Here is a 57467-nt window from a genome sequence, read left to right as displayed (position 1 = left end):
GATGTGAAAAGCGAGAAGATGGATTCGTTTGAATTCATCCGGATAGAGACCAGTCGTGGGAGGGTCGATTGCAAATATTATAAAGCGGAGGGGACGGATAAAGGAGTAATTATGGTTGGGGGAGTAGGCGGGGACTTTGAAACTCCTGCAGGGGATCTGTATCCGCGTCTATGTATCGATCTAAGGGGAACAGGAATAAGTTCGCTGAGGGTAAAGTTCAGGAATCCAATAAATCTGGCTGAATCTTTATTAGACGTTCTTGTGGGGATAGAGTTTTTAAAGGTAGAAAATATCAGGATTTTTGGCCTGATCGGGTACTCTTTTGGAGGCGCCGTGATTGTTCAGGCAGCATTTAACGAAAAGAAAGTAAAAACCATAGTTATGCTCTCAACTCAGAGTTTTGGAGTTAGTCCGATCTCTTTCCTCTCGGAAGACACATCAGTTCTCATACTTCACGGCAAGAAAGATGAAATTATACCTCCAGAAATCTCGGAGTATGTATACAATCTGGCTCACGAACCTAAGAAAATCAAGATATACGATCTAAAAGCGGGACACAGCTTAAATGAGGTATCCGAAGAGGTTTACGTGGAAGTGAAGAACTGGATAATAAACAATTTAAAAAAAGAACCGGAAAAAAGAGAGACACCGGTCTGAATAGATTTCTTTTTAATCATGATTTTTCATTCCCGGATTTTTCTGATTTGATCTCCTGCTCTATGGTTTCAATAGCAAATACCTCATCGGCTTTATTCAACAATGGGGAGGCAGTCAGCCATATATCTACAATCCGGCCGTCTTTGCTGAGCCTCTGGGTGTGGTAAGGTTCCAGAACTTCGGCCTGACTAAGCCTTTTTACCGTGCCCAGTTCTTCTTCTTTCCGATTCTCCGGGATTAGAGTACTAATATTCATTTTCAGAGCTTCGGCTTCACTCCACCCGTACATCTTCTCAGCCTTCGAATTCCAGGCCAGGATATGACCCTCCAGATCCTGTAATATTATAGCGTCATTCGAGTAGCGCATAACCGCACCCAGGCAGGCTTCAGATTCCTCCAGCAACTCCCTTACCCGCTTCAACTCGGTAATATCAGTAAAAGTGATTACCGCTCCTCTAATAATGTTTTCAAGAGTGCGATAGGGCCGGATGCGCATCAGGTACCATGTGTTGTCACGGGCTTGGACTTCAATGTTTTTGGGCACCAGCTCGTTTAACACCTCTCGTATATCCTCTATCAGGCTGTCATATCCCAACAGGTTTGAGACGATGTCTCTAATAGGCCGTCCCACATCAGTCGGGATCAGGTTAATAACCTGTGTGACTTCAGGAGTAAAACGCATGATGCGCAGTTGACTATCTACGAAAACGGTGCCTATACCCGTGCCGGCCAGCAAATTGTTCATGTCGTCGTTGGCTTGAGACAGATCGGCCACCTTATTTTGCAGTTCAGCATTGACAGTAACCAGTTCCTCATTAGTTGACTGTAATTCCTCCTTGGAGGTTTCCAGCTCCTCGTTGGTGGATTGCAGTTCTTCATTGATTGACTGCATTTCTTCATTGGAAGATTTGAGTTCTTCATTGGAAGCTTCCAGTTCTTCATTGGCGGTTTTTAGGTCCTCTTCCCTGGTCTGCAGTTCCCTCCTCAGCGCCAAAATGCGTGCATCGACTTCCATTCCGCTCTCATCGGCTCCTCCCTTAGCCTCCCTGGCAGCTGTACCTCTGGTTTTATTTTGTTCCTGTTTTGGAGATTTTTCAAAAGTAACCAGGAATAGATTCGGCCCATAGGCTGTGTGGGGACTTGTAACCACAGGTACTATTGTTAGATCTACGGTAGTGAAACCGCCGTTGATTTTGACCTGCAACCCAGGGTAGAATAATTGTTTTTTATCAACTACCGCTTTGTGCAGGGCTGTAATCAACTTCTGACGTAATCCCTCGCGAGCCATCTTCAGGACATTAATGCCAACCTCACCCGGAGCCAGTTCCAGGTACAAGCCAGTACGTCCATATATGTAGAGAATATCGCCTTTTTCGTTAATGAGTACACTGGCAGGCGCATAAAGTTGGAGCAGCATCTGTTCGCCCAGCTTGCGCAATTTGGATTCACCGACCGGAGCTTCTTCGGATAGTTTTTGAGCCTCCATGGGTCCCAGTCGTGGAGGCACAAATTGTGCTATGGCACGGTATTGCTCGTCTTCAACGTTCTTTGTGCTTCTATATAACTTCGATTTGCGGTCCAGACTGTCAAAAAGATTCGTAAACCCATATACGTTTTCGGAGGGACCCAAGAAGAGAAAACCTTCTGGCTTCAACGCGTAGTGGAAGATGGGGACAAGTCTCCTCTGTAACTCCGAGTCCATATAGATCAGCACATTGCGGCAGCTGAGCAGGTCGAGTTTGGAGAACGGCGGATCTTTAATGAGATCATGCTCGGAAAAGATTACCATATCACGGATAACTTTTTGGACGCGGTAACTACCATCCGGACCCTGGGTGAAGAAGCGCTCCAGCCGTTCCGCTGAAACATCGACAGAGATACTGGCAGGATAGGTACCGATGCGGGCCTGTTCGATGGCCCGTGTGTCAATATCTGTTGCAAAAATTTGTACCTTGTAAGTTCGCCTTATCAACTCCATATGCTCCTGGAGCAGGATACCGATTGAGTAAGCTTCCTCACCTGTAGAACAGCCAGGCACCCAGATACGTATCGCTTCGCCTACAAGCTTGCCAATAAAGAGATTCGGGATGACTTTTTCTCTAAGCACATCGAATGCATCTGGATTTCGGAAGAAACTGGTGACGTTGATCAGAAAATCTCGAAAGAGCGCTTCCACCTCGAGGGAGTTTTGCTCTAAATAATGCACATACTCTTCTATATTCTCGATATTGTGGACGACCATGCGCCGCTCGATGCGTCGGCCAATAGTGCCCCTTTTATAATTGGAAAAGTCGTGACCAGTATGGATGAACACCCTATTGAATATCTTTTTCATCGCATCTTCGGCCCTGGAGACTGGAGCGGGTACTTTTTCAAAAGCTTGAGTGACATAGTCAATGAGATGGACAGGCATTTCTTTCGGCGGCAATATGTAGTCAGCCAGACCAGTGTCGATCACACTGCGCGGCATGCTATCATACTCGCTTGATTCGGAACTTTGTGCCATCACCATGCCGCCTTCAGCCTTAATTGCCCGTACTCCCAGCGTACCGTCGCTACCTGTACCCGAGAGCACTATACCGATGGCTCTCTCTTTCTTTTCCTCGGCCAGAGAACGGAAAAAGAAATCAATCGGCGTGCGATGACCGCGTGGCTCGGCAGGTTCTAGCAAGTTCAGTGCCTGCTCTTTATAAATCATGTCGTAGTTAGGCGGGATAACATAGACACAGTTAGGCTCGACGTTCATCCCGTTAGTGACTTCGTAAACCGGAATATTTGTATAGCGACCTATCAGGTCTGTGAGGAGGCTCTTGTGCTTTGGATCCAGATGCTGTATCACAACAAAGGCCATGCCTGGCCCGAGGTCGTCGGGCAGAGCTGAAAAGAAAGCTTCGAAAGCAGCCAGCCCGCCAGCCGATGCGCCGATGCCTACTATGGGAAATTCATCCTTTGTGAATTCATGTATACGCTCCCCCGGAGCAGGAGGCTCAGAGATAGAGATTTCTTCTGTAACATGCATCTGCTCTTCTTTTGGTATCTGCTTCCCTTTTGAGACCTGTTTTCCTGTTGGTATCTGTTTTCCTCTTAGTATCTGTTTCCCTTTTGATACCTTCTTCCCTTTCGTTATTTGTGCTCTTTTGCTCGTGGTTTTGTCTATAATCATACAGCCCCTTCCCTTCCTACCTTGATCTGAATATTTTAGTGCTCCTTTATATGTGTACCCAATGATGGAAAGCTCGAAGATCTCGTTCTGAATAATATGTGTCGCGCGAAGTTATGAGAAAAGAGGGAAATTATATAATTGGAATAAATGTTCTCTCTACAAGGCTATATCCCTTTCTTTTCTGGCATGCTGATCCTGCCCGTGAGATTTTCAATATCATTTGCACCATGTAATTAAATTTTATAGGGCTTACTATGACACTGATTATTTTTTTCTGTTACTGTAAACTTCATAGTGAATTCGGTTCCTTTGTCCCTTTTCAGTTCGAGTTCGCCGTTTAACTGTTCTACAAGGGAAATTACTAACTGAAACCCGAGACTATCAAGCTCTTCGATGTTTAGGTCTCTTGGAATGCCCACACCGTTGTCTGAAACAGTCATAGTAAAACTGGTGATCTCGCAGTCTTCGCTGTCGCTTTCTGCGCTGCTTTCTGCGCATTCTATGCTGTTTCTACATTCTCTATTCCCTTCTCTATGGAGGTTGATTTGGATTTCTCCTTTATCCCTACCTAAAAACGCATGCTTGAGGGAATTGGAAACAAGTTCATTAATGATCATTCCCAATGGGACTGCTGTGTCCATATCAAAGGAAATATCTTCTTCCAGATCCATATTTAAGCTGACATCGGTAGTTCCTAGCCTGTATGTCAGGAAAAGATTATCAGCAAGCTCCTTGATATAAGAAGGAAAGTCAAGTTTATCAAGCCCGCCACTTTTGTGCAGCTCCTCATGAATAAGAGCCATAGATATGACTCTATCCTGGCTCTCCCTGAAGGCTTCCGTAACCTCCGAATCCTTAATGCACTCTCTTTTGTTGAACTTTTCAGCCTGTAGATCCAGCAGGGATGAGATTACCTGAAGGTTATTCTTAATGCGATGATGAATTTCTTTTTTACGGACAGACTTGGTATTTTCAAGAAGTTTTTCCATCTCTTTTTTATCTGTCACATCATAAATTGTACCCTGGTAGAATTCCGGCCTTTCATCGGTTTTTCGAATTTTCTGATAAATTTCACTGACCCATCTGACCCTTCCATTCCTGTGTTTTATACGATACTCGACGCCTCCATAACTGGTGGATGAGGAATCTCGAACCTTTTCTTCTACTTTGAGAACAATAGGAAGGTCATCCGGATGGATTATGTCTTTCCACTTAATCCGGGAAGTAAAATCCTCTTCTCTATACCCGGTGATCTCTTCAACAGCCCCATTCAAAAATACAGGAACGAAATTTTTATCAAGCTGAAAAACAATGCCATGGAAATTTTGTATGAAAGAGCTATACTTCTCCTCGCTCTCTTCTACTTTTTTTATCGCAAGTTTCCAATCCGTAATATCTTTCAGTGCCCCGATAGCCCCGTAAGGTTGACCCACATGATCCTTAAGGCAGACCCCTTTATTTTCTACATAAATGTAAGTTCCATCTTTTCTTCTCAATCTTAATTCTTCTTTAAACCTGTCTCCGGTCTTTCTCATGATCTGGGGGTTCCAATCCAAACAATTCATATTTAAAGGCTGGACATTTGTAATCCAAAAGTGTTTGCCAAGTTTCTGAAATTCATCAGAACTGTATCCCGTAACTTCTTTTATAGCGCCTGACCAGCTAAACCTATCTGTTCTTAAGTCGTAATGATATATTACTTGCCCTGTCTGCTCTGTGGCAATCCTGTATATTTCCTCGCTTCTCCGAAGTTTTTCCTCTGCTCGTTTACTATTGGTTATATCTCTGGCAATAACTAAGGCAGCGACTGGATTTTCAGAGGTATCAAGAATTGGAGAAATACTTAGTGAGACGTTTATTATTATACCATCTTTTCTTAACTGTAAAGTCTCATGATGGTGGAGTTTATCGCCCTGTTTAATCAGTTCGGTTAATTCTTTCATTTCTTCGAATAACATGGGTGGCTCAAGGACAGACATGGACTTTCCCAGAATTTCTTTAGCCGAATAACCATAAATTTGCTCTGCGCCTTCATTCCAACTGGTAATTGTGCCATCAAGAGACTCGGTTATAATTGCATCGTCCGATGATTCCACAATATTTGCCAGGATCTGAATTTGGTCTTCTGCCCTCAGATTTTTCTCTGACAACTCCCCAGATATCAAATCAAAAAGTTCCTGTTTTGAGGCTCCTGCTTTATCTAAAGTTTCAAATTTTATCCAGTCCGGATTTTATAAGTTTAGTGATATAAAAACGTATTTATTAAAAGACATATCACTTTGAGAATATTAAAAGAGAAACGGAAAAGCTAATCGATTGCTCACACTCATTTTTATTTATCTATGAAATTAATTGCATATAAAGCTTTATGGCTTTAACCGCTACCGATTTAAACAAGAAGTCGGCTCTAAAACAGCCACTTTCTTTTGAAAGAACTTGTGGAGATTTTTTTTCTCAAAGATTGTTTTTAAACAAATCTTCCGTAATGGGAAAATTTTAAAACTCTTTTCAGGAAGCTTTTTGAAGGACAAATTTTCAAAGATGTTTAAAACTCACGGGCCGGGAGTTATACTAATCTGAATATCCTTGCTCAACACAAAAGATATTAACTATTTGCATTTTTTCCTTTTTTTCTAAGATTTTTTAAATCCAGCCATTGGATTCAAGAAATTCAATCGCCTCTATAGCCCCATCCCCAAAAGATGCTTCTGTCACGTAATTGGCAACTTCCTTTATCCTTTCATCGCCGTTTGCAACGGCAATCCCGAAACCTGCAGCCTCAAACATCTCAGCATCGTTTTCTGAGTCTCCTATTGCCACAAAGTCTTCAGCTTCAAGCTCCATCATTCCTGCAAGCTTCCGGAGGCCTGAGCCTTTGTTGATCCGGGTACTTTTGATGTGAATTGCATATTTGGTGTCAACCATTTCGACATCAAAGTTTTGAGTCTCCAGAAGAGCTCTGGCTTTTTCAAGGTCAAAGTCCCGCCGGAGGGCAATCTCGGTTTTTCGATAGAAGGGATCGAGTTTTGTGAGCTTGAAATGTTCGGATAGAAAAGAGAAGGCTTTTTCGCACTCTTTCAGGCTTTCTTCAAAGGTGCCGTTAAGGTCGTAGCGGACGGTAACCGCACCTCCGTTTTCGGCGATTACGGCCCCCTCCAGGCCGATAAGCTTTGATGTTGTCCTGGCATAACAGAGAATGTTGCCTGTGGCAAGGACTACCGGGACTTTAAGGGAACGGATTTTTTTGACGGCTCCAAGGTGGAGTTCCCTGTTTTCGCAGGTAATTGTCCCGTCAATGTCAACGACAATAGCTTTGAATTTCATTGAAAAGAGATTGGAACGGGGAGATAAAATATTTCCCCATCCATAGTTTTTAATTGATCTCAACTTTCACTGGTCAGTAAGCCCAGCCATAGTGACTGCAACAACAGCTTCTCCTTCCGGAAGGCTGGGAGAGTCCACGAGGCGGATAATTCTCTTTTCGCCTTTGGACTTCCGCAGGTAGAGTCTGAAGGTTGCAGTATGCCCCACAATATGCCCTCCGACAGGCCTTGTGGGATCACCAAAGAAGGCATCGGGTTTTGCCATAACCTGATTTGTAACAACAACGCAGGCATTGAACAGGTCTCCGAAGCGGAGCAGGCCGTGCATATGTTTGTTTAGCTTTTGCTGCCTGTCTGCAAGGGTTCCCCTTCCTACATATTCAGCCCTGAAGTGAGCCATAAGAGAGTCAACGATCAGGAGGCGAACGGGTTTTCCCATTTCCTTGAGCTCGTTTGCCAGGTCTGTTGCAGAGTCTACAAGAAGTATCTGGTGATTGGAATTGTATGCCCGCGCAACATGGATGTTCTGCAGGAATTCTTCAGGATTAAGTTCCATTCCGTACTTCTCGGAAAGTCCCTTTACCATCTGGGTAATCCTTTCCGGCCTGAAGGTGTTTTCGGTGTCGATTATAATTACCGAGCCTCCGAGACCCCCATGCTCCTTGTCCATCTGGACGTTCACTGCGAGCTGGTGAGCCACCTGAGTCTTTCCGGAACCGAATTCTCCGTACAGTTCGGTAATAGCCTGGGTTTCTATGCCCCCACCCATCATTTCGTCAAATTCGACACAACCGGTGGTAAGTTTGCCTACCAATTTCCTTCTTTCAAGGACGAGGTCTCCGGTCTCAAATCCCCCTATGTCAGCAGCCTGCCTCGCGGCATTGATGATTTTTGCGGCAGTCGATTCCCCGATTTCGGCTGTAGTTGCAAGTTCGGAAGGAGAGGCTACGGCCACTGCTTCAACGGTGTTAAATCCGGCTTCTTTGAGTTTTTCTGCAGTTGCAGGGCCAACTCCTGGCAGTTCTTCAAGTGTGACTTCGCTCATTACAAATTCTCCTGGATGCACATGTTTGTATAGGGTGCATAACGGTTGCTTTTCAATAGTTTCGCAGGTATATATATCTAGAGGAGGCAGAGTGAAAGTATTCTGAACAGTATGGAAAATGCGTTAATTAATTCGAAGGAAACTGACAAAAAAGAGAATAATAAAAGTTCTTTTCATGCCCTTAAACTTACAAAAGAAAAGAAGAAAATAGATAAAAAAATACAGAAAGCCCTCAAAAAACCGAAAAAAAACAGAGCAAAACCAAAACTTCTTTTTACTTAGCAGAGTATCCTCCCATCATGCCAAAGGTCGCCGTAGGCGGTACGTTTCAGTATCTTCATGACGGACACGCCAGATTAATTGAAAAAGCATTTGAGATAGCAGGAAACGGAAAAGTCTACATAGGGCTTACCTCGGACGAGATGCTGCAAAAAAATCACAGTATCGATAATTATGAAAACAGGAGAGTCCGGCTGCTTGAGTACATAGATGAGATGGAGATTCCGAAAGAAAAATATGAAATTACAAGGCTTAACGATCCCTGCGGCCCGACTGTGGAGGAAGATTTCGACTACATAGTAGTCTCCCCCGAGACCTACCCTGTCGCCCTGAAAATCAACCGCATCAGAGAAAAAAAGGGAAAAAAACCTCTTGAAATTGTGTACGTTGAATATGTGATGGCTGAAGACGGGACTCCGATTTCATCCACAAGGATTGCAAAAGGAGAAATTGATAGGCATGGAAGGCTGAAAAAAGAGTCAGAGGCCTGAAACAACTGCATTTTCAGGCAGATCCCCCTTCAACAGGTATAAATCCGGACAGGATTATAAAGTGATACTATGCCCAGAGAATTTACACAAATGGACATTGATATTTTTAACAAGCTTGCCCCTGAAGCGGGAGGAAACCAGATTTCAAAAGAAGCAGGGCACCATTTCCCTTTCATCCTGCGCCCGGTTTCACACAAATTTGCCGAATCTCCGGAAGACTTCAGGGAAAGGCTTGAGAGACTGAATGCGGAAGAACTTGACTACCTTGTAGGGCTTGCCCTTGAAGGAAAGGAAGATGTCCAATCCCTGGACGAAGATCTTGAAGAACTGGTAGCGGTAGTCGAGGAAAAGTTGTCCCCTGAAAGGGCAAAACAGTTAAAGGACCTCATGGGACTTTTCTAAACCGGAAAGATATTCGAAAGGAAGGCGCGAAAAGAAATCTCCCGAATCGAATACCTTCTGAATAGGATGTCTTCCGAAACGAATGCCTTCTGAATCGAATGTCCTCTAAAAGGGATATAAAGATAGATTTTTGAAGATACATTTTTGAAAAACATGTCAGCCGAAAAACTTTTTTTTGGGACTGCCGGAGTTCCCAGAAGCGCAAAAGCCAGCAATAGCCCTGCAGGAATTGAGCGGGTAAGGGAACTGGGGCTCGACTGTATGGAACTTGAGTTCGTACAGGGGGTACGCATGAGTGAAAAAGGGGCAGGAAATGTTCTGGAAACTGCCAGAAAGGAAAAAGTAGCCCTGAGCGTACATGCCCCTTACTATATCAACCTGAACTCTCCGGAAGAAGAGAAATTAAAAGCCAGCATGGAAAGGATTTACCAGGCTGCAAGGATAGGCAGCCTCTGCGGGGCAGAGTCAATCGTACTGCACGCAGCCTTTTACCAGAAGAGCAGCAAGCAGGCTGTCTACGAAAATGTCTCAAAAGCCCTCGGAGAGCTTGCAGAGCAGCTCCGGAGCGAGAATATCCCCGCAATCCTTCGCCCGGAGACCATGGGCAAACGTGCGCAGTTCGGGACCCTTGACGAACTGCTCGCCTTAAGCGAAGAAATCGAAGGGGTAATGCCCTGCCTGGACTTTTCCCACATGCACGCAAGGGAAGGAAAGGAAAACTCCTATCCCGAGTTTACGGCAATCCTCTCGAAAGTGGAAGATTCCCTTGGAAAAGAAGGGCTTGCAAACATGCACATGCATATCTCGGGAATAGAGTATGACAGGAACGGAGAAAAAAGACACCTGGTCCTGAAAGAGTCCGACTTCAACTACCCCGAGCTCTTAAAAGCCCTTAAAGAATTCGAGGTTAAGGGGCTTGTCATCTGCGAAAGCCCGAACCTGGAAGAAGATGCGCTTCTGCTAAAGAAGACTTACATGGAATTATAATCTTATAATTCCTTTTAATCTCATAATTCCTTTTAATCTCATAATTCCTTTTAATCTTAGAATTCCTTTTACAGCAGGTCGCAATACTTTCCGGATAGACTCTCAGTCTAATCCATTCACTTATCCTTCTTTTCTGCATTAAATTGATTGATACCTTTTGCCGTATTCTCAAGCAGTTTGAAAGCAAGGTCCTGGTCCGGCCAGAAAGCCAGCCCGCAGTCCGGATTCGCATATTTTATGCGATCTCCAAGAACCGAATAAGCCGTTTCAAGCCTCTTTTTGATAACATCCGGGGTCTCCAGCTCGGTTATGATTTTTTGCAGGTACTCCTTTTCCTTCCAGGCATTAATTCCGTACTTTTCATTGACAATATTTACAAGACTGAAAATATCGGTACTTGATACTCCGACTCCCGCATAAGTATCCGAATCCTCCAGCACTTTTCTGTCCAGAAGATCAAGGTAGGAAGGATTTCCCGCATACTCAAATCCTATGACATTGATAGGAGTCTCACATATGAGCTCATACTTTAATGGAGAATATACGTGAATCTCCATATCCGCTCCCTGCTGCCGGGCATAGGAAGAGGCAACGGTAAGAGCTGATATGATCTCAGCGTCAGAAAACCGAATCATATCGGTTAACCCCAGGCTGATTTCATCCAGCGCTATAACCTTAATTTTGAAATTTTTTGCTATTTTAAATGCCTGTTTAACGAATTTTTCAACATCCTGTGCAAGGATATTATATGCATCTACAAAAGCCGTTGCCCCGAAAGCCTGAAGATACATATCCGTTGGGCCTGCAATACAAACCCTGACTTCAAGGATTTTCCCGGTCTCGTTTTTGTATTGTTTTGCGACTTCATCGACTATTTCCAGTTCAAGGATCTTTGCATTCTCCTCTTTCAATACATAAGGCTCAGAACAGTTTTTTTCGTCTTTAATGATATCAAGAAACTGGCCTATCATATCTCTAAACTGAGGATATGTGGGAACGTGCACTCCCACACCAATTTTTCTCTGAAAAGCTTCCGTTATTATTGAAAAGAGTTTTTCGTCTTCATCTCGATTCTCAGCTGCAGTTTTTACCCACTCCCTTGTGACACCTTCAGGTGTGGGAAGGCTGCCTTCGTCGATAAAAATAATCTCCTGCATGCCTGGTATTAAGAGAGATGAGGTTTTATAGATATTGAATTTGTTCGGGCATTATTTATAAAAGTGTATAGAAGTAAGTCAGTTAATTTTAGAATTATTTTTTAGCCCGCTTTTATGATAAATTTGTAAAGATGACTTACTATCTACACTTCCTGATAGAACTAATCAAAATCTCATATAGTTCAAGAAAATATTCAAGAAACCATTCTTTAGCAAATCCGGTTGAAAAGGCAATTCCCATTATTGACAGTTCCCATCTATTATTGAATTCCGCTCCAACTGTACTGTTTACCACTATACTTTTTCTCGCCTTTTGTATGCCAACGCTTTTTCAAGTCTGCATATTTTTCCTTATAAATCAGTATCAGGTAGACTCCAGACAGGCCCACGAGAGCATAAACCAACCTCGAGAGGATTGATTTCTTGCCAAAAAGAGCTGCTACCAGATCGAAATTCAGGATTCCTACAAGACCCCAGTTCAAAGCGCCTATTATTACTAACAGTTTGGATAGAATCTTCAGTTCAGACTTATCCTTCTTTACCAGACCTTTCGAATACATATTTACCAGACCTCCCACCGTAAAGCATTGAGAAAGGACAGCTTATTTTTGACTGGAAAATTTTGACCGAAAAATTCAGATCGTTAAAATACCAGATGCTCTGCCCCCCAAACAATGTTGGAGCTAAGATTTTATTAATTTATTCCTCAAAATGGTCAGCATTGTTTTTCGGGAAGAGGAGAAGTTTACTCAAAAAAACTCACCAATATTCAAAAGAATATAATAGTGTTTAAAGGAACTTGACTAATATTCAAAAGAATCTAACGAAAAATGGAAAAAATAAACAGAAAATAGCTGAAAAAAAAGGAAAAAAAGGAAAAAAAATTATATTTCAAGCATTCCAGAGTTTTCATCGATCTCTTCAGTCCACTTGCAACCGCCTTCCCTGTTAACCACGCCCACGGTAAACTCTATCCCGCTTTTTTCCACATATTCGCGGGTTCTTTTCAGGGCATGGTCCACCATTCCGCCTGAAGTGAGGATAAGGCAGCGTTTTCCACAGAGGGCCATAAGGATCGATTTGTCTATAACGCCTGAGGTCACATCCAGGTGGATTCCGTCCTGTTCGGCAAGGGTCTTGCTTTGCTTGCCCATCGCCCCCACAAAGACGATTTCTCCTTCTTTAATGATCTGCCTGACCTCCGGCAGGGAATAACTGTCCATATCGTAAAGCAGCACTCCACCGGCTTTAATCCCTTTACGCTTAAGCTCAACAATAGCCCTGCCGTCGGGGTGGATGTGCAGAACCGTGGCATTAATAGCTTCATAAGGGGATTGGGTCGCATATTCTCCGTACATAACCCCGATATTCAGGTTGTCACCTTCCCGGACCCCGGGCGGGACCTCAACCCACATAAGGTCAAGCGGCTTTAAGGTGTTGACAAGCTCGGGAACGGTTTTAGGGGAGTTTTTGCCGTATGCAAGCCCTCTCCTCTCAATTTCATGATAAATCTCAAGGGTAGTGGGCTGGCGCAGGCCTGCTTTTTTAAGAAGCTCCTGCTCTTTGAAGACCTCCGCAGGGGTCCCCTGCCCTATAAGTTTGCTGTTTGACATGAGGTACACATAGTCAGACCAGCGATAAGCCAGGTCCACATCGTGAGTGGAGATGATGATCGTACTCCCGAAATGGTTGAATTCGTTAAGTAAATCCATGATTTCGTCTGCTCCGACAGGGTCGAGGTTTGATAGGGGCTCGTCAAGGATGATCACTTCGGGTTCCATAGCCATAACCCCTGCAATTGCAACCCTCTTTTTCTGCCCTCCACTCAGATGATGCGGAGGCTTGTCCTTCAGGCGGGTAAGCCCGACATGCTCAAGGGCATGCTGCACGCTGGCATCGACCCTTTCTTTTGAATAACCCAAGTTTGCAGGCCCGAAAGCTACGTCCTGGTATACGGTGGGGGCAAAGATCTGGTCATCGGAGTTCTGAAAGACAATTCCTACGGATTTCCGGATTTCCCGGAGGGATTTTGAATCGTACTTAAAAGGAGCTCCGTGGAAAAGGATTTCACCTTCCTGTGGCTTTAAAGTCCCATTAAGGAGCAGGAAAAGCGTGGACTTTCCGGAGCCGTTTTGCCCTACAAAGGCAACCTTTTTTCCTTTTCTTATCTCAATGTTTATGCCTTGAAGAGCTGCAGTCCCGTCCGGGTAGGTGTACTTAAGGCCCCTGGTCTCAAGAATGATCATGATCTGTTACCTCAAATAATGGATATGTTTTTTGTAAAATAAAAAAGTGCAAGAGCTGAAAGGAAGTAGGCAGAAGTCAGCAGCAATTCAATGGCTTTTACAGGTCTGTGCACTTCGAAGAGAGTCATTTTTCCATCATAACACCTGGAATTCATGGCAAGGAAAAGTTTGTCTCCCTGTTCCCAGGAACGGACAAAGAGAGTACTTGCCAGCATACCCAGAGAATGGATCGAACGCCTGAAGTTCGAATATCCGAGTCTTACGGTCTGAGCATACCTTATTGAAAGGGCCATGTCCAGGAAAACAAAGATGTACCGGTAAATCAACATGGAAAGCTCGATTAGGGATTCCGGAAGTCTGGACACCTTGAGCACGGCAAAGAGTTCTATCATAGGCGTTGTAAGCGCAAGGAAATAAAGGCAGCACATCCCGCTTAAGGACCGGGAAAGTACCAGCAAGGCAAGCTCAAGCCCGTCTGCCCTTACCGAGAGGGGATAACCTGCAAGTTCGAAAGACAGAAGCTCCTGCCCCGAGCCGGAGAAAAAAGCAATGATAATCACACCTGTGAGTGCAAACCCTACGGGGGCTAACAGAAGTTTCAGGTATAATTTAAGGGGAGCCTTGCCGAGAGCAACGGTTGTAAAGCTCATGCAGAAAGCTATGAAAAGAGGAGTGATAGGGGATGTGGATGAGACCCCTACAAGCAGCCCGAAAAAAACTATTGCCAGCTTCAACCAGTTGTTTCGGTGCCTCATAGGGCTCATAAGGGCATAATCATCAAGGATATTGGTCATAGAGAAACCTGCTAGATAGGTAAAGGAAGGAAGCAAAAATCAAGGTTTAAAAATAAAAGGCAAAAGATAAAAAACTTTCCTCCCCCGAGGAAAGGTTGGTAAAGGCTAAAAGAAGAAATTAAATTATAGCGATTGCCTGTCTCTCTCGGGCTTACTCTTGTCTTTGTATCCGAGGTCATTTTCATAACGGCTTTTAGCCCTGTAGTAGCCAAAGAAATAACCGATAATCCCTGCCCCGATAGCTGCCTGAAGCCCGAAGAGAAGGCTTTCTATTTCCCCGCTTGGAGGCTCCCAGATAGGTTCTGCAATTGGTTCATAGGTTCCGCCGGTGATCTCATTAATCACACCTTCTGCCTCTCCGTCAGCCCCTCCGTATTCGGCATCCGTGGTGGACGACATATAAACGAACTGGGCTGCGAAGATGAGGAAAATTGCAAGTACGATAAGTTCCAGTATTCTGCTCATGCGGGATTCCCTCTAAGTTTTCTTACGACCGAATCTTCAAGGACTTTCATTTCGACCAGGATATCACTCTTGACGTTGACCACATACTTAAAGAGCAAGGCACTGACAGCCCCTTCCATGATTGCAAGAGGTACCTGAGTAACTGCAAAGATTCCGGCAAATTTAACGAACGAACTCATAAAACCTGCAAAGGTAAGCACATTTCCTGCAGGATATGCAAGGGCAAGCTGCACAGAGGTGGTCACATAAGTTGCCCAGTCCCCGAGGGCCGTTGCAAGGAAAACCACCAGATAGAAATTGAGATTTGCTTTCATTCCTGCCTTATAGACCAGGTATGCGACCACAGGACCCAGGATACCCATGGAAAAGACGTTCGCTCCAAGGGTTGTAAGTCCTCCGTGTGCAAGGAAAATTGCCTGGTAGATAAGTACGATGATTCCGAGAACTGCGGTGATTGCCGGCCCAAACATAATTGCTGCAACCCCCGTGCCTGTGGGGTGAGAACAGCTTCCGACTACAGAAGGCAGCTTAAGGGAAGATAACACGAAAATAAACGCACCTGCGACAGCAAGAAGAGGCAGTACTTCGCGTTTTTCTTTGACCAGATTGTTCATTTTATAAATGCCAAATGCGACCACTGGTATTGATAATACAAACCAGAGTTGCCACCAGGGCGTAGGTAAATAACCTTCCATTATATGCATGAGATCACCATAAGAATATCAAGTAAAGATTACTGAGGTTAAGTAAATTTAAATTGAGTTATTGCATACATAAAGGTTGCGGTGTAACAGAAGCAGATGCATGAGAGCCCATAAAATTAATTTAAAGGTAAAAATGTTCTCAAAACCGGGAGTACAAAGAACAAAACAAGCAAACTTGAATCGATATAAAGTATAATTCAAGAAACGCATTATGCGGAATATGCAATAAACCTGGAAGAAATCAATACCTGTCAGGAATCTATTAAAAAAAATGAAGGAAACCCAGTCAGATCAGAAGTCGGATCAAAATTAACAAATAAAGAAAGTAGCACATAGAAAGTAAAGTTGCGCATGGATAAGAAAAATAAGAGTAAAAAGGAAAAAATGGAAAAAAATAAAAAAATGGAGGTTATAGCCGCAGATAGTTTCCGTTTTAGGACCCGGAAGATAGGTCAGAATGGCAAGCAAAGCAAATAAAAATCAACTAAAATTGCTTTAGCAAAAAGATATTGTACCCAAAGTTATATAAGTATATCCATTTGGTTCCTTTAGAGAAAAAGTCTTGCAACAAGATCGTCAGAGAGGATATACTGTGGAAGAAAAATAAGAAGATTTAAATGTAAAATTTAGTTAAATAAGGAAAATTCACCTGAAATTGAAAGAAAATGCAGGCAAAAAAAGAAAAAACTAAAACTAAAAAAACGGATCTGAAAAAATTCGGGTTGCCCGCAGAAAAAGCAGTAAATCCAATTTACTGGTGGTTTAAGGATCTTAAAGCTCTTTTAACTTTAATTATCTGTAAGCCTCAAAGTTCATTTTCTATTTGTAAGCCTCAAAGTTCATTTCCTATTTGTAAGCCTTAAAGCTCATTTTGTGACTTTGTAAACACCAGAGCCCATTTACCTTTTATAAGCCTCAAAGCGATTTTACCGGGATAAGTCCTGATTCATTTTACAAGCCTGCAAACCTTAAAATCCACCATTGAAAAGTACTACCGAATAAGCAAGTACTAAATAACGCCCGAATTTCCCCAGGAAAACAAGTATTGAAAAAGACCTGAAAGAAAGCTGCATAAGCCCTGCAACCATGGTAATCACATCCCCTATACCCGGCACCCAGGTGAAAAGAAGGGTATAGATTCCGTATTTGCTAAAGAGCCTTTCACTTTTCTCGAGCTTTTCAGGGGAAGGAGAGAGGTACCTATCAAGTACATTCCTTCCTTTTAAACCCAGATAGTAAGTGGTACATGAGCCGAGAAAGTTGCCGGTGGTGGCAACCATAACTACGACAAAAGGACTAAACCCCTGGTAAACGAGGGCTATTACCAGAGCCTCCGACCCGAAAGGCAAAACTGTAGAAGCCAGAAAACTCAGGACGAAAAGATGCAGATAACCGTAATCAACAATAAAGGTGGTCAGGGATTCAAGCATAACAATCGTTCTCTTAGTTCCTGCTTACTATTCTATTATATTATTTTATGCCTGCGTGAAAGCAGGTTGTTCATATTACACGGTTAATACTTTTAAACAAAAGGAAAAATAATGGTTTGAAAAAGACTCATAATTGTTTGAAAAAGACCCATAATTGTTCGAAAAAGACCCATAAAATAATCAGCTTGAAAGATACGAAGAAAAAAGAAAAAGACCGGAATTAAAAATTAATTTCCGGTCCCTGCTGCGGAAGAAGCTGTTAAACCTTATTCAGTCCCTTCTCTTCCTGAGCAGTACAAATGCTGTGGCGAGTATTCCGAGAGTTACAAAACCGCTGATGAAAGGAGTCGACTTCGTCACTTCGTAACTTCCGCTCATATCCCCTACTTCAACGGTATAATTTCCTGCCTCCTTCTCGGTATGGGAGAATTCGACTACCGTACTTGCACCAGCATCCAGGTTCACGGCTTCGGACTCGACGGATTCGCCGTTGACCAGCAGATCCACTTCGGTTTCTCCTGCAATATTGCCGGTGTTTTCAACTTTCACCTGGATCGTAACTGCGTCTCCGCCCTCAACAGAAGCAGGCTCGATTGAGAAATCCGAATATTCAAAAACAGCTTGGTCTTCGGAAACCTCAACAACCGTTTTTCCTTCTTCATAACCTGTTTTTGTGGCATTTACCGTATATGTACCCGGAGCGGTTACCCAGTAAGATACAGTGCCGTCTGTGCCCGTCTGTCCCTCAACTTTCTGGCCGCCGAAGTAGACATCCGCTCCGGAGACAGGCTTATTTTCGACAGAGTCGGTAGCCTTTATACTGATCTGGTCCCCTATCCTGATGGTTTCCGGAGAGACCGAGAGGAGCAATTTCAGGACACCTGCCCCGACAACAGCAACATCCCTGGTTCCGGAGATATACCCTTCTTTGCTTGCAGACAATGTGAAGCTACCTTCCTCAGTTGGGGTATACGTAAGAGTTCCTTCGTCTCCTGTGGTCCCGATGCTCTCGTCTTCAAGGAAGAGTTCAACATCGCTGACCGAAACGTTTCTTGCCGTGACCAGGATTTCTGCTGCCTGCCCGACCGTAAGGACATCGGGTGTTTCTATTTCCAGCTGATCCTGAGCAGCAGTCTCGACTTCAACATAGGGGTAGAAGCGCAGAACCGAAGAATCGGCAACCCTGAATTTAATGTTGCCCATCAGGTCAATGGTATTGCCCTTTGAGAGGGAGATAGAGTCTTCGTTCCTCATCTTGATTCCTGAGCTGGAAATCGTGCTTAGTTCCATCCTGCCGAAAGAATCACCCTGGGAAAGCTCAACATAATCTTCGGAGATCTGGAAGACCCCTTCTACAAACACAGCATCGGTTTCCGCACCTCTGAAGATCTGATCAAGATGGACTGCAATGAGAGGAAGATCTTCTACGCCTCCGAGATCGGTTTCATAGACATAGTCACTGTCGGAATTGAGGAAACCTTCATCCACCACATTTCCGCCCTTTTTAAGCTGCACCCATACGGTGTCTCCATTGACGTCTACTTCTGCAATGTTCAGGGAATAACCTTCATCAAGTGTCAGCGAAGAGCCCGTAAACATTGACTTTTTGTTGTCGTCATCAATCAGGACCTTTGCGAGGACATTGTCCGAAAGCACGCTCACGCTCTTTGAATTCTCAAAAGTATCCTCAGGATAGCCTGCAAAATACTTCTCTGCCATAAAGCCGATAACTTCATAGCTTCCCCAGTCTTCGTGCTCGAATTTCACAGAGGCCGGACTGGTGGAATAAACAAGCGTCTCGTCATCAATTGACCTTCCACTGATATCTTCAGTGAGGGTCAGGCTTTCGGTGGAGACATTTTCATCTATGTTGTAATAGAAGCCTTCAAAGTTGAAAGGGGTCCAGACAGTCGTATCAAACACTTCATCATGAACCGTTCCCCTCAATTCATAACTTCCGGGCTCGGAAGTCTCAACTATGGGAGCAAAGCGGATGTCATCGGCATCAGCCACAAGGAAGCTGAGTATTCCCATTATTTCGACGGTGTCTCCCTTGCTAAGAGTGAAAGAATCACGGTTTTCCATTGTGATCCCGGAACTTGAAGTGGAACTTATTTCCATTTTCCCGAATCTGTCCCCATTCTCTATCTTGACATACTCGTCCGAGACCTGAAAAATACCTTCAACAAAAACAGCATTGGTTTCCGTTCCACTGAAGATCTGAGCAAGGTGGACTGCAATGAGGGGTACATCTTCTGCGTCCCCAAGCTCGGTTTCATAAACATAGTCGCTGTCGGAAGAGAGGAAGCCGTCATCAATTACATCCCCGTCCTTTTCGAGCTGAACCCATACTTTGTCCCCGCTGACATCTACTTCGACAATGTTCAGGGAATAGCCTTCTTCAAGTATGAGGGAAGAGCCCGTGTACAGGGATTTCCGGTCATCGCTATCGATCAGGATCTTCGAAAGCTGTCCTTCCGAAATAACACTGATATCGTCATTTACAAAGCTGGAGTTTTCGGTGTATCCCGCAAAATACCTCTCTGCCATAAACCCTATGACCTGATAAGTACCCCAGTCCCCGAATTCGAACTCCGTTTCTACGGGTTTTGTCTCATACTCCAACCCGTTCCTTGCGATGTTCCGGCTGCCGGCAGTGAGGTGGATAGTCATATTCTCGGAACCTTCCCCTGTATCAAGGTCATAGTAAAAGCCTGAGTACGTCTGGGGTGTCCAGGTATAAGTAAGACTCTGATTTGCGTTTTCATCCCATATGCGGTTGCCTGTCGAATTTGAGACCTCTGCGGCTGCAGTTTCGCAAAGCAATCCGAGCGTTAGAAGCAGACATAGCATTATCATATATTTTTTAGTCCCCAAGTTAGACCTCCTTTTAAGATACTGGAACAGGGGTGGAGCCTTTGGAAGCCAGAGAGAAAAAATAGAAACAAAAAAGTTTCCAGAAAACTCCCTGAAAGTTTTCCTGAGCCCGAATACCCCGTTTACTATAAAGACATTAAAACATTCAATAATATACAGTTCAAGATATTACATGGATTGGATAAAGGTTTTTGGGTAGTTATTATTATAACAGGAAGAAAATGAAATAAAAAATCCGGAAAACCGAAGAAAAAGAGAGAAAAAGGAAAATAAAGATAAAAAATACTTCAAAAATAAAAAGAGGAGATGGATATAAAAGAAATAATAGATTTTTCCCTTTAAGCACGATATTTCTACTTATTAAGCAATTTTTTACTTATTGGGCTATTTTTTACTTATTGAGCAGCTTTTTTGCTTATTGGACAGTTTTTTATTTATTGAGCAGCTTTTTTGCTTATTGGGCAGTTTTTTGCTTATTGAGCAGTTTTTTATAGAACACGAACCAGGGATTATCCAGAAAACCGATTACATTCTTACTGATAAGCTGCCCTATGACCAGAGGAATGACAGGCATAACCCCGTAAAAAGCTATGACAACAAAGATAAGGGAGTCCAGTGTAAGGTTGACAAAATCGCTTGCACTCGAACGAAGCCAGATGTAAGGGTTTAGAAGGGTATCGTGCCTGAAGTTCTTTTCTTTTTGTAAAAAGTGTTTTTTGAGGGATGCAAAGACCCAGGCGTCAAGGTTCGAACAGACCAGAAAAGAAACCCAGCTTGCAATCGTAATCCTGATGCTCAGCCCAAAGAGGTTCAGCCAGGCATCTTCCAGTTCAAAGAAAGGAGCGGGGCTGAGACTTGTGACCATCCCGATGAAGAGCACGAACAAGATTTGGGTTGCAAAAGCGATGAGGATGGAGATATGCGTCCTCCGCTCCCCATAGACTTCGTTGATCATGTCCACAACCTGAGCAATAAAAGGATAGATGAAAACTGCCGCAGGAGCAAAGAAAGAGTAAAAGCCGAGGTCAAAGACAATAATGCGCGTGGCAAGGACCTGGGAAGCCGCAAGGTAAACCACATAGAAAGCGGTGAGTACGGTAAAACCGTTTTCAGGCATTTTTCTAATAATATACACGGATGCATAGGTAGCAATAGTAAGGGTGATAATCCAGTACAGCCAGACTAACATTTTTCATCACAACCGGGTTTTTATGGAGCTTGGAACGGATCAATTCCTGAAATGAGTTGCCTAAACTTGAAATAAACCGATAGGGACTACGGAGCTTAAAATTAAAGAGAAGGCAAACCTGCAAAAATGCAGAATTCGGGAAATAGAAAATACTGCCCATTTTATTTAAAGTGTGTATATTTTCGTATTATAGGAAGCTCCGGAGAATACCCCGGACCTGAAAATTCACCTGCTTGGAAAGGGGGGGTTCTTCAACTCCCCAACCCGTAAAAAACGATCCTTTTTGAAATTCTACCGGAGACCCATAAAATATAAGTTAAAAGAGAAGATTTCTGACCTGTAGAATCGAGAATTAATCTCAGAATAATGAATTAACTGCAGAACAAGAGTTAACTGCAATATAAATAATCAATCTTAGACCCAACAACTAATCAATCTTAGACTCAACAACTAATCAATCTTAGACTCAACAACTAATCAATCTTAGACTCAACAACTAATCAATCTTAGACTCAACAACTAATCAATCTTAGACTCAACAACTAATCAATCTAGACCCAACAACTTATCTCCGGAAATTCAAGAATCAATCTTGTAGAGAATCAATAATCAACTGCAAGATCAAGGATTGACCTTCAGAATCGAAAAATAACATATGGAGCCGTCCCGGCATGGAAAAATATACCAGCATTCCAGAAGACCTGAAGCTTGCCGTACTTGAAAAGATCAAACCCACGGAAGCCGAAAGAAAAATACTCACGGCAGTTCAGGAGGAACTTGCAACAGATGTAAAAGAGGCAGCAGAGAAACTTTGTGTAGCGGATATTTTTGTAAAAATGGTCGGTTCTGCTGCGAGAGGCACCTGGCTTTCAGGCACCCATGACATTGATGTTTTTATCAGCTTCCCCGAGGAAACCACCAGAGAGGAACTGGAAAGGAGGGGAATGGAGATTGCCAGGGAGGTGGCAAAAAAAGCAGAGCACGCCGAAGACCGCCATGCTGAACATCCATACCTCAACATTGTTTTCAAAGGCTTTGACGTTGACCTCGTCCCATGCTTCAGGGTAGAATCCGCCTGCAAGCTCAAATCCGCAGTGGACAGGACGCCCTTCCACAACGAATTCGTAAAAACCCACATAAAAGGCCGGGAAGACGATGTCCTGCTCATGAAGCAGTTCATGCGCGGAGGCGGAGTTTACGGCTCGGAACTGAAAACACAGGGCTTTTCAGGCTACCTGACCGAACTCCTGATCATTCACTACGGCTCTTTTGAAAACACCGTAAAAGCCGCCTGCCTCTGGAAACCCGGCCAGAAAATAGACATTATGCAGCACTCGGAAACGGAACATACCGAACCTCTTATTATGGTAGACCCGACCGACCCCAAACGAAACGTTGCAGCAGCCCTCTCCCTCGACAAATTCTGCATGTTCATGGACCACTGCCGGGAGTTTATGAAAAGCCCGGGACTCAGATTCTTTTTCCCGGCCCCCCTCGAACCGCTTGAAGATAAAGAGATCCTTGAGAAGCTCGAAAGCAGGAAAAGTTCCCAGCTTGCAGTTGTTTTCAAAACCCCGGATATTGTGGACGACGTCCTCTACCCTCAGCTCTACAAAATGGAACAGGCTGCAGCAGCTCTCCTGCACGAATACGATTTTTCAGTAATCAAAACCGGAGTCTGGTCAGGAAAGCCCGAAACCGTAATCATGCTCGAACTTATCTCAGGCACCCTCCCCAACGTCAAGAAAAGAATCGGCCCTCCGGTCTGGGTCAGGGAGCACGCCGAGAAGTTCAAAGCCAAGTACGAAGAAGCTGAAAATGTTTTCGGAGGCTATATCGAAGGAGGAAAGTACGTCTTCGAAATTCAGCGCAAATACCCGACTGCAAAAGGGCTTCTTGAAGAACAGCTTCTGAACTGCTCCCTCGGAAAACAGGTACATAGCAGCGTGAGTAAAGGCTTTGAGGTTGTAGAAGATGCGGGAATTTGCAGGCTGAAAGACCCGGATTTCAGGGTTTTTTTGAGGAAATGGATGTAAAAAGCATAAAAATAATTTAATACAGAGGAACAAACCCCTCCATCCTTTTCTGATAAAACAAATACTGCTGGGCATACCCGCAGTAATAGCCGAAGTATTCCCGTCCCCAGTCTCCCATTCGACTCATGTTCGTGCAGCTTTCAAAGAAATTGTCGTCGATGTGGTAATGCTGGATGATCTGCCTGATGTGGGTGTCTATGGGGAAAGCTTCCATTTTATCAAAGGCGAAAAGGAGAACGCAGTCGGCAACTTTTTCCCCGATGCCGCGAAGCCTCATAAGGCGTTCTCTTGCGTACCGGTATTCCAGGCGGAAGAGGACATTAAGGTCGAGTTCGCCTGAAGCTACTTCTCCTGCCGCTTCTTTTATGCGTTCGGTCCGGAAGCCGAGCTTGCATTTGTCAAGCAGAGAAAGATCGGCTTCTGCAAGAGTATCGGGGTCAGGAAAACTGAAATATCCTTCTTCCAGTTCCTGTCCGAAAAAACGGCTCAGAAGATAGATTCTTTTTTGAATTGTGGGGATACTCGAGGCTGTTGCGAGCATGTAAGAAATCAGGCACTCCCAGGGGTCCTGCCGGATCAGGCGAAGACCTCTGTATTTGTTGATCGCCCTGTTTATCAGAAGGTCTTTGTTTATGCTTTCGTAGATCGAAGGCAGGTCGTCGTCAAGACGGAAATAATGAGAAAAAAATTCTGGGGGCAGTCGGGAATCGACCAGAAGTTCTCCGCTGTCCTCCTGGGAAAGCCGGATAACATGTTCTCCTACGACGCCTGTCCACCAGTCTCCTTCCTTTTCCCAGCGGAAGACCTGTCCGCAGTCGAGGGTGTAGTCGAGGTTAAAGATTTCGGGCTTAAGCCTGTACATCCAGTTCCAGCTCCCTTAGAAAAGTTGCGGCGGTTAAGGTATCTCCAAGTCCGACCGTGGTCAGAGGGGATTTAGAAAGCAGAGTTGGGAGAATGCAGAGCACATACCCTTCCCTTAAAGCATAAGCCCCATGCTCAAAAGTCTTTCCATGGAAGGCTTTAAGAAAAAGCTGCAGCTGCTCCCTTCCGAGCAGGCTCTCCTGAAGTTTTGACGCCTCTTTTTCCACAAATTCCCGCCCTTCAAGCCTTCCCGAAGCCGCATATACTCCCGCACACCTGAGCCCGAAGCTCATTGCTTCAAGCTTTTTTTCGGCGGCCTTTAACAGGGCAGGGTCGTCGATGTCGTCCCATTTTCCCGAAACCCGGGGCTCATCAGAAATTCCGGATTCGTTAGAAATTCCGGACTCATCAGAAATCCCGGAACCCCCGCAAATTCCGGAACCACCAGAGCTTCCGGGTTTAAAGACAGCCAGGAAAAATTCCCTTGTGTGAATGAAAATTTTTCCGATCCCGTGTCGAGAAGCAAGTTCACAGGCAGCCTCCCCTACAGCTCCGGCTTCCATCCGCAAAATCCCTTCGGCAGGAATGCCGTGCAGATTGCGGAGCATTGCAAGTTCGTCCTCGTTCATCCCGATGCTGTTTGAGATTCCAGCAAACTTTAAAAAGACGGAATTTGCAATCTCTTTGCTTCCAAAATGCCCGAACTCAAGGTGAACCCTGAACTTGTCATTCCTTGCCCTCCAGGCCTTAAGCTGAGCAAAAGAATTCTCAAGAACTTCCCTGTAAGTGCTGTCATCAGGATAAGTCTCAAGCAGGAGGTGGAAACCTGATATAAGTACGCCGTCAATCTCACAGGCGTGCTGAAGGGCATACGTCCCAAACGCAGGGTTAACAAAAAGTTTGAAATTCAGTTGGTCGCAGGTTGCTATAAAGCGGTTCTCCCTGGGGACCCTGATTTCCTTCCCGTAAAGGGAAAAGGTTTCACCTTCGGAAAAATCAAAAACGAAATGTATGGGATCCTGGTTGCTGAAAGGAACATCAGGGTTCTTTCCGGATTTTGTCCCTGACTTTTCCTTTGCCTGCAGAGAAACATCCGGGAAATAGACTGCTTTTTTCGAAAAGAGAGAAAGCTGGGTCCGGGACGGGACTGCAACATTGGGGATGACCCTGGAAGCCCCGAGTTCGGAAAGTGCATTTGCCATAATCCCGGCATTTCCACCCATCCTCACAAGGGATTTTTCAAAATAGCGGTTCTTCAGGAACTCAAATACGGACTGCTTAAAAACAAGCCATTCGGCCCCGCATCCGTTTTTCATACAATAGACAAGCCCTGCCGCAAAATCGGATTTCGAAAGGATTTTTCCGGGAGGGTTTTCTATTTTCTCAAGGATTTCAGTTCTTTCAAAAGTATTCAGAAGCTCCGAGATTTCGGCTCCGCTGATCCTGTATACGGAATCTATGTTAACGTTATAACCGCAAAGTATGTTCATTTAACCGGTTCCTGTAGGTTCGAATTAAGAAGCAGCCTCTTGTTCAGGCTTTCAGGTAATTGCTCGATCCGTTACAAAGCGAGGCAGGGAGAAAAAGCTGCCTCTGAGACTTATTTATGAAAGTTTTATGCGGAGAGTTTTATGCGGAGAGTTTTATGTGGAGAGTCTTATGTGGAGAGTCTTATGTGGAGAGTTTTATGTGGAGAGTCTTATGCGTAGAAACTCGCAGAGAAGTCATTTCCCTGCTTTTTTCTGCTTCATCTTTGCAAGCATGGCAACAAAAGCTCCTGCAGAAATCGTATCTCCTATCCCTACTGTGGCTTTGGGCCTCTCCACTACTTTGGAAGGGATTAGGATAGCATCATGGTCAGATCCGTAGACATATCCGTACTCAAACTCATCCGGTGTACAGAGCCTTCTGCCTGTGCAGTACAGCTGGAAGTTTTCAAGATCCTCAAGTCCTGTGGACGAGACAGGCACCTCCAACCCTGCTTCGGCTTCCTCAAGGTTCTCGATATTTCCGTTAAGGGCCTGGGCAGCTGCCAGGACCGAGGAAAAGAGCAGGGAGTCCCTGTGTTCTTTCAGGGTAAGAGGGTGGCCTTTTGCCAGGATGCAGATGTAAAAACCAAGCGAGTGCACATGAACTCTCTCAAGGTCCAGATCCTTCATGAGCTGGACTGCCCCCTGGTAGAGGGACATAATCCCGTTTTCTCCTTTCCTGATAACGGAATATGACAGCTCCTCATATCCCAGCACGTTCAGGGCATTTGCAACCTCCACAGTGTCGAGGCCCAGGGAATGGACATGCCTTGCAACAATTTCTGTCAGGATGGCTTTTCTTATAAGCCGGTTCTGGATGGATGTGAGTTCCACGTGAATGCGGAGTTCGGGGTTCAGGGACTTCAGCTTTTCAATAACCTTTACGGAATTTTCGACGTAATCTTTATAGGTAGACCCATCTTCATATTCCTCTTTTATCATCTGATACCCGGAAAGCATTGCCCCGTCAATAGGAAGGAGGGAGTCAAGGTGTTCGTAAATCTGCTTATCCATATCCAGGCGGAGCCATCTGGGGCGGGACGAAATGATCAGGCGGTTATCCCTCGGGACTTTGAAGGTGTTCCCGGCGCAGGTCACATTCATGTCTTTGGAATACTCGAGGATCCAGTTGACCTTTGACCCGGTCCCGGGTTTGAAGGCTTTTCCCGGAGGCTTCAGGAGGACTTGCCCGTTTTCAACCTTCGGGTGCAGGATATTTCCCGTAGCTGTAAAGTACTCCGCCTGTTCCTCTGAAAGCCAGGGGACGTAAGCTATCACTTTTTTCAACCCTAGTCGGCCAAGGAGATTTGAAATAATCCCTGCCTGCCCACCCATGCGGGCGTAGTCAAAACCCAGGTGTTCCTTGAGCCATTCATGAATGTCTGTGGTATATGCAGGCACTTCTGCGGCTTTTCCTTCTCGCATGGAAATAATCAGCCGGGCAATAAAGTCCAGAGACTCTGCGATCTCTCTCGGGTATACCGCTACCCTATCCTGGATCTCAGCCTCGTCAAAAAACCCGATAAGCTTTGACAGGTCTTCTTCAGTCAGGTGTCTGATAGCATCTATATTGCTGTTATAAGCTACAAACATCCCGTCCAGATAAGGAAGGGCTTCTTTTGCTTCGTAAAACGCTTCTACGTGGCGTTGTTCCCATTCTTCAATGTCCACTTCTGTAAACCCCCTGGGAATAAAATAAAGTATCCAGAATTAAGAAGTTTAGTTGATCCGGAATAAAGAAAAATAAGGAAAATAAATCAAAATAAATCCGAGTTTTTGAATGCCCGGGGTTATTCTGTTCATACTTCCCCTATTTTCCATTTTACGTTTATTTTATTTAACTTTGTGCAGATTGGAGACCTGAAGGCAGACCAGAACGATCCGAATTCAAAATCATGCTGTGATTCTAAAGCAATTAAGATTAAAATGTAGACCCCACATCAATTCAAGGTCAAGCTGCAGACTCTACAACAATTAAGGTCACGCTGTAGACCCCACATCAATTCAAGGTCAAGCTGCAGAATCTACAGCAATACACATTCATGTCGTATATTCGGCATTGATCCTGACATAATCGTAGGTCAGGTCGCAGCCCCAGGCTGTTGCGGATTCCCCACCCATTCCAAAGTCAAGGGTGATGATAATTTCCTCATTTTCCATTATCTTTTTCAGGAGCGCAAGGTCTGAAGTCCTGGAAATTTCTCCGGACTTCACAAGTTCGACTTCTTCTCCCCCTCCTGCAAAGGACAGGGAAAGCCTTTCCTGCTCGAGTTCGGCACCCGAGTATCCGGCAGCCGCCACAATCCTGCCCCAGTTAGGGTCCTTCCCGAAGATTGCGGACTTGACCAGAGGGGAACGTACAATAGCCTTTGCAGCAAGCCTGGCGTCCTCGTAGGTTTTTGCACCTGTGACTCTGGCTTCGATCAGTTTCGTAGCGCCTTCCCCGTCCTTTGCCATCTTTTTTGCAAGATCCGTAAACACATAGACAAGCGCGTCTTCAAACTCATCGAGGCATTCCATACAGGGCTTGATTCCGGACTTACAGGTGGAGGTGAAAAGCACCATATCATTCGTACTTGTGTCTCCGTCGACAACAACCATGTTGAAGGTCCTGTCCACAGCTATCCTGAGAGCCGAATCGAGAACATCGGCAGGCACCTGGGCATCGGTATATGCAAAGCAGAGCATGGTGCCCATATTGGGCTCGATCATGCCCGAACCTTTTGCAACTGCCCCTATCCTGACCCCGCAGTCGAGCTCCACAGCTACTTCTTTTACGGCTTTGTCAGTGGTCATAATCGCCTTTGCAGCTGCAAGGCTGCATTCCGGGGAGCTGCCAAGCCCTTCGAGGACTTCTGGAAGATGTTCACGGATCCAGGAAACGTCAAGCCTTCTGCCTATAACTCCTGTTGAGGCAACTGCAACAGTATCAGGTTCGAGGTCAAGACTTTCGGAAAGTGCCGATGCCGTTTCCATCGCATCCAGAAAACCGTCATCACCGGTAAAGGCATTAGCGTTTCCGCTGTTTGCAATTATAGCAGAAAGCCGGTGCTGAGTTTCAATTACTCCTTTGCTAAGGACAACGGGAGCTGCAGTGACCTTATTCTTTGTGAAAACACCTGCTGCAGGACCTTCCGCCCGGATGACTGTAATTCCCATTTTTCCGAGCTTTATTCCGTTTGCAGTTACGCCCTTTACTGCACATATTCCACCCTCTACTTGCTTCATGAAAACCCTCCTTTCCCTCAAAGCTTTGCAAGGCCCTCAATAATATCTCCACGCGTGACAATTCCAACCACGCGGTCATTTTCCACTACTGGAAGCCTGTTGATCCGGTGCCTGACCATAAGTTCGGAGGCTTCTTCAACCGAGGCTTCGGAAGAGATTGTGTGCACTCCTTTTGTCATCATCTCTTCAACCTTCGTAGAACCAACATCTGAAAGCATTTTTTTCGTTTCTTCCCAGCTAAGGAGTTCCCTTATCGGGACTTCTATGACTTCAAAAGGGCTTGGAAGCCAGAGATTTCCTTTTTCCGGGATTACGAGCAGCTCAAGCAGATCAGCCTCACTTACTATTCCTACAAGCTGTCCGCCTTCCAGGACAGGAGCTCCACTGATATTGTTTTCTTTAAGGAGCTTTGCAGCTTCCCGGACTGTGTCGTCAGGCTTGCAGAAGACGACGTCAGGATTCATGACATCTTTTACTTTCATCGGACTACCCCAAGATAAAATTCCATTCTTTATTTTAATCCGTCACCAGTTATATGTTCTCGCCTGCTCTACCTTTACGGAGCTGCTGCAGGCAGCCAGAGCCCGCGGGCCTCAGCCAGTCCGAACATAAGGTTCATGTTCTGGATAGCCTGCCCCGATGCACCTTTGACAAGGTTATCTATTGCCGAGAGCACCACAACCCTGTTATTCTCTTTATCTGCTTCAAAGCCGATGTCACAGAAGTTAGACCCCCTGACCGCGGTAAGGGACGGGACTCCTCCCGGAAGCCGGACAAAAGGTCTGTCTCCGTAAAACTCCTCATAAATCCCCTGCATATCTCCGGTCGAAAGAGGCTCTTTCGTAAAGAGGTGGGCAGTTGTAAGAATCCCCCTGATCGACGGGATCACGTGGGGAGTAAAGCTGATGTTCCTGAGCTTTCCGTCCAGCCTGGTCAGCTCCTGGAAAACCTCAGCCCTATGCCTGTGGGCTGTAAGCTTATAGGGGATTATGTTTTCTGCGAGGTTCGGATAATGAGAAGTTTCCGTCGGGGAAATTCCGGCTCCTGAAATCCCTGTTTTGGAATCAAAGACTGCAATGTCTATTAAACCTGCTGCCGCAAGAGGGGCTGCTGCAAGGGTTGCTCCGGTAGGAAAACAGCCAGGGTTTGCCACAAGCTCTTCCTTTGCAGCTTCAGGGTGAAGTTCTACTAACCCGTACACTGCCTTCCTGGGGTCGCTGTGCTTCATCCCATAAATTTTCTCAAATACCGGAGTATCAAGCCTGTAGTCTGCACTGAGGTCGATCACCTTCGTGCTGCCGTCGAGCAGTTCGGGGACATAATTCATACCGGTCCCGTGAGGCACCGCCAAAAAGACCACATCACAGCGCTCCCGGATTTCTTCGGGACCCGGATTTTCATACTTCAAGTCCAGAAAACCGGTGAGGTGCCTGTGCGTGCTTGCTACGGGTTTTCCTGCAAGACTCCGGGAAGTTGCCAGCTCAAGCCTGACATCGGGGTGGCTCACAAGTAAGCGCAGGAGTTCTCCTCCTGCGTATCCGGAAGCTCCTATAATTCCTGCCTTGATCATGGGTACTCACTGCCAGTGTAATGTCAATACAAGATAATTAAGCTTGTTATCGAAAAAAACCAGAAAGAGGGCTCCAAGGATAGTTGATAGGAAGAAGAATAAGCTCATAAGATTATTCCGGCTCCGGATTATTTCGACTCTGGATCATTCCGGCTCCGGATTATTCCGGAACTATGACCATTTTTTCTTTGACCTCAAGCTCACGCTTTGCAATAAGCCCACCGCTTTCGAGATCAACCACTTTAACAGAAACCAGATCTCCGGGGACCAGTTCCATTGCAGGCAGTCCGCTCTTGTTGAGAGAAAGAGCCCTGCATCCCCCGGTTTCGAGGGTGCCCAGTGCAGTGTCATTGAGCGTGTATGAACTATCATTGATATCCATAATAACCGACAGCGAAGACCTGTCAAAAAAGAGCGGATCTCCTCCGGAATGTTCGAACGCAAGTGAACTTCCGTCGTCAGTAAAAAAGACCTGAAGTTTCGCTGCTGGCGCTCCTTTATGGGTGGAGGCTGAATATCCCTCAAAAAAGACTGAAGAAACCAGGCCTGCAAGAATAAAAACAATGGCTATTGTGACCGCAATTCCGATAACGGGAGCGATCCCTCTTTCGTCTGAGCCCTTCAATGCTGAAATATTCCTGACCGTCATATTACCCCCGGAACAGAAAAGTCATAAAATTAATATTAAGACAGTACAGTTTAAATTTCTAAATATATAAGGGTATTCCAGATAGTTCCTGACAGGTTAAGATCAGCTTCATTCAAGCATGTATCTCTGAGAAGATTACCCTGTAAGGTAAACTATTTTACCTTTATCAACCTTCTTTCATGCAAGAAAATTCTTATGAGTGCTGACTTCCGGAGTAACAGGAGGGAAACAATTGAGCAAAAAAAAGATAATTTACCTTGCAGGCCCACTTTTCTCGTGTGCCGAACTCGAATATAACCGGAAACTGAAGGATATGCTGCTCAACAATGGCTTTTCCGTTTTTTTGCCCCAGGAAGACGCAGAAGATTCGGCACTGGAGCGCAAAATTCAGAACCAGGAATGTATATTCATGAAGTGCGCGGAAGGTGTGGATGCCTCAGACCTTGTTGTCGCTGTCCTTGACGGGGTGGATGTGGATTCCGGAACCGCATGGGAGATAGGTTATGCCTATGCAAAAGGAAAACCTGTTATAGGGCTCAGGACTGATTTCAGGGAACTTGCAGACGGTATCGTGAACCTGATGGTTGAGATGTCTATTGTTTCCCTGGCAAGAGACGAAGAAGAACTGTTGAAAGTACTGGAAAAATTCCGATAACTTTTTTTCCTTCCTGTTTATAATTTCCTGTTTAATGTTACAACCGGGTATACGACTTATTAACCCTCATTCCTCCCTATTTACCTCCCCGGTTTACCACTAAATGCCAGCTCTTTTACCGTTTTCTGAAATTTTCCCTTACCTTTTTTCGGATAATCTCACAAAAAATAGAGAGAGATTATGCCTGTTAACTGAGTCGTAAAAATGACCTTTATTTTTGTAGGGAACTCATGAAAAGTTTCTTCTGATCCAATATAAATTATCACTCAAATGAGATAAATCTTAAAAAATATTCAATGCCAGTAGCCGTAAATATAATGATTATTAATTTGAAAAATGTTTATATGGCAGATGAGACCTATTAAATATAGGAGGTTAAGAAAATGACCTTTTCAAATGGATACACTTTTACTAAAGTGAAGACTTCACACGGGCCCGAAGTGTATGTGACCCAGTTCGGGAAACTGGTAAAGGTTGTGCCCTGCGGCCAGCATGTGGAAATATCCGAAAGATATGCAAGTGAACTGATCAGGCAGATCGAATCGGACTAAGAGAAAAAATTATCCGACTTTTTCTTTTTATCTCGGACCATTTCAGTTAAAGCCCTTTTTCGGCCGAACCCATTTCGGTCTATCCTTTTCTGCAAAACTGTTACACAGTATACCAATTTTCGGGAAAGCATACGGAAAATACGAACTTGTGGCAGCTTTTCTGCATAACTGTTACACAGTATACCAGGCTTTTTTCAACAATATCCGAAATATGAGGGAATAATTTTAATTTTAGATCAATAAAATAATCCTAACAAAAGAGAGGAATCTGAGAAATTGATCAGAACTTACAGGGAAACAGACCTTGAAGAAATGGTAAGGATCTGGTACGATGCATCAATCATTGCCCATCCTTTTGTGCCAGCTTCTTTCTGGGCTTTGCATAAATCCGAAATGAAAGAAAAGTACCTGCCCCTTGCCGAGAATTATGTTTTTGAGCAGGAAGGAAAGGTTGCAGGCTTTATTTCACTTGTAGGAGAGAGGGTATGTGCCCTCTTCGTAGCTCCCGAAGCGCAGGGAAGAGGAATAGGGAAGATTCTCCTCGAACACGCAAAAACCCAGAAAGGCAGGCTCTCCCTGAAGGTCTACAGGGATAACAAAAAAGCCACCCGCTTTTATGAAAGGAGCGGGCTTAAAGCAGTCGGGGAAGAGGTGGACGAGCATACGGGTTGCCTGCAGGTTTTGATGGAGTGGGAATAAAGTCCCGGGCTGGGGTTTCAGCCTTTGATGCACCTTCAGTTTCAAATGCAACACTGAACCAGATTGGGGTGGACCCTATCAGTGTGAACCCGATAAAATTTGACCCGATAAAATTGAACCCGATAAAATTGAACCCTATAAATTGAACCCGATAAAATTGAACTAAATCAAGTTGGATTCAATGAAATGCCACAAGAGTAAAGAAAGAAGAAAGAAAAGAAGAAAGGCAGAAAGTAAAGAGGGAAGGGCCATGAACTATAAAACCGGAGACAGATCCGTTCATGAGGGAGAAGGTTTACTTTTTAGGCATCTTGTACCCGATACGCCGGAAGTAAAGAGAATAAAAAGCCTGCAGGGTAGAGAGTACGAATACGCCGAATATATCGGAATAGTGGAATATTCAATTGCGAGGTATTTTTGCGAGGCTGACAGAAAAATAAAGGATAAGGATGCAGTATCGGCATTAAAGAATATCAGAAAAAACTTCAACAAAGACATTTCTTTTTTCAAACTTGGGCTTGAAAGAGAAATCGTCAAAAACCTGATAGAAGTCCTTGAAGAAAAACCGATAAGCCACCATGAGTTGAAACTGGTAATAGACTACGTTTTAGACGTTATCGAGAACAGAGCATGGATGGAAGACGAACAGGCGTACATAAAATGGGCAGCTTATATCATGAACCTGTTCACGGAAGAAGAGAGTGAAGAGTATGAGAAGAGCATAAAAAAACTCGCTTCCAGGCTGGGCCTGTCCAGTAAGCACGCAGACCTCATGCTCATGAAAGGGGACGAGGAAGATTATTTCGAATTTGTAGAGGAATATGGGGGAGAAAGTGAAGGAAAAGAAGGAGATGAAGGATGGGGTGAAGGAGAGGAGCTGGACGAAGAAAAGCTGATAGCAGAGATGGAAAGTAAGTTCCTTTCAGTGGAAGACTCTGAAAAATTCGATTTCCTGCTGGAAAACGGTCCGGAATTTTATGAACTTGTGGGCCTTTATATCTCCGAACTGGCGGAAAAGGGAGAATTCGGGAGGATCCAGGAACTCTACAGCAAACTCACCGAGAAATACGACGATTTCCTCTACCTCTACGTTTTCATGGGAGCAACCTACCTTGAAATAGACCCTGCCCTTGCAAGATCCTATTTTGAACTGGCACTGAAAGCCCTCGATAACATCAAAGAACTTTCGTACTCCACAAAAGAAAGATTAAGAGCCAACTTCCTTGCCCTTATCGAAAAAATAGGCTGATTGCAAACTGGGCCGGTTGTCAAAAGGACCTGTTTATCAGATGGGCTGCCTATCAATCAGAAGGGAATATAAACAGAGAAGAAGTCGGACATGCAGAAACTCGCTACTGAAAACAGTCTCAAGCAGGATGAACTGTTATGCAGGGATGAGGGTGTTTCGGCAGCTTTTTTGGCAGCGTAAAGCGGTTCTTTGGGCCGTTGGAATGGAGTTCAGGAAACCGGTTATCAAGAATAAGCAACTTGAAATTACATTAAGAAATACAATCTGATGTTGTACTTTAGATGTAGCATGTTAGAGGTTGCACGTTTCATACACCTGAAAAAATGAAAATTGAGTGTTGAAACAGGTTCGATGGCGTTGAATAGACACGTAAGGTCTTGAGAAATTTATGAAATCCATTATTCTATTATTCTTTACTTCTTTTGTTTTTTCTCATCGCTAACCAGGTTGCCGTCTTCGAGAGTAATTATTCTATCAACATACTCGGTATGCCACGGTTCATGTGTTACCATTACGATTGTCTGGCCATATTTTTCATTCAATTCTTTAAAAACATCCAGTACCTGTTTTGAGTTGTTGGTGTCCAGGTTTGCACATGGCTCGTCAGCAAACAATATGTCAGGCTTTTTTGCTATGGCTCTTGCGATTGCAACTCTTTGTTTTTCCCCGCCGGATAATTCGTCAGGAACCCTGTTATGTTTTCCTTTCAGGCCAACCTTATCCAACGCTTCAAGAGCGGTTTTATAAGACTCCTTCCTTGATTTTCCTTCCATCATGGAAAGCACATAAACATTTTCTGCAGCACTCATTTCATTGATGAGTGCATAGTCCTGAAAGACATAACCGACCTGCGTTAGCCTGTAATAACTTCTTTCTGCTTCGGGCAAGCTGGAAACCCGTAATCCCCGAATGGTGTATTCTCCATCCGTTGCGTCGTCTAACAATGCCAGTATCCTTAACAGAGTCGTTTTTCCGCTTCCGGAAGCACCCATTATCGCTACAAATTCCCCTTTGTTTATTTCGAACGAAACACCCCTGAGAGCCTTGACAGCTGTTTCCCCTGTCCCGTAATACCTTTTCAGGTCCTTTACTATGATCATTTTTATCGTCCCCATATGGCTTTGAGTATGCTCTCTCTTGACACAGTCCAGGCAGGGAGTATTCCGGCCATCACTGATAGTATAAGCATGGTAAATATACTTTGAATAAGCAGCATAGGATCGATCTGGGGTCTTATTTCCATGGTCTCGTAGAATATTACTGGGTTCGCCTGGAAGTAGAACATGAGCGCAAAGTATAGTATTAATCCTGCGAATATTCCTAAGGAAACATAGAACATGCTAAGGAACGCATAGGACAATACTATTGATCTCGGAGTAATGCCTACTGCTTTTAAAATACCGATCTCTTTTTTCCTATTAAGTACGTTGATATAGATGATTATAAGTACGAGTGCCGCTCCTACGACCAAACTCACAAACTTTGACATGGTATCTATAGCACCCATGCTTTGCATTGCCTGTTTTATGAGAGCTTCGGACTTATCAGCCCATGTGAAGACCTGCTCATTTACGCCTGCTTCTCTGATTTTATCCTGTATCTGCCCTTCGCCCCCTTGCTTGTCAACCCTTACGACTACACTGGTAGCTTTACTTCCCTCCAGGCCATAGACTTCTTCTATTTCCTTGTAGTGGACTAAAGCATTAAGGTCAACAAGTTCAAACGTGCCTTCCATTATGCCTTTCACTTTATAGGTTCTCTTCACACCATTGCTGTATGTCACGTCAACAAGCGATCCCGGTCTTACTTCACCCAGGTTGTCATAGATTTCCGATCCAAAACCTGTACCTGCGATCATAGCCCCAATGATAATCTCGTCCCGGGAGAGATCTCCTAAGAAATCTCCTTCACTGATAATGTAGGGGTATCTTGAAACTTCATGCTCTTCCGTAGGAAGCAACCCTGTCACAGTTACTCCTACCACTTTCTGTTTATGCTCAATAGATGCTCCCACATCCAGTCTTTTTGTTGCGGCCCTCACACCTTCGACTGCTCTGACTTTCTGCAAAACGTTATCGGCATTGTTAATGTAGGTGTTGTCGCCAGTAGGTTCTATTACAATATCCCCATAAGCGTAGTCCTGCATAAATCCGGTAAATAGGACTGTCATTCCTCCTATCATTGACGGAAGGAATACTAAGTTCATATAGATGAGTGAGAGAACGAAAACTATGAACATCAATGTTTTTTTGTTCCCTCTTTTTATACTGAAGTATGCAATGAGGGCTCCCACCCTGATGTCGTTAATCATATTGGAGACCTCTCGTTATTTTTTGTTATTAGGAGGGTTACCGCCACCTTCCATTAACTGCCTGATTACCTCATCTTTTGATTTTTTTGTCCTATAATTAATGTATATTAGTCCTCCAATAACTGCTAATACCAGCAATACAATTGCAGCTCTTCCTGCTCCGCTATTAGTTTCCAGGACTATAAGATTGATTTTCGTTTCAATCTGTTCTTCTCCAAAATCATCACTGTACGTTATGGTAACAGGGATTTCGTATTCCCCTGATTGATCAGCTATAAAAGTAATTACCGCAGGCCCGTCTTCATTCGGGTCAAGAGTTCCTATAAAGGATTCTTTTAAGCCCTTGAACGGATGGTCAGCATAGGCTCTTATTGAGTTTATTGTTCTGTCACCGGAGTTTTCGATCCTCATAGTCAATTCTACAGTATCACCCATGTAAGGAAGAGTAGGGTCAACCTTCACTGATGCGAGGTTCAAAGTTCCTTTTTTGTCAAGCACAGTTATGTTAATGTCATATTCGTCTTTTTGTTTGCCAAAATCATCTTCATACTCTATAATGACAGGGATTTCAAATTCTCCTGACCTGTTTGCCTTGAACTTGAATAATGCAGTTTGACTTTCATTTAAGCCAAGAGTTCCGATTGAAGAAGTTTTGATTCCCTTAAACTCATGATCCAAATTAACTGATACAGATTTTGCTATTGCTTCCCCATAATTTTCTATGCCTAACCTTAAGTCAACTGTATCGCCCTCATAGATATATTCAGGACTGGTTTCGACCGAAGAGATCCTTGGTTCAGCATCTTCTCCTATCACTCTTATTTCAACTTCATAATATTTTTCCGTATCAACGGGTTTATTTGCATATGTTAATTTCATTTTTATAATATGAGGACCGGGTTTGGCATCAGGGGTTGTTCTCATGTGATATACCAGGTACCTTTCACTTGTACTATAAGTTAATTTTGAAACTTTAGTAACTAAATTTTCTGTAACTATTATATCTGAGGGGATGCTGATTATCTCAAAAGTAATATCTTCAGGAGTTTTAGTACCGCAGCTCTCAAGATTAATTCCCAGGGTGAATTCTTCATCGATACCTATTGAACTGGGACTTATTTCCTGTAATTCTGCGTTTACGCATGCATAACTGGAAATTTCTGCTTCAACAATAGAAATTCCTGTTAAGCTGATTATAAAAACTAATAAAAGCAAATATGTTAGCTTTGTACTCTGGCTCATTTTTTATTCACCTCGGCCTGGATTTTTTCTGTAAATTCGACAAGGTTTTTATAAATAAAATCTAATGAAATCATTTGCTGATAATAATATTCGATTATTTTGAGCAGTTCGTCAGAGCCCTCTTCGTTACTATTTTTACATCTCTCAATTATTGCCGGAAGCTCTTTAATCGCAGGGCTGATCATGACTTCAGTCTTGGATTTTACTGCGTTAATTGTCATTGTCAGCATATCTCTTTGAGCTGAGAAGTACAATTTTTTTGAACCAGCTTTCTTCGTTTTTTCCACCAATTTTATTCCACTAAGCAATTTCATTGCTGCACTAACAGATGAAAAACTATACCCGGTCATTGTAGAAAGCTCTTCTAAAGTTAGCGGATCCGGTTCAGAGTAAAGAATTGCTAATAATTTAGAACAAAGTTCATCGAGCCCCTGGGATTTTATCCCTTGATACACAAGATACTCAAATTCTTTTTTTACTGCACTCATTTCAACGCCCTATTTACGGAATTTCCAGTAACTACTGGATATTGTAGAAATAGTAAATAGATGCTTCGATTTTGAAGACTTTGACCAAAAAGTGCTTTTAACCAAAAAAGTGCTTTTAACCAAAAAAGTGCTTTTAACCGGAGAGTCGACTTCATTTTTCGCAGTGCCCGCTACCGAAGAACCCATCTGCGTACCTGAAAACCAGGATTTTCCTAAAAATTGGGCTTTCACCTAAAAATACCCCTCATACTCAGAAAATAGCGGTTTTTGGCTTATCACGTAGGAAAAGCGGGAACAAGCAGCTTTGCCGATTAATTCAATTACCTTAAAAATACGCCGAGAACCAAAACAATAGACTAACGGATTATTGGCTAAAACAGCTAAACGGAAATATTATTTTCATTAAAGGGAATCATGATAAGGGAATATTCAAATGAAATCATGACTATTCAAATGAAATAGAGTTTTATGACGATTTTACTTTTGAATATGAAAATCATAAATTCTTTTTAACACATAGACCTGAAGACATTCCACCTGATTGGAATGATTGGACTATTTGTGGCCATAACCACAATAATAACCTCCAAGAGTATCCCTTTATTGATAGAGAAAATAAAAAAATAAATGCCTCCATTGAATTGACAAAATATAAGCCTGTAGATATGGATTTTTTAATAAAACAGATAAATGAGTGATTTCTCGTTAATGGCATTTTTGGTGGTCCTGTATTAATCAGTTGATATTATTCCTATATCTGAAACTAAGATCTTTTGTTTTTTGATTCTACTTTTTGCAGGGCTGAACTTTTCTCTTCTACAACGCAAAAAATGAACAAGCGAATTTTATATCTTGATCTGGGAGATCTCTTTAAAACTCACAGGTAAACATAAACGCCTCCGCCAGCTTGTCTGGAGGCCCTTCACAAAAGGAAAAAGAGAAATGAATGAGAAATGATACTGAAATTGGTACCGTTTTAGCTATTTTTCTTCTTTTAAACTCACAAACGCCTACAGCAGCTTTTACTTGATAATCTGTTGTTTTCATCCTTCTATATCTTTTTTGTCTTGTTGGGAAAGACCGCTCTCCTGCGTCGAGCGGGACAAGAACGACACAATAAAGCAAATGACATTGTACGGGGCAAAATTCAGGAATTTGAGTCAGACTTATTTTTTCAAAAATATCAACCATGTAAAGAGGGACGACCGCATTTTTTAAAGCGAAGAAAATCAGTCTATACACCAAAATTTTACCTTTTGCCTTACAAACATTGGTTCTCATCGATTAATGAAATGAGGCATAGTTAAATAAACTCAGTATTTAGTTCAAACTTCAGTTCCGGTTTTTCTCTTTATAGGGGGAATTTGTTTGGTGAATTCTGAGGTTCCCTTCCACACGAAAAAGCCCATTCTGCCCGCGAATTATACGTTTTTCCTGAAAAAAATCCCGTTTTGAGAAAACTGAATACAGGCAAATTAACAAAAAGTTTAAATATAATGATTACTAACTACATGTTAGTAACTGAGTAATAATAACAACCACACAGTAACCAGAATATACTAACTGTAAGGTTAGGCCTCAGTTACCTGACCAAAAATCTGCGAACAGACCGAAGGTGAACCTGTACCACCTTTAAAAACGGATTTCTCCCTCCACCAGGAAGAGGATGGGAGCCTGAAACTCTCATCTATCTTGCCTGTAAGACATGGAAAAGCAAACAAAAGAATCTCCACTCTCAAACCTCCATCCCCGGCAGGGGTTTCCACGTCTTTCAGGCAGGCCTCCTGAGGAAAAAGAAGAGGCACTGTTCCGCATCTCCAGAACTACTTACAGATCAGGTTAGAGATCATCCAAGGAGAAATTAGTACATGAAATTACCAATTAAGAGACCATCCCGCGACATGTGCAGCTGGGACCCGTTTGATGAGATCAGAGGAATGCAGGAATACATGGGACAGATGATGAGAACATTCCCTGCACTGGAAAGCAGGTATACAGGCGGGACCTTTGCCCCATTGACCGATGTCGCGGAAGAAGACAACAAAGTAATTGTTACAACCGACCTGCCGGGCATTGACAGAGAAAATGTCGAGCTGAGCCTGAAGGATAACTTCCTTGTAATCAGCGCATCCAAAGGAAAAGAAGAGGAAACCGAAAAGGAAGGCTATCTCAGAAAAGAGAGGTCTTTCATGCGCTACTACCGTGAGATTCCTCTGCCGGAAGGCGTAACCGAAGAAGGGGCAACTGCCCAGCTCAAAAACGGTGTCTTAACTGTCACCGTGCCAAAAACAAAGGCCTTAACTGAAAAAAGAATCCTGATCGAGTGATCGGGGATATTACCATAGCCAGATTCACTGCTAAGAGAACGGCTGTTTTAATCAACACAAAACGATGAAAACAATAAAACCAGAAAAACCGATAAAACCTACACCACTAGAGCCTATAATACCGCAAAAACCGGACTTGCCGGCAGGACCTGCAGGATATCAAGCCTGCAGGCAAACCTTCACAGCCAATCCATTAAATTTAAGCCCAGAACTGTATTCAAGTCCATTCCACTAACTGCGAATAAGCAAGTAAAAGCAAAATCCACTAAAAAATTTCTCTGCCACAAAACAACTTTCCTCCAGCCATTTTTACCTCCAACCATTTTTACCTCCAACCATTTTTACCTCCAACCATTTTTACCTCCAACCATTTTCCATAATTTTTTCCATCAATTTTTTCCATCAATTTTTTCCATCAATTTTTACCCTCACCTATTTTCCATAATTTTTTCCATTAACCTTGTTTCCATTAACCTTGTTTCCATTAACCTTGTTTCCATTAACCTTGTTTCCATTAACCTTGTTTTCATTAACATTTTTCAGTAACTTTTGATATTTTTTGATATGAGCCTGCAAGACTCGGAAAAGAACAACGTTTTTTGTACTTTATTAAGAATTTAGAAAGTAGAGCAGGGGACTCGGTATCAAGAAGAGGTTCTTGGAAGAAGATCAGGAAAGCCGGATACAGGTTTGCAAGCCATAGGCACCAGGAAAAAAGAAATTAAGGTTCTTCCCGGACCGCTCGTCCTCAGAGGCCTGGGTACCTTCCCGGGTCAGGTTACTTTCTCTGGCTCCTCGACTTTTTTGATTACCACAAAACCCGCAAGGAGCATAAGCAGGGCGCAGGCGTAAAAGGGTGTTACAAAGGTCGCATAACCTGCAAGGAAGCCTCCGAATATAGGGCCAAAAGCCATTCCTGCTGCCTGTGCGGTTGTGATTATGCTGAGCCTTGAGCTTAAGGAAGAACCATCCGAGAGATCGGCTGCAAGCGCCATTGCAGGAGTATCTATTAAGGCAACAAGGAGCCCCTGGAAAGCCCGGAAAAAAATGAGCTGGCTTACACTTGTGATATAGCCCATCCCGACAACCAGTGGGACGCTCAGGAAAAGACCTGCAACGATCAGTTTCTTTCTGCCTATCCGGTCCGAGAGGCTGCCGAGAGGCGCCTGGAAAAGCAGCCTTGCAAAAATGTAGGCTGACACCGCAACTCCCAGGGAAAGCTCGGAAGCTTCAAGCCTGACCTCATATTCGGGAAGAAGGGCGACTACCATCATTATCCCGACCATCATCATTAGCATGGCGCCTGCAAGGGAATAAACCGAGTCATAGCTTTTCTTGCCGCTTCTTTTTTCGGAAACCGGTTCAGGAGACCCACGGGTCTCTTTTACGAAAAAGGTCACAAGCCCCAAGCTTACCACTCCGAGCAGGGCGCAGAAATAAAATCCGGCATCAAAACCCCAGTATCTGGCTATTGCCCCTCCGACAACAGGCCCGAGCCCGAAGCCGACCCCTCTTATGGTCGTATAGACTCCGACAGCTTTTCCCCGGGTTTCGGAAGTCGAGATATGCGTGACCATTGCGATAACCGCAGGTATGGTCGCCCCTACGGTAATCCCCTGCAGCAGCCGGATAAATAGCAGCTGCTCATAACTTGTTACCTGCGAATAAAGGAAAGAAAAGAAGGTATACCCTATCAGCCCGAAGAGGATGAAAGGTCTCCTGCGGTCAAGCCTGTCCGAAAGCCTGCCCATAAGGGGCTGCGTAAGGGCGCTGAAAAGCCCGAAAACCGTTATCACAAGCCCTGCTCTGGTAACAAGGGGAAGCCCGGAAAGAAAAGATGCCCCAAGGTCGGATATATATAATGGAATCAGGGCAACCAGCATCCCCGAACCCAGGTCTTCGCAGAACCTAGAAAAGGAGAGGACGTAGAGCTCATGATTAATATTGCTGAAAAGTTCCGGAAACGCATTTTTCTGCAGGTTACAGGTGTTCATATTTCTTGCTCAACTCAACTTAAAAGTGAGTATTATCCAAAAAATAACAAATATCTTACACTATAAAACAATGTTGAAATCGTCTTGCTCGAACGTAATAAAGAAAAGTTGAAATGAAGAAAAAGTTGAAATGAAGAAAAAGTTGAAATGAGGAAAAGTTGAAATGAAGAAAAAGTTGAAAATGAATGGTTAATAATGGGAGACGAACAGACACAGAATAGTAAAAAAATTATCCGGCTCTCATAAAGCCTCAAAATTTTTCTTCTATTACCTCGCCTCCTGGCTCCTTTTCCTTGAAAATCTGCCCTTCGAAACAGTAAACCTCTGCTCCTTTGACCCAGGCGTCCGGGGAAAGGCCGGCTTTCATGCAGGTGTGACCCAGGAAATCTATGGAATCCATTTCATTTTCAGGAGCGACCTGAGGGAGCAGCAGTCCCTGACAGTAGCCCTGTTTTACGATGAGCCCGTGTTTGCCGATCTCCACCTTATCCGGAAGTTCTTTCGGAGGGGCATTGATCTTTTCAGGTTGAGTCAGTATTGTAACCTCGACAACCAGGCTTTCCAGTTCTTCTCCCCCAACCGGAGGAAAACGCGGGTCGCGCACTGCCGCAGAGATTGCGGAGTCAATGATAGCCTGCTCAAGCGTAGAATCGGGATAAGGATGTCCTATACAGCCCCTCAGCATCCCGTTTTCCGTTAGTGTGACGAAAACTCCCCTGTTTTCCCCGAAAATCGGCGGAAGATCTGTACCTATATCCCGGGGTCCTGGAACCCTGCCCCCCAGTAGAAGTGTTTCAATAGTTTTTCTTGCAAGCTTGACTGCAGCCTTACCTTCTGTTTCTGTAAGCATGCTTGAACCAACACCTGTAAACTGCGTATAACCTGTTAATTAACCTATTAATTATACCCTGTAAATGCCAGCCCAGGTACATCATCACCGGTTAGATGTGATGGGATTATGGAAGCTGGTATAACAGTATGTTTATTAGAGCTGGTTAAAGTACATTTCTGGTATTGTCCGGATACCGGCAGAAAATGGCAGGCAAAAATCCGTTCTTGCTGCCGGAACTCACCGGAAACAAAAATTTAAAGCCTTTTAGCTTCCTGATATTTTTTGTAAGCAGCTTTCAGAGACTCGACTCCCGGCAACTTTTCCCCTGCAAGGTAATCAATACAGGCTCCCCCACCCGTACTGATATGCGAAAAACGATGTTCAAGGCCGAGATGTGCAACCTCAACTGAGATATGCCCACCGCCAATGATCGAAAAATCGGATTTAGTAGCAGCTTTTATGATTTCATGGGTTCCGAGGGCAAAATCGTCAATCTCGGAAACTCCTGCGGGACCGTTTAAGACAACGGTTTTGGAGTTCTGGATTTCATTGGTGTAGTCCACAATAGTTTCGAGTCCTATGTCGTTAATGGGCAGAGAATCGGAGTTAAGCTCGGAGATAGGGACCTCGTTGCGTTTCTTGTTATCGTTTAAGGCTACATCCTTCGGAAGACCGATTTTGTCTTCGAACTTCGCAAGCAAGCCTCTTGCCTTTTCGATCTGGTCTTCATAACCCTGGGACTTGATAAAATCCATGTTGACCTTTCCTATATTTACTCCTGAAGCCGCAAGAGCAACATTTGCAACCACACCGGTAAGAAGCACCCTGTCAGCCCCGCCATTTACGAGGACGTTTTCAGTCACTCTAAGGGAATCGTCCACCTTTGCCCCACCCAGCACGAAAATGCTTGGCCTTTCTCCTCCTTTGACTCCCCGGTCAAGAGAGATAAGTTCTTTTTCCATTACCCTGCCGGCGCCTGACGGAAGGACTTCGGTAAAGCCTACAACCGAAAGGTGGGACCTGTGAGCTACTGCAAATGCGTCATTCAGGAAAATATCGACAAAAGGTGACAACTTTTTAACCATATAGGTATTGGCCTGCTCTGCGGGTGTTCTTTCAAGACTTTCTTCCGAATAGAACCGGACATTTTCGAGCATGATAACGTCCCCGTCTTCCATGGAGGCGATCTGGGTTTTTGCAAACGTCCCGAAAATATCATCCACATAGGTAACTTGCCTTCCCAAGTATCTGGACAGAAGGTGGGCATGAGGTTTCATGGTGGTGAAATCTTTTTTCCCGGGCCTGCTCTGGTGAGCAAGCAGAACGACTTTTGCGCTCTCAAGGTCTTTCAAGGTCGCAATATGGCTCTTGATCCTCATATCATCCAGAATGTGGCCCTGTGTGTCCATGGGAGAGTTCATGTCGACTCTTAAAAGAATCGTCTTTCCGCGTATGTCAAAGTCATCGATCGTAAGAAAGTTTCTGGAAGTCATTACCCTCAGCACACCTTTGTAAACGAGATTTTATATATATCAGAGAATAAAGTTTAAAAGATAAAATATTCGAGAATCTTATTCTTTCAGTATTGGTTATGTTTGTCATGGAATTTTTTACATAAATAAGTTTGTTCCCGTTTGCGCCTCAAGAGATGGATTACTGATATTATAAGAAAAGAAGGAAAAAAAAGGCAGTCAATGCCGGAGAAAAAGCAGTTAACATGGGAGAAAAAATAATACTGATTGGATACAGTTTTCAGGAAAAAGCTGTATTCTCAGGAGTACTCCCCGGAAAACAGGGGAAAATGAAGGAGCTAAGAACTGTGGCAGCCGAGGAAGAAAACTGTGGAAATTTTGAAGAGAGGGTTCAAAAACTGGTGGAAGCCGGATATGAAACCGTCGCAAGGGAAGCAATAGCCTGTACACGATGTTCTCTTCATAAGAGTGCAATCCGAAGAGTTATAGGAAAAGGGTCCTGCAATCCAAAGGTGTTTTTCATAGGAGAAGCCCCGGGAAAGACCGAAAACGAAACAGGAATTCCCTTCTACGGGAGAGCAGGAAAACAGCTGGACAAAATGGTTGGGTACATGGGGCTCTCGGAAGAAGACTGGTTCGTAACAAACACCGTCAAATGCCATCCTCCTGAAAACAGGAGACCAAAAGTGAGTGAGATCGAGTGTTGCAAGCCCTTCCTTATTGCTCAGATAAACCTGCTTGACCCTGAACTTATAATCCTCCTTGGCAACACAGCTGAAAAGTCGTACTGCCCGGAAAGGAAACTGGAATGGGGAGTCCCCGTAGACCATGAAGGAAGGAAAATTCTGAAGCTCTACCACCCTGCAGCCCTGATCTATACAGCTTCGAAAATAGAAGTCCAGCAGGCTTTCATAGATAAAAACAGGGAGCTATGGCGGTAAAAAGAAGAAACTGAGAAATTGGGAAGATTAAAACCGGACAGAAGCGAGATAAAGGGGGAGGAAGGGAGCGGAGGAAGAATTCAGGGAAAAGCGGTAGGGACAAGCGGTAGAGGAAAGCAGAAGACGAAAGTGGAAAGGTAAAAAGGAAAGGTAAAGAGGAAAGGTAAAGAGGAAGCCATTGTTCACAAAATATAAATAAAACAATCCCGCAATTATTATTTGCATTTGCATTATATTTGTTAGATAGCAGCTTGGGGGTACGAATATAGCAATGGTGAAGATGTCACCAGACATCTTTTCATGTTCGGACGAAGAGGGAAATCTGGACATTGAAATCGATATGTTTGGGGTAAAGAAAGAGAATATAGAACTGAAAATGGTCGAAGACGGCTTTTTTGTAAGAGCAAAAAGGGAAGAAACCGGGGTTGAGTATGTGGGAACTTATGCATTCTGCTGCGGGGTCGTCCCTGAGAAAGCTGTCGCTAAATACGTGGATGGAAAACTCTATGTGAAAGTACCTTACAGAGAAAGTACAGAGACAGTAGATGTTAAAATCCAGTAAAAACATGTAATAGAACCTGGTTAATGAAGTTGAGAACCATCAATTAACACCAATTTTTAGCATCGATTATAACGCCAATCAGTTCAGGAGTTTAGTTTTCTAATTTGCGAGATCCTGATAAAATGGAGGAAGTATGCATCCTGTAATCGACTATCACAAGTGTAACGGTGCTCTCGCCTGCTATGAGGTCTGCCCTGCAGAAGTTTTTGATGTAGGCGAAATCGATAATGTGAAGAAAGCCGTGGTAGCTAATCCTGAAAATTGCATAGAGTGCGAGCAGTGTGTGGAAGCCTGCCCGGCAGAAGCTATCGAACTTGTTGAGAGCTAAGTTCGAAGTCTCTTATTGATAATGAGATAAAGCAAAGGAATAGAACAACCGATTAAAAAGTGAAGGATAGAACAAACATTAAAGCTTAAATTTCCGAAATAAACCGAAATTCCGGAAATAAACCAGAACTCCGGGAGAGATGGAAAATGCACCCCAAAATTGACTACAATAAATGTATTGGCTCACTTGAATGCTACGATGTCTGTCCTGTAGACCTGTTTGACGCGGAAGAGACGGAAGAAGGAAAAAGGGCAGTTGTAGCACGTCCTGAGGACTGCATCGAATGCGAACAGTGCGTACAGGTCTGTCCGACCGATGCGATAGAGCTTGTGGAGGATTAAAAAGGTTTGGGGAGGTAAGACCGGAAGAGATAAGACCTGAATTATAACCTTAAAATCCCGTTATAGATATTAACCCAGAGAAATGGATAGAAATCCAGAAGAAGGAATTAAAAATTCTTCTGGAAAAATTTTTCTGAAAAAAATCCTTAATCCTTTTTTGTTTTCAGGATAAAACGGGAATAAACGGCCATCGATTTTAAATTTCTGAAATTTGCCATGACCCGAATTTTAAGACTATTTTCGAATGCGAAAATTTTGAAATGCGGAGAAGGAAACAGGAATGGAGTTGCCTGCTGCAATAATTCTTTTTGTTATTTTTACTGCGGTAATAGGTATTGCAGGAACCAGGCTCAGTAAAACAGCCGACCAGTTTGCAGATCTTACCGGACTCGGGGAAGCTCTGGTAGGGGGAGTACTTATAGGGAGTATTGATTCCCTTGCAGGAACCATAACCTCAATTACCGCCGCCTACCAGAATCACCCCGAGCTTGCAATCAGCAATGCGCTGGGAGGCATCCTTGCCCAGACAACCTTTCTTGCCCTTGCAGACATAAGCTATAAGAAAGCAAACCTCGAACATGCAGCTGCATCCTATCCAAACCTGATGCAGGGTACTCTTCTCATAATTATGCTTTCTTTTATTCTTCTGGTAACGTTTGCTCCTGAACTTTCGGTTGGGGGGACAAACCCTGCTTCCATTCTCATGATAATCGGGTACATTTTCGGAGTGCGTATGATCTGGAAAGCAGGAAAGAGAGCTATGTGGGTTCCTAAAAGTACGGCGTCAACAGTAGAAGACCTAGTTCTGTATGTTGAAGGGAGGAACCTGAACAAAAGAAGAGTTGCAATAAAGTTTTTCATACTGGCAGCAATTGTGGCCTTTTCCGGATTTGTTGTGGCGGAGACCGGAATAGTAATAGCTGCGGAAACAAAGCTTTCCGAGACCATTGTAGGAGGGCTTTTTACCGGAGTAGCAACCGCACTCCCCGAACTTATCATTACCTTTACGGCAGTCAGGCAGGGAGCCCTCACTCTGGCAGTAAGCAATATCATAGGAGGCAATACCTTTGATGTGCTTTGCGTGGCTTTTTCGGACATAGCCTATCTGAACGGTTCGATATACCACGTGCTTGCCAGAGCCCAGCTGCTAATAATCGCCATGACCCTGATGCAAGTTTCAATCCTGGTTATGGGCCTCCTTGATAGGGAAAAGCACGGCATAGCGGGTATAGGCTGGGAAAGTTTTCTGATCATCGTGCTCTTTGCCGGAGGATATACAATCGTCTTTTTTTCCTGACTCCTCGGAAAGGGTAACCGCCCGGCCGGAAAGATTTGTTCGGCAGTTTTCCAGAGTTTTTTCCAGGACATCCAGGACAAAAGGATCTTTATCCCTGTTTTCCCGGGACACCAGCAAAACTGGATGCTCTGCAAGGGCATAGATTTTGATCTCACGACCTTTACAGCTCCATTTTACCTGCCTGACTTTTATAAGGCCAACCTTCTCCAGTAAGCCGAGATTATATGCCAGTGTATTCAGGCGAAGCCCGAGCTCCGATGCAAGTTCGCCTGCAGACATTTGTTTATTTTGAAGTTGTTTAAGAATTTGTATAGGAAGAGGCCTTGAAAGAGCCCTTGCAAGCAGAGACACCTCATTCGGCAGCGACAGGCCAGACAGGTAGACTAAATTCTCAGTTCTCTCCAAGCCTTTCAACCTCCTTTCCAGTTCCCGAAAGTAAAGAACCAAAAAACATTACAGTTACCTCGTTCTTATCTTTTCTCTTATTCCTTTTTTATTCCGGAGCTTTCTATTTTCTTCCCTGCCCGGAAATTTCGTTTTTCCTTTTTCCGGAGATTTCATTTTCCTTTTTCCGGAGATTTTATTTTTCTTATCATGCCAGAAATTCAATTTCCCTTATTAGTCCGGAGTTTCAAACCCTCCCGGTTCTTCCGGACCCTGAACCCTTGAGCCTTTACAATTAAATGATCACTTGTTTTTCTGAAAACTGAATGATAATTTACAATTAAATGATCACTTGTTTTTCTGAAAACTGAATGATAATTTACAATTAAATGATCACTTGTTTTTCTGAAAACTGAATGGTAATTTGCATTCAGTAGGATCAGTTTTTACTTGAGTTTCATAGAAAGAGATTTCCAAAAGTTCCAGTACCAGGAAGCAGGCAATTCTGCACTTTTGTTAGTGAATTTACCCGATTCATTTTCAGAAGAAGGAGATTCAGAAAAATCAGCAGCTGAAGTATCATTAACTGAAGTATCATCAGTAACTGAAGTTTCATCAATAACCGGAGCCTTTTCGAAAACAAGGCTTCCAGGGTTAGATGCATCTATTCCGCTGATTATTTGCTCAAGTGTGAATTCTCCGAATTCATCTCCGATATTGAGGGTTCTGGCATTTGCATAGTCAATAAGCCAGACTCCATCAATCCAGACGATCCTTTTTTCTGTCCCCACGAATAAATTTTTGACATGAACTTTCATGACAACAATATTGTTTTCACCCTGAACATCGTCAAGAGCAACAGTCCATGTCCTGTTGTCATCAGTATCTATTGAGACATTTTTATCGGCGATATATTGACCGTCCCTGGTAAGTTCAAGCCAAGCCTTCTCACTGTCAATGTCAATCTCCCTGACCTCGAGAGCGTAACCCTGACCGAGGTCGAGGATTTCACCGGCTTCTAGGACTTGCGTCTGATTGCTGTCAAGAATCAGACCGGCAAGCTTGTTAACATGCGAATCCCAGATATTTCCATCAGTGGCGAACAGCGGAACATATTCAGCTTCAAATAAATCGATTACCGGATACTGTTCATCAGACCAGCTATCGCACTCATAACCGGTAGCGGTAACATTACTGGTAAGGGCAGGTTCCATACTGTTTTCGAAAACAAGACTTCCCAGATTAGATGCACCTGTTCCGTTGATGATTTCCTTTAGTGTAAACTCCCCGAGTTTATCTCCGATATTGAGGGTTCTGGCATTTCCATAGTCAATAAGCCATATACCATCAATCCTGGCGATGCAATTTTCTGCACCCACGAATATGTTGCTGACATAGACTTTCATGACAACAATATCGTTTTCACCCTGAACGTTGTCAAGGATAACATTCCACGTCTTGTTGTTATCAGTTTCAATCGAGATACTCTGGTCAGCTACATATTGTCCGTCTCTGGTTAATTCAAGCCATACATCCATATAGTCGCTACTGATTTCCTTGACTTCGAGAACATAGCCTTCACCAAGATACATTTTTTCTCCTTGTCCAAGTGTATGTGTTTCATTACTGTCAAGAATCAAACGGGCAAGCTTGTTAACATGAACATCACAGATATTTCCATTAGTTGTGAACAGCGGAACGTATTCTTCTCCACATAAATCGATTACAGGATACTGCTCATCGGACCAGCTATCGCACTCATAACCGGCAGTGGTAACATTACAAATAGTGCTTCCATCGCTAACATTGTCTGCTGCACTTACAATGCCCGCTGCAACTGCAATAAAGACGGTAAGAGCAGCCAGTAAAACTGTTGTATATTTCTTCATTTTGTCTTTCCTCTGTACTTTCTTTACGAAATACTTGAATATTTTTGGGGTGTTTTCAAAAATCTAGCATAGACTCCGTTAACAGCTGACTGTCATCGATTAAAAACCTGGGAAAATCAAAGTCGATCTCCAGGACCCCAAACATTTGAAATTATTGCTAGACTAATAAACATAAAGTGGAAAAATTCTTGCCTGTTTCGTTACTCAGTGTCATTTGAGGTGTATTTTAGATCTTTATGAAATTTGGAGTATTTGTGGAATTGATTTTAATCTTGAGATGATTTGACTCCGAAACTTACTTCATGTTTTTTCAGACTCTTATAACCCGAAAAACGGATCAGGAAGTTGAGGAGGAATTCTCCTCCCCGCCTCCCTCGAGTTTTGCGAGTGCTTCCTCCGCAGAAGTTCTGACGTATCTGTATTCTTCCATATCCACGCTGATCCGGCGCAAACCTTCGATAGCTTCGGGACCACCAAGTTCCCCAAGGGCCCGAACTTCCGCAACCCGAACTTCACTTTCCCTTTCGGTCTCCAGAGCTTTGAGGAGAGGTTCAACGGCTCCCTGATCTCCAAGTTTTCCAAGTCCCTGTGCAGCAAATTGCCTTATCCTGTAATACTCATCCCCCAGCAGTAAAATCAGGGGTTCGACTGCCCCCGGATCTCCAATTTCCACGAGGGACCTCACGACTTCTCTCTTTACATACCAGTCTGCAAGCTTAACGGAGCCAGCTTCTCTGACATCTTCATCCGAACCTGCAGAAGCCCCTGAAACGCCTGAAGTTTCAAGATGGAGAAGTTCTACAAGAGGAGCCACGGCTTCTTTGCCTCCTGCATTGCCCAGAGCCCGGATTGCAGCCATCCTCACATCCTCTTCCGGGTCTCCGAGAGCCTTGATAAGAGGCTGCTCTGTTAGAGAAGCTTCCTCACGGCCAAAACGCCCCAAGGCGAAAACAGCTGCCCTGCGAACTTCCTTGTCCCTATCATCCAGCATGCCAACAATGGGAAGGACAAGGTCCGGGTCCTGAATCCCTATAAGAGCATAGTTAGAATCCGGGTTCTGAGTCCCTATAAGGGCATAAATACTGTTAACACGGACCTTTGGATCTCTGCTGTCCAGTAATTTAAGAAGTTTTTCAACGGCTTCCTCATCCCCTGACTCTCCTACAGCATCTGCCGCATATTCCCCGAGTTCTTCGTCACTAAAAAGCTCGATAAGAGGATCAACGGCTTTCGGGTCTCCAATAGCTCGAAGAGCAGATATGGCTCTCCTGCTCACTTCTTTATTATCCTGGTTCAGGAACTCTAGAAGGGGGCCAACAGCTTCAGGCGCTTTCAATTGTTCAAGGGCAAAAATGGAATTGACTACTACCCTGTCGTCATCGTCTTTGAGAAGCTCGATAAGTGGATCTACGGCTTCCGCTGCTCCCAGGTTTCCGAGCGCTTCAGTCGAATTCATACGAACTTCCGGCTCAGGGTCCTCGAGAGTCTTTATAAGAGCTTTTGAAGCTCTGGGTTCTCCTATCCTCCCAAGGGAATAGGCGGCAAGGCTGCGAACCTGAGGATCTTCGTCTTTCAAAGCCTTTATCAGAGAATCAACCGAAGGTTCCCCTATATCAATAAGAGCATAAGCCGAAGCATAACCTACATCCAGGTCTTCATTCCCGAGGTTCCGGACCAGTTTATCCACCCTAGCCTCGAGAGGGTCCTTGCCAAGACAACCGGCACAGATTCCGGAGAACAAAAGCAAGAGAAGAAAAATTTTTGCATGCATGCAACCGAAAAGTTCACATCGCTTTACCATATGCATCACCTTCTCTCCTCTCCCGGAGGAAGTAACAACTCAGCAGAAGTCGACCTGTTCTGCCACGTCGAAGTCACATTAATCCGAAAACGGTCTCCGCTCTTTCCAACAACAACATTCTGGACTGGCATATAGGATTCTCCCGAGGGCTTTCCATATGCGATTTCCACAACTGCGTAGGGATAATCCGGCCAGGTCCAGAGAGGAGTCTTGTCATACTCCCTCACACCATAAAGCCCGGAAGATGCAAATACCAGCTCTCCGTTCTTTTCGTCTGTCACTGTCAGGTTCACGGGTATGTCTTCTGCAGAACCTGATCCTTTGTTAATAAGGTAGCCGTAGATTCTGTAAACATCAGAAGTATTCCTGCTCTTGATTTCATATTCCAGCTTCAGGGAGAGATTTTCAGGAATTTCAGGAGTAGGGATCTCTACAAGATAGGTACCTTCATCAAGAATCCTACCATCTCCAAGAACTTTCACCTTCACCGGGTATTCGCCTGGAAGTACATACCCAATCCATACGCTGACCGAATTATTTCCAGGAAGGAGGCGGATCGGCGTCTCATGAGATACAAAGTTGACATCCCACGGGTCTTCGGAATCAGAGGGAATGAGCAATCCAGAATTGGGGTGAGCCACTCCGTCACTGCCCACATACGTATTCTCGGCTTCAATCCATACGTCCACAGGCATTGAACCATTATTCTGGAGCACTATATCCAGCTGTCCCGACTCATGGACTCCAATGGGAGATGCGTTCATTTCTGCAATATGCACGTCAGTCCCTGTCCCGTAATACCAGAAAATTCCCAATAACAGTATAAGAAAGGCAGCTGAAAGCGTAATCAGAACATTTTTCTTCATTTCATCTCCCCCTTCATTCCATCATCCCTTACAAGTCCTTCAGCTATCGAAATACAGTTAGTAAGTCCATACTTCTTCTTGTCTATTATGCCTCTCCGTTCCAGATTCATAAGGACGCGGGAAACCTTAGCTTTGGAAAAATCAAGGGAATTGACCAGTTCATTCTGGAGAATTTTTCCCCCTTTATTCACAATCAGTTCTATGGCTTTCCTTTCATCTCCCTCAAGAGCCCTTAAAAGAACATCCGTAGGGTCAATATCCGGCCCAGAGGGCAAAGCCCCCTCTGAGGGAAAAACATCTTCCGAGGGAGTGTTGTAAGGAAAGAGTTCGACATTCTTTTCAAAAACGGATTCTGCTGAAGCATTTACAGTTGTTAACTTTCCTGAGGGCTCCTGTAAAGGATAAAACGACCCTGAAACCCTCAGAGACAGTAAAACCTGGGCCAGAGCCAGACCACCAAAAAAACCGGAAAAAAAGAGAATATACGCTTCTTTTACCGTGTACACATATGGTATATCTATAACCTTGAATGCATCCCCATCAAGCTGGATCACCACCGGAGTGTCTTCAAGCAGAAGATCAATGGCGACAATGCTTGACAGGAGCAGGATACCCACAGCCAGCACGAATCTTTTTCGTTCCTGGATCGTACTACCACCTCATTAACTACCTCCAGTATGTACGAAACAAATGTTATAATTTTAGTTTGACCTGAACCAGAGACGTCTCATAATTCCGAAACCACCAGTAACCGATAGCGAAAAAAATATTTTGGGCTGGCATATTGAAAAATAAGAGGATCCGCCTTAAATGTGACTGGGAATAGGCTGAGATGATAAATGAATAGTGATAAGCGATATACAAATAGGCCAGATAAAAATACTGGAAAAATGAGAGAGCAGAAAAACCGGCAGGTTACGGAGGAGTTAAGAAAAGCAAAAGGACAAAAAAGACCGGTCCTGAAAAGAAGAAATCAACTTGATCTTTCAGTAAAAGATATATTTTTTGATAAAGTGAGATTCTTCCTCAAAGCATCAATTTTTCTTCAACGTAAGTCTCATGTCAACTGCAAAAGCTCCCTTTCCCTCTTCCAGAACCATCATGGGATTGATCTCAAATTCCTCAATTTCCGGAAAATCGCAGACAAGTCTTGAGACTCTTAAAATGGTATCCACCAGGGTAGCAATATCCGAAGGTTTTTCACCCCTGGCTCCGGCAAGGAGCGGATAGGTTTTGATCCCTGTGATCATATCCCTTGCCTCTTCTTCATCCACGGGGGCGATTGCAAACTGTACGTCCTTGAGGATCTCTACGTAAACTCCGCCAAGCCCGAACATCAACATGGGCCCGAAAGCAGGATCGCGGATCATCCCGATAATTACTTCTCTGCCGTCTGAGAGCATCTGCTGCAACTGGACACCTTCAAGGGATGCATCCGGCCTTTTTTCAGGGATCGTTTCCATCATTTCGCGGTAAGCAGCCTGCACATCATCCCTATTTTGCAGGGAGAGTCTGATCCCTCCGACATCTGATTTGTGGGAAATCTGGGGAGAGACGACCTTCATCACCAGGGGATAACCTATCTCTTCTGCAGTTTTTGCAGCCTCCTCTGCAGTTTTTGCAAAGGCAGTCCGTACTACGGGAATGCCGTAAGCTTTCAGGATGTCAAAGGATTCAAGGCCAAGTATGTGCTGATTTTTTGCTCTGGCAGCCTCAATTATTCTGGCTGCTGCATCCCTATTTAATTCGAATTCAGGATAGATAAGACCAGACGGTTTCATAATCATATGATAGCGTCAGGACAGTTATTTACTTCGCTATTAGACAGTTATTTACTTCGCTATTATTTTACTTCACTATTTACGGTCTGACCGATCTCCGGGTGATAAGGAAAGGCCGGGTACACCCTTCCTTCTCTCCTTTGCGACCTCTGCAGTATTGGCAATAATCTCTATCTGATATCCTTTTTTGGATAGATTTTCAATCTGCTCGTCTGAAAGCAGCCCGTGAATCTCAAACAGATAATCATCAAGCTGCTTTGCAGTTTTGCTAAAGACGTCAAGATCATGCAACCGTTGAAGATCGCGCAGCAGATCCCACGTGCTGGCATGAATCCTGACAATATAATGGCCCATATGACTCAGTCCTTCACTCAACGATGTTTATTTGGGAGTAAAGCACTCGAAACTGCCAGTTAAGGGTAAGTTAGCGAGACAAAACCCTTCACATTGCGGGCTTCTTTCTGGTCCGGTTTTTTCATGCATTATAGACAGATGTCACGACCCTCCCTGATCATACCCCGACCATAACACCCTTACCAGCCTGTACATCCGCACTGCTGCTCACGGCCCAGCAAAGTTCGCCCATCGCAGCGCAGACGTCTTTGATGATGTTGTTCATCTCACTAAAGGGTGGAACAAACTCCTTACCGAATTCTATTGTGTAGGTGTATACCTTCCTGTTCAACCCGTTCACGATATGGCGGCTAAATACATAATCATCTGATGTCGCTGATGTAGGATAAAGCCCGACAGCCTGCTGGACGGTGTAGATCTTACCGCGGACGGCTGCCAGTGCCCCGTTCATGCGGTGAGCCAGGCCTACAGCCGTGTCCTGCTCAGGAGAAGGTATGAACTCTCCGTAACTATCGTTCGGAATCCCTCGCTTTCCGTCATATACAGGATTCAGGAAGTTTTGTTCGGGATAGGTAGTCTGGTTATCGTCATCTCCCCAGCTGTACAGGATAAGTTCGCTGTAACTGTGTATATCCACGAAGTAACCAATATTCTTGTAGGTGTCGAACAAATAGCGAACATTGCGTGTCTCTGGCTCGGAAAATGCACTTTCCCCTTTATACGTGTAACTGGCCGGACTGGAAGAGGTCCCAATCCCGCTGTCCCACAAGAAATCGAAATTCCTGTTTAAGTCCACACCCGGCGTGGAAGGACCGACAGCGGTGTTCGGATTGCGGTTCTTGCGCCACCATACATCCCGGGTCTGGCTGTAGTTCTTACCGTCCGGGTTCACATCAGGGAACACAAACAGATCAATGTTTTCAAGAATCGTGTGGATCTGATCTGCAGTGAAGCTCTTCCCTCCGTAGGTTATCCCGCTGTTGGCACGGTAAGCATTGATGAGATTGACCAGGAAAGTTATACAGATATCCGAACCTCCCCACTCTCTTGCGTGCATACTGCCTGTGAACAATACGCCAACCCGATTCGTATTCGTCCCGGCGCGAACACGGACAGCACGAGAGGTTCGATTCTCCCAGCTATGATGCGGGAGTTCGATGAGGGTCACGAGATCGGGATGCAGGGCCTCGAGGCTGATAAGAGCAGATTCAACCTCATCCGCAGTCATGTAGCCCAGTACAGCACGCTCTTCAAACCTGGAGACCCCGGGTGCTCCAGCAAAGCGATTAACTTGTGACACATCCTGTACTCTTTCCGCAGCGACTTTCGAGAGATCGGAAATGACCTCCACTATATAGCCTGCCGACTCAACCTGTTTAATCTGTTCATCCGTCAGGACCCCCGGAACCATTAAGCGGTCGGTAGCCAACTTTTGTGCAGCACGATACTTTAAATCAAGATCGAATCTCTCCAGCGCCCTCAACTCTTCAAGGGTTCTGGCGATTATCTGGACCGAATAGGTTGTCATTTAAATACCCCCCTTTGCCATGGCGCTGCCGGCGAGCAGAAGACACATAGCCGTTTATATCATCTTCGCTACGGGACGACTGCCAGTTTCCCAGCAACTCCACGGCACATCAAACACGATTCTCATCAGGAAAACAGGTTCGCTACGGACGGAAGTCGGTGACAAGCCGGTATTTTAAGTTACTTTCGACAACGTCACAAAATATATCCTGTTTTCAAGAAGGCTTTTTCTGGAACCCGACAGATACCCGGGAGAAAGTCCTACTGACACCAGGCACGAATAAGCCGATTCAAACAGCAAGCGATAACGCGGACGAAATACCCGAAAACTGTCCGTACGGTTCCCGGGAGAATCGACTCAATGTGTCCTGTACGAGATTAGTTGTAATTTCCATGCCGGGATTCCCATCACTATCGGGTACCATAATGCCTGGTGCTTCGATTCCGACCTGCACCCTTAACCTGTACCTTAACCCGTATCACCTAACCTGTAT

Annotated in this window: 59 protein-coding genes (1 of these 59 running past the window's edge); 20 read left to right on the top strand and 39 right to left on the bottom strand. The window is 44.2% G+C overall.

What is annotated here, in order from left to right; genetic code table 11:
• Positions 1-657, top strand: partial view of a dienelactone hydrolase family protein gene (locus ACSAZL_RS03860; RefSeq protein WP_440947421.1) — the 3' portion only. The gene continues 87 nt to the left of window position 1, outside the view; 657 of the gene's 744 nt are visible here — the last part of the coding sequence; its start codon lies off the left edge, out of view; its stop codon occupies positions 655-657.
• A gap of 16 nt (positions 658-673) precedes the next feature.
• On the opposite strand, the gene ACSAZL_RS03855 is transcribed toward ACSAZL_RS03860, so the two are convergent.
• The 4 genes from ACSAZL_RS03855 to radA all read right to left on the bottom strand — a co-directional run bounded on the left by ACSAZL_RS03855 (position 674) and on the right by radA (position 8188).
• Entirely contained in the window at positions 674-3820 is a 3147-nt protein-coding gene (locus ACSAZL_RS03855) for a chemotaxis protein CheB (protein ID WP_440947420.1), read from the bottom strand.
• Positions 3821-4053: 233 nt separating this feature from the next.
• Positions 4054-5970: a PAS domain S-box protein gene (locus ACSAZL_RS03850; RefSeq protein ID WP_440947419.1), complete on the bottom strand. Its 1917-nt coding sequence runs from the start codon at positions 5968-5970 to the stop codon at positions 4054-4056.
• A gap of 493 nt (positions 5971-6463) precedes the next feature.
• Positions 6464-7144 carry a phosphoglycolate phosphatase gene (locus tag ACSAZL_RS03845; RefSeq protein ID WP_440947418.1) on the bottom strand — a complete coding sequence of 227 codons (681 nt, stop codon included), beginning with the start codon at positions 7142-7144 and terminating at the stop codon, positions 6464-6466.
• Positions 7145-7210: 66 nt separating this feature from the next.
• On the bottom strand, positions 7211-8188 hold the full coding sequence (radA, locus tag ACSAZL_RS03840; RefSeq protein WP_440947417.1) for a DNA repair and recombination protein RadA: 978 nt from the start codon (positions 8186-8188) through the stop codon (positions 7211-7213).
• Between the two features lie 111 nt (positions 8189-8299).
• On the opposite strand from radA, the gene ACSAZL_RS03835 reads away from it, so the two are divergent.
• The 4 genes from ACSAZL_RS03835 to ACSAZL_RS03820 all read left to right on the top strand — a co-directional run bounded on the left by ACSAZL_RS03835 (position 8300) and on the right by ACSAZL_RS03820 (position 10347).
• Positions 8300-8470, top strand: coding sequence for a hypothetical protein (locus ACSAZL_RS03835; RefSeq protein WP_440947416.1), 171 nt, complete (start codon positions 8300-8302; stop codon positions 8468-8470).
• A 17-nt stretch (positions 8471-8487) separates the two neighbouring features.
• A complete protein-coding gene (locus ACSAZL_RS03830) occupies positions 8488-8958 on the top strand; it encodes a phosphopantetheine adenylyltransferase (protein ID WP_440947415.1) in 471 nt (156 codons plus the stop codon).
• A gap of 69 nt (positions 8959-9027) precedes the next feature.
• Positions 9028-9360, top strand: a complete 333-nt coding sequence (locus ACSAZL_RS03825) for a hypothetical protein (protein WP_440947414.1) — start codon at positions 9028-9030, stop codon at positions 9358-9360.
• A 153-nt stretch (positions 9361-9513) separates the two neighbouring features.
• Entirely contained in the window at positions 9514-10347 is an 834-nt protein-coding gene (locus tag ACSAZL_RS03820; protein WP_440948777.1) for a TIM barrel protein, read from the top strand.
• A gap of 116 nt (positions 10348-10463) precedes the next feature.
• Here the strand turns inward: ACSAZL_RS03820 and ACSAZL_RS03815 are convergent, their stop codons facing one another.
• Together ACSAZL_RS03815 and ACSAZL_RS03810 are read right to left on the bottom strand one after the other, a co-directional pair.
• A complete protein-coding gene (locus ACSAZL_RS03815) occupies positions 10464-11504 on the bottom strand; it encodes a methionine synthase (RefSeq protein ID WP_440947413.1) in 1041 nt (346 codons plus the stop codon).
• A 260-nt stretch (positions 11505-11764) separates the two neighbouring features.
• Entirely contained in the window at positions 11765-12064 is a 300-nt protein-coding gene (locus tag ACSAZL_RS03810) for a DUF378 domain-containing protein (protein WP_011023465.1), read from the bottom strand.
• A 62-nt stretch (positions 12065-12126) separates the two neighbouring features.
• Here ACSAZL_RS03810 and ACSAZL_RS03805 point away from each other — a divergent pair, with 62 nt between their 5' ends.
• On the top strand, positions 12127-12297 hold the full coding sequence (locus ACSAZL_RS03805; RefSeq protein ID WP_440947412.1) for a hypothetical protein: 171 nt from the start codon (positions 12127-12129) through the stop codon (positions 12295-12297).
• 91 nt (positions 12298-12388) lie between these two features.
• On the opposite strand, the gene ACSAZL_RS03800 is transcribed toward ACSAZL_RS03805, so the two are convergent.
• The 4 genes from ACSAZL_RS03800 to ACSAZL_RS03785 form a co-directional block, all read right to left on the bottom strand.
• Complete coding sequence (locus ACSAZL_RS03800; protein ID WP_440947411.1) at positions 12389-13750, bottom strand: energy-coupling factor ABC transporter ATP-binding protein; 1362 nt, start codon at positions 13748-13750, stop codon at positions 12389-12391.
• An 11-nt stretch (positions 13751-13761) separates the two neighbouring features.
• A complete protein-coding gene (gene cbiQ / locus ACSAZL_RS03795) occupies positions 13762-14544 on the bottom strand; it encodes a cobalt ECF transporter T component CbiQ (RefSeq protein WP_440947410.1) in 783 nt (260 codons plus the stop codon).
• 123 nt (positions 14545-14667) lie between these two features.
• Positions 14668-15009, bottom strand: coding sequence for an energy-coupling factor ABC transporter substrate-binding protein (locus ACSAZL_RS03790; RefSeq protein ID WP_440947409.1), 342 nt, complete (start codon positions 15007-15009; stop codon positions 14668-14670).
• A complete protein-coding gene (locus ACSAZL_RS03785; RefSeq protein WP_440947408.1) occupies positions 15006-15713 on the bottom strand; it encodes an energy-coupling factor ABC transporter permease in 708 nt (235 codons plus the stop codon). Before ACSAZL_RS03785 ends, ACSAZL_RS03790 begins: the two co-directional genes overlap by 4 nt.
• 665 nt (positions 15714-16378) lie before the next feature.
• Between ACSAZL_RS03785 and ACSAZL_RS03780 the strand changes: the two genes are divergently transcribed.
• Complete coding sequence (locus ACSAZL_RS03780; RefSeq protein ID WP_440947407.1) at positions 16379-16576, top strand: hypothetical protein; 198 nt, start codon at positions 16379-16381, stop codon at positions 16574-16576.
• A 105-nt stretch (positions 16577-16681) separates the two neighbouring features.
• On the opposite strand, the gene ACSAZL_RS03775 is transcribed toward ACSAZL_RS03780, so the two are convergent.
• The 3 genes from ACSAZL_RS03775 to ACSAZL_RS03765 form a co-directional block, all read right to left on the bottom strand.
• A complete protein-coding gene (locus ACSAZL_RS03775; protein WP_440947406.1) occupies positions 16682-17143 on the bottom strand; it encodes a YqaA family protein in 462 nt (153 codons plus the stop codon).
• A 270-nt stretch (positions 17144-17413) separates the two neighbouring features.
• Complete coding sequence (locus tag ACSAZL_RS03770; RefSeq protein WP_440948776.1) at positions 17414-20002, bottom strand: S-layer protein domain-containing protein; 2589 nt, start codon at positions 20000-20002, stop codon at positions 17414-17416.
• 472 nt (positions 20003-20474) lie between these two features.
• Complete coding sequence (locus tag ACSAZL_RS03765) at positions 20475-21209, bottom strand: queuosine precursor transporter (protein ID WP_440947405.1); 735 nt, start codon at positions 21207-21209, stop codon at positions 20475-20477.
• Between the two features lie 671 nt (positions 21210-21880).
• Here ACSAZL_RS03765 and cca point away from each other — a divergent pair.
• Positions 21881-23245, top strand: coding sequence for a CCA tRNA nucleotidyltransferase (gene cca / locus ACSAZL_RS03760; protein WP_440947404.1), 1365 nt, complete (start codon positions 21881-21883; stop codon positions 23243-23245).
• A gap of 16 nt (positions 23246-23261) precedes the next feature.
• On the opposite strand, the gene ACSAZL_RS03755 is transcribed toward cca, so the two are convergent.
• The 7 genes from ACSAZL_RS03755 to ACSAZL_RS03725 all read right to left on the bottom strand — a co-directional run bounded on the left by ACSAZL_RS03755 (position 23262) and on the right by ACSAZL_RS03725 (position 31082).
• On the bottom strand, positions 23262-24107 hold the full coding sequence (locus tag ACSAZL_RS03755) for a DNA-3-methyladenine glycosylase family protein (protein WP_440947403.1): 846 nt from the start codon (positions 24105-24107) through the stop codon (positions 23262-23264).
• A complete protein-coding gene (locus tag ACSAZL_RS03750) occupies positions 24094-25596 on the bottom strand; it encodes an ADP-dependent glucokinase/phosphofructokinase (protein WP_440947402.1) in 1503 nt (500 codons plus the stop codon). Before ACSAZL_RS03750 ends, ACSAZL_RS03755 begins: the two co-directional genes overlap by 14 nt.
• 234 nt (positions 25597-25830) lie before the next feature.
• A complete protein-coding gene (gene pfkC, locus ACSAZL_RS03745; protein ID WP_440947401.1) occupies positions 25831-27306 on the bottom strand; it encodes an ADP-specific phosphofructokinase in 1476 nt (491 codons plus the stop codon).
• A gap of 369 nt (positions 27307-27675) precedes the next feature.
• Complete coding sequence (argJ, locus tag ACSAZL_RS03740) at positions 27676-28863, bottom strand: bifunctional ornithine acetyltransferase/N-acetylglutamate synthase (RefSeq protein ID WP_440947400.1); 1188 nt, start codon at positions 28861-28863, stop codon at positions 27676-27678.
• Between the two features lie 17 nt (positions 28864-28880).
• A complete protein-coding gene (locus tag ACSAZL_RS03735) occupies positions 28881-29345 on the bottom strand; it encodes a CBS domain-containing protein (protein ID WP_440947399.1) in 465 nt (154 codons plus the stop codon).
• A 74-nt stretch (positions 29346-29419) separates the two neighbouring features.
• Entirely contained in the window at positions 29420-30433 is a 1014-nt protein-coding gene (argC, locus tag ACSAZL_RS03730) for an N-acetyl-gamma-glutamyl-phosphate reductase (protein ID WP_440947398.1), read from the bottom strand.
• A 160-nt stretch (positions 30434-30593) separates the two neighbouring features.
• A complete protein-coding gene (locus ACSAZL_RS03725; protein ID WP_440947397.1) occupies positions 30594-31082 on the bottom strand; it encodes a type IV pilin in 489 nt (162 codons plus the stop codon).
• A gap of 232 nt (positions 31083-31314) precedes the next feature.
• Here ACSAZL_RS03725 and ACSAZL_RS03720 point away from each other — a divergent pair, with 232 nt between their 5' ends.
• The 5 genes from ACSAZL_RS03720 to ACSAZL_RS03700 all read left to right on the top strand — a co-directional run bounded on the left by ACSAZL_RS03720 (position 31315) and on the right by ACSAZL_RS03700 (position 34236).
• Positions 31315-31737, top strand: a complete 423-nt coding sequence (locus tag ACSAZL_RS03720) for a nucleoside 2-deoxyribosyltransferase (protein WP_440947396.1) — start codon at positions 31315-31317, stop codon at positions 31735-31737.
• A 383-nt stretch (positions 31738-32120) separates the two neighbouring features.
• Complete coding sequence (locus ACSAZL_RS03715; protein WP_440947395.1) at positions 32121-32288, top strand: hypothetical protein; 168 nt, start codon at positions 32121-32123, stop codon at positions 32286-32288.
• 276 nt (positions 32289-32564) lie between these two features.
• Positions 32565-32987, top strand: a complete 423-nt coding sequence (locus ACSAZL_RS03710; protein WP_440947394.1) for an N-acetyltransferase — start codon at positions 32565-32567, stop codon at positions 32985-32987.
• Positions 32978-33133, top strand: a complete 156-nt coding sequence (locus ACSAZL_RS03705; protein ID WP_440947393.1) for a hypothetical protein — start codon at positions 32978-32980, stop codon at positions 33131-33133. The genes ACSAZL_RS03710 and ACSAZL_RS03705 overlap by 10 nt, the downstream gene beginning before the upstream one ends.
• A 104-nt stretch (positions 33134-33237) precedes the next feature.
• Positions 33238-34236 (top strand): hypothetical protein, encoded by a 999-nt coding sequence (locus ACSAZL_RS03700; protein WP_440947392.1) that lies wholly within the window; start codon positions 33238-33240, stop codon positions 34234-34236.
• Between the two features lie 413 nt (positions 34237-34649).
• Here ACSAZL_RS03700 and ACSAZL_RS03695 read toward each other — a convergent pair whose 3' ends face one another.
• The 6 genes from ACSAZL_RS03695 to ACSAZL_RS03670 all read right to left on the bottom strand — a co-directional run bounded on the left by ACSAZL_RS03695 (position 34650) and on the right by ACSAZL_RS03670 (position 40082).
• Entirely contained in the window at positions 34650-35336 is a 687-nt protein-coding gene (locus tag ACSAZL_RS03695; protein ID WP_440947391.1) for an ABC transporter ATP-binding protein, read from the bottom strand.
• A 2-nt stretch (positions 35337-35338) separates the two neighbouring features.
• Complete coding sequence (locus tag ACSAZL_RS03690; RefSeq protein ID WP_440947390.1) at positions 35339-36547, bottom strand: ABC transporter permease; 1209 nt, start codon at positions 36545-36547, stop codon at positions 35339-35341.
• A gap of 15 nt (positions 36548-36562) precedes the next feature.
• Positions 36563-37789 (bottom strand): COG1361 S-layer family protein, encoded by a 1227-nt coding sequence (locus ACSAZL_RS03685; RefSeq protein ID WP_440947389.1) that lies wholly within the window; start codon positions 37787-37789, stop codon positions 36563-36565.
• Complete coding sequence (locus ACSAZL_RS03680; RefSeq protein ID WP_440947388.1) at positions 37786-38277, bottom strand: GbsR/MarR family transcriptional regulator; 492 nt, start codon at positions 38275-38277, stop codon at positions 37786-37788. Before ACSAZL_RS03680 ends, ACSAZL_RS03685 begins: the two co-directional genes overlap by 4 nt.
• An 870-nt stretch (positions 38278-39147) precedes the next feature.
• Positions 39148-39558, bottom strand: coding sequence for a hypothetical protein (locus ACSAZL_RS03675; protein WP_440947387.1), 411 nt, complete (start codon positions 39556-39558; stop codon positions 39148-39150).
• Between the two features lie 290 nt (positions 39559-39848).
• Positions 39849-40082: a hypothetical protein gene (locus ACSAZL_RS03670; RefSeq protein ID WP_440947386.1), complete on the bottom strand. Its 234-nt coding sequence runs from the start codon at positions 40080-40082 to the stop codon at positions 39849-39851.
• Positions 40083-40145: 63 nt separating this feature from the next.
• Here ACSAZL_RS03670 and ACSAZL_RS03665 point away from each other — a divergent pair, with 63 nt between their 5' ends.
• Positions 40146-40604: an Hsp20/alpha crystallin family protein gene (locus ACSAZL_RS03665; RefSeq protein ID WP_440947385.1), complete on the top strand. Its 459-nt coding sequence runs from the start codon at positions 40146-40148 to the stop codon at positions 40602-40604.
• A gap of 179 nt (positions 40605-40783) precedes the next feature.
• Here ACSAZL_RS03665 and ACSAZL_RS03660 read toward each other — a convergent pair whose 3' ends face one another.
• From ACSAZL_RS03660 to ACSAZL_RS03640, 5 genes are all read right to left on the bottom strand, one after another.
• Positions 40784-40939: a hypothetical protein gene (locus ACSAZL_RS03660; RefSeq protein ID WP_440947384.1), complete on the bottom strand. Its 156-nt coding sequence runs from the start codon at positions 40937-40939 to the stop codon at positions 40784-40786.
• 97 nt (positions 40940-41036) lie between these two features.
• Positions 41037-41180, bottom strand: coding sequence for a hypothetical protein (locus ACSAZL_RS03655; protein WP_440947383.1), 144 nt, complete (start codon positions 41178-41180; stop codon positions 41037-41039).
• Between the two features lie 197 nt (positions 41181-41377).
• Positions 41378-42598: an MFS transporter gene (locus ACSAZL_RS03650; protein ID WP_440947382.1), complete on the bottom strand. Its 1221-nt coding sequence runs from the start codon at positions 42596-42598 to the stop codon at positions 41378-41380.
• A gap of 250 nt (positions 42599-42848) precedes the next feature.
• A complete protein-coding gene (locus ACSAZL_RS03645) occupies positions 42849-43448 on the bottom strand; it encodes a TIGR00296 family protein (RefSeq protein WP_440947381.1) in 600 nt (199 codons plus the stop codon).
• Between the two features lie 236 nt (positions 43449-43684).
• On the bottom strand, positions 43685-44935 hold the full coding sequence (locus tag ACSAZL_RS03640; RefSeq protein WP_440947380.1) for a phosphoglycerate kinase: 1251 nt from the start codon (positions 44933-44935) through the stop codon (positions 43685-43687).
• A 212-nt stretch (positions 44936-45147) separates the two neighbouring features.
• Between ACSAZL_RS03640 and ACSAZL_RS03635 the strand changes: the two genes are divergently transcribed.
• The 6 genes from ACSAZL_RS03635 to ACSAZL_RS03610 all read left to right on the top strand — a co-directional run bounded on the left by ACSAZL_RS03635 (position 45148) and on the right by ACSAZL_RS03610 (position 48371).
• Positions 45148-45843 carry a uracil-DNA glycosylase gene (locus ACSAZL_RS03635; protein WP_440947379.1) on the top strand — a complete coding sequence of 232 codons (696 nt, stop codon included), beginning with the start codon at positions 45148-45150 and terminating at the stop codon, positions 45841-45843.
• A gap of 18 nt (positions 45844-45861) precedes the next feature.
• The gene (locus ACSAZL_RS03630) at positions 45862-45984 is read left to right on the top strand and encodes a hypothetical protein (RefSeq protein WP_440947378.1); all 123 of its coding nucleotides are present in this window, start codon (positions 45862-45864) and stop codon (positions 45982-45984) included.
• Between the two features lie 124 nt (positions 45985-46108).
• Positions 46109-46405 (top strand): Hsp20/alpha crystallin family protein, encoded by a 297-nt coding sequence (locus ACSAZL_RS03625; RefSeq protein WP_440948775.1) that lies wholly within the window; start codon positions 46109-46111, stop codon positions 46403-46405.
• 133 nt (positions 46406-46538) lie between these two features.
• Positions 46539-46733 carry a 4Fe-4S dicluster domain-containing protein gene (locus ACSAZL_RS03620; protein ID WP_440947377.1) on the top strand — a complete coding sequence of 65 codons (195 nt, stop codon included), beginning with the start codon at positions 46539-46541 and terminating at the stop codon, positions 46731-46733.
• A gap of 146 nt (positions 46734-46879) precedes the next feature.
• The gene (locus ACSAZL_RS03615; RefSeq protein WP_440947376.1) at positions 46880-47074 is read left to right on the top strand and encodes a 4Fe-4S dicluster domain-containing protein; all 195 of its coding nucleotides are present in this window, start codon (positions 46880-46882) and stop codon (positions 47072-47074) included.
• Positions 47075-47354: 280 nt separating this feature from the next.
• Positions 47355-48371 (top strand): sodium:calcium antiporter, encoded by a 1017-nt coding sequence (locus ACSAZL_RS03610; protein WP_440947375.1) that lies wholly within the window; start codon positions 47355-47357, stop codon positions 48369-48371.
• On the opposite strand, the gene ACSAZL_RS03605 is transcribed toward ACSAZL_RS03610, so the two are convergent.
• The 8 genes from ACSAZL_RS03605 to ACSAZL_RS03570 form a co-directional block, all read right to left on the bottom strand.
• Positions 48252-48776, bottom strand: a complete 525-nt coding sequence (locus ACSAZL_RS03605; protein ID WP_440947374.1) for an ArsR/SmtB family transcription factor — start codon at positions 48774-48776, stop codon at positions 48252-48254. The genes ACSAZL_RS03610 and ACSAZL_RS03605 overlap by 120 nt on opposite strands.
• Before the next feature lie 425 nt (positions 48777-49201).
• Positions 49202-50644, bottom strand: a complete 1443-nt coding sequence (locus tag ACSAZL_RS03600; protein WP_440947373.1) for an S-layer protein domain-containing protein — start codon at positions 50642-50644, stop codon at positions 49202-49204.
• A gap of 337 nt (positions 50645-50981) precedes the next feature.
• Entirely contained in the window at positions 50982-52445 is a 1464-nt protein-coding gene (locus tag ACSAZL_RS03595) for a HEAT repeat domain-containing protein (RefSeq protein WP_440947372.1), read from the bottom strand.
• 5 nt (positions 52446-52450) lie between these two features.
• The gene (locus tag ACSAZL_RS03590) at positions 52451-53311 is read right to left on the bottom strand and encodes a hypothetical protein (protein ID WP_440947371.1); all 861 of its coding nucleotides are present in this window, start codon (positions 53309-53311) and stop codon (positions 52451-52453) included.
• Positions 53308-53937: a helix-turn-helix transcriptional regulator gene (locus ACSAZL_RS03585; RefSeq protein WP_440947370.1), complete on the bottom strand. Its 630-nt coding sequence runs from the start codon at positions 53935-53937 to the stop codon at positions 53308-53310. The genes ACSAZL_RS03590 and ACSAZL_RS03585 overlap by 4 nt, the downstream gene beginning before the upstream one ends.
• Positions 53938-54345: 408 nt before the next feature.
• Positions 54346-55092, bottom strand: a complete 747-nt coding sequence (locus tag ACSAZL_RS03580) for an acetate--CoA ligase family protein (RefSeq protein WP_440947369.1) — start codon at positions 55090-55092, stop codon at positions 54346-54348.
• Positions 55093-55167: 75 nt separating this feature from the next.
• The gene (locus ACSAZL_RS03575; RefSeq protein ID WP_440947368.1) at positions 55168-55446 is read right to left on the bottom strand and encodes a hypothetical protein; all 279 of its coding nucleotides are present in this window, start codon (positions 55444-55446) and stop codon (positions 55168-55170) included.
• Between the two features lie 157 nt (positions 55447-55603).
• A complete protein-coding gene (locus ACSAZL_RS03570; RefSeq protein WP_440947367.1) occupies positions 55604-56974 on the bottom strand; it encodes a M14 family metallopeptidase in 1371 nt (456 codons plus the stop codon).
• Between the last annotated feature and the right edge of the window lie 493 nt (positions 56975-57467).

It is taken from the genome of Methanosarcina mangrovi (genome assembly GCF_052057765.1).
GTDB lineage: Archaea > Halobacteriota > Methanosarcinia > Methanosarcinales > Methanosarcinaceae > Methanosarcina.
The sequence above is the reverse complement of the archived record's forward strand: the minus strand, read 5'-3'. Positions and strand labels throughout refer to the sequence as shown.

Bases quoted from the DNA above. Each gene is read 5' to 3' on its own strand.
- ACSAZL_RS03685 (WP_440947389.1), bottom strand. From the start codon at position 37,789: ATGAGCCAGAGTACAAAGCTAACATATTTGCTTTTATTAGTTTTTATA.
- ACSAZL_RS03725 (WP_440947397.1), bottom strand. From the start codon at position 31,082: ATGACGGTCAGGAATATTTCAGCATTGAAGGGCTCAGACGAAAGAGGG.
- ACSAZL_RS03575 (WP_440947368.1), bottom strand. From the start codon at position 55,446: ATGGGCCATTATATTGTCAGGATTCATGCCAGCACGTGGGATCTGCTG.
- ACSAZL_RS03750 (WP_440947402.1), bottom strand. From the start codon at position 25,596: ATGAACATACTTTGCGGTTATAACGTTAACATAGATTCCGTATACAGG.
- ACSAZL_RS03845 (WP_440947418.1), bottom strand. From the start codon at position 7,144: ATGAAATTCAAAGCTATTGTCGTTGACATTGACGGGACAATTACCTGC.
- argC (WP_440947398.1), bottom strand. From the start codon at position 30,433: ATGATCAAGGCAGGAATTATAGGAGCTTCCGGATACGCAGGAGGAGAA.
- ACSAZL_RS03675 (WP_440947387.1), bottom strand. From the start codon at position 39,558: ATGAGAACCAATGTTTGTAAGGCAAAAGGTAAAATTTTGGTGTATAGA.
- ACSAZL_RS03800 (WP_440947411.1), bottom strand. From the start codon at position 13,750: ATGATCATTCTTGAGACCAGGGGCCTTAAGTACACCTACCCGGACGGG.
- ACSAZL_RS03855 (WP_440947420.1), bottom strand. From the start codon at position 3,820: ATGATTATAGACAAAACCACGAGCAAAAGAGCACAAATAACGAAAGGG.
- ACSAZL_RS03600 (WP_440947373.1), bottom strand. From the start codon at position 50,644: ATGAAGAAATATACAACAGTTTTACTGGCTGCTCTTACCGTCTTTATT.
- ACSAZL_RS03790 (WP_440947409.1), bottom strand. From the start codon at position 15,009: ATGAGCAGAATACTGGAACTTATCGTACTTGCAATTTTCCTCATCTTC.
- ACSAZL_RS03690 (WP_440947390.1), bottom strand. From the start codon at position 36,547: ATGATTAACGACATCAGGGTGGGAGCCCTCATTGCATACTTCAGTATA.
- ACSAZL_RS03735 (WP_440947399.1), bottom strand. From the start codon at position 29,345: ATGAAAGTAAAAGATGTCATGAATCCTGACGTCGTCTTCTGCAAGCCT.
- ACSAZL_RS03775 (WP_440947406.1), bottom strand. From the start codon at position 17,143: ATGCTTGAATCCCTGACCACCTTTATTGTTGATTACGGTTATCTGCAT.
- ACSAZL_RS03765 (WP_440947405.1), bottom strand. From the start codon at position 21,209: ATGTTAGTCTGGCTGTACTGGATTATCACCCTTACTATTGCTACCTAT.
- ACSAZL_RS03700 (WP_440947392.1), top strand. From the start codon at position 33,238: ATGAACTATAAAACCGGAGACAGATCCGTTCATGAGGGAGAAGGTTTA.
- ACSAZL_RS03665 (WP_440947385.1), top strand. From the start codon at position 40,146: ATGAAATTACCAATTAAGAGACCATCCCGCGACATGTGCAGCTGGGAC.
- radA (WP_440947417.1), bottom strand. From the start codon at position 8,188: ATGAGCGAAGTCACACTTGAAGAACTGCCAGGAGTTGGCCCTGCAACT.
- ACSAZL_RS03825 (WP_440947414.1), top strand. From the start codon at position 9,028: ATGCCCAGAGAATTTACACAAATGGACATTGATATTTTTAACAAGCTT.
- ACSAZL_RS03770 (WP_440948776.1), bottom strand. From the start codon at position 20,002: ATGATAATGCTATGTCTGCTTCTAACGCTCGGATTGCTTTGCGAAACT.
- ACSAZL_RS03830 (WP_440947415.1), top strand. From the start codon at position 8,488: ATGCCAAAGGTCGCCGTAGGCGGTACGTTTCAGTATCTTCATGACGGA.
- ACSAZL_RS03780 (WP_440947407.1), top strand. From the start codon at position 16,379: ATGCAGGCAAAAAAAGAAAAAACTAAAACTAAAAAAACGGATCTGAAA.
- ACSAZL_RS03580 (WP_440947369.1), bottom strand. From the start codon at position 55,092: ATGAAACCGTCTGGTCTTATCTATCCTGAATTCGAATTAAATAGGGAT.
- ACSAZL_RS03835 (WP_440947416.1), top strand. From the start codon at position 8,300: ATGGAAAATGCGTTAATTAATTCGAAGGAAACTGACAAAAAAGAGAAT.
- ACSAZL_RS03815 (WP_440947413.1), bottom strand. From the start codon at position 11,504: ATGCAGGAGATTATTTTTATCGACGAAGGCAGCCTTCCCACACCTGAA.
- ACSAZL_RS03715 (WP_440947395.1), top strand. From the start codon at position 32,121: ATGACCTTTTCAAATGGATACACTTTTACTAAAGTGAAGACTTCACAC.
- ACSAZL_RS03650 (WP_440947382.1), bottom strand. From the start codon at position 42,598: ATGAACACCTGTAACCTGCAGAAAAATGCGTTTCCGGAACTTTTCAGC.
- ACSAZL_RS03785 (WP_440947408.1), bottom strand. From the start codon at position 15,713: ATGCATATAATGGAAGGTTATTTACCTACGCCCTGGTGGCAACTCTGG.
- argJ (WP_440947400.1), bottom strand. From the start codon at position 28,863: ATGAAGCAAGTAGAGGGTGGAATATGTGCAGTAAAGGGCGTAACTGCA.
- ACSAZL_RS03810 (WP_011023465.1), bottom strand. From the start codon at position 12,064: ATGTATTCGAAAGGTCTGGTAAAGAAGGATAAGTCTGAACTGAAGATT.
- ACSAZL_RS03610 (WP_440947375.1), top strand. From the start codon at position 47,355: ATGGAGTTGCCTGCTGCAATAATTCTTTTTGTTATTTTTACTGCGGTA.
- ACSAZL_RS03620 (WP_440947377.1), top strand. From the start codon at position 46,539: ATGCATCCTGTAATCGACTATCACAAGTGTAACGGTGCTCTCGCCTGC.
- cca (WP_440947404.1), top strand. From the start codon at position 21,881: ATGGAAAAATATACCAGCATTCCAGAAGACCTGAAGCTTGCCGTACTT.
- ACSAZL_RS03820 (WP_440948777.1), top strand. From the start codon at position 9,514: ATGTCAGCCGAAAAACTTTTTTTTGGGACTGCCGGAGTTCCCAGAAGC.
- ACSAZL_RS03680 (WP_440947388.1), bottom strand. From the start codon at position 38,277: ATGAGTGCAGTAAAAAAAGAATTTGAGTATCTTGTGTATCAAGGGATA.
- ACSAZL_RS03755 (WP_440947403.1), bottom strand. From the start codon at position 24,107: ATGTACAGGCTTAAGCCCGAAATCTTTAACCTCGACTACACCCTCGAC.
- ACSAZL_RS03615 (WP_440947376.1), top strand. From the start codon at position 46,880: ATGCACCCCAAAATTGACTACAATAAATGTATTGGCTCACTTGAATGC.
- ACSAZL_RS03695 (WP_440947391.1), bottom strand. From the start codon at position 35,336: ATGATCATAGTAAAGGACCTGAAAAGGTATTACGGGACAGGGGAAACA.
- ACSAZL_RS03595 (WP_440947372.1), bottom strand. From the start codon at position 52,445: ATGGTAAAGCGATGTGAACTTTTCGGTTGCATGCATGCAAAAATTTTT.
- ACSAZL_RS03590 (WP_440947371.1), bottom strand. From the start codon at position 53,311: ATGAAGAAAAATGTTCTGATTACGCTTTCAGCTGCCTTTCTTATACTG.
- cbiQ (WP_440947410.1), bottom strand. From the start codon at position 14,544: ATGACCAATATCCTTGATGATTATGCCCTTATGAGCCCTATGAGGCAC.
- ACSAZL_RS03570 (WP_440947367.1), bottom strand. From the start codon at position 56,974: ATGACAACCTATTCGGTCCAGATAATCGCCAGAACCCTTGAAGAGTTG.
- ACSAZL_RS03645 (WP_440947381.1), bottom strand. From the start codon at position 43,448: ATGCTTACAGAAACAGAAGGTAAGGCTGCAGTCAAGCTTGCAAGAAAA.
- ACSAZL_RS03635 (WP_440947379.1), top strand. From the start codon at position 45,148: ATGGGAGAAAAAATAATACTGATTGGATACAGTTTTCAGGAAAAAGCT.